A 57,293-nucleotide genomic window follows, 5' to 3' on the forward strand; every position below is an offset into this window, starting at 1 on the left:
AAAAGCTATAGAAGTATGTGAAGCTATTGAAAGAGGTTTTGGAGCAATTTTTCCTAAAGCAGAGTACGTAAAAATACCAATTGGAGATGGAGGGGAAGGAACGGTCGATTCCCTTGTTGATGCTACAAGCGGGAGGATTATATCATTTCATGTGACAGGACCGCTTAGAGAGAGCGTACAAGCCTTTTACGGTATGTCTAAAGATAAAAAGACAGCGTTTATTGAAATGGCAGCAGCATCAGGCTTACAACACGTTCCGGCTAAAAAGCGAAACCCACTTATTACGACGACGAAAGGAACAGGAGAACTTATACTACATGCGCTAGACGAAGGAGCTGAGCGTATCATTTTAGGACTTGGAGGAAGTGCTACAAATGATGGAGGAGCGGGTATGTTGTCAGCTTTAGGAGTCAGGTTTATAAATAGAAAAGGAGAAGTAATAGAGCCGTCTGGTGGAACGTTACATTCGATTGTCTCTATTGATTTTTCACAAATGGATTCACGCTTAAAGCATATAAAGATAGAAGCAGCATGTGATGTAGATAATCCGTTAGTTGGAATAAGAGGAGCATCTTTCGTATTTGGGCGACAAAAGGGTGCGGATGAAGAGATGATGAAAGAGCTGGATGAGAATTTAAAGCATTATGCGCATATCCTTAAACAATACCTATTTTGCGACGTATCTAAAATACCTGGTGCAGGAGCTGCAGGAGGTATGGGAGCAGCTGTTATTGCAGTGCTAAAGGGAAGCTTGCGGAGAGGAATTGAAATTGTATTAGATTATACAAATTTTGATAAGCATATAGAAGGTGCAGATTTAATTATAACTGGCGAAGGGAGAATAGATGAACAAACAGCATATGGAAAGGCCCCAGTAGGTGTTGCGGAGCGTGCAAAGCGTTTTCATATTCCTGTCATTGCGATTGGGGGATCAGTATCTCCGAATTACTCGGCTGTTCATGAAAAAGGAATTGATGCAGTATTTAGTATTACAACAAGTCCGATGACATTAGAGGAGGCATATAAAGTAGCAGAAGAGAATATTGAAATGACAGCAAAGAATATTGCAGCAGTGTGGAAAATAGCATCAGAAAAACACTTCTAAATGAGGGAGTGTTTTTTATTATTATCTAATAATAATGATAGTAGTTGCTTCATTAAGTTAACTTTATACATGGAATAGTCTTAAAATTTGGATTTCAAAGCGAATATAAGTGAATAATTTGTATATCCATACAGAAAAATGTTGAGTTGAGTCAGACTATATAAAAGATTTAAAATATTTAGTGAAGGCACAGAAGGGGGATACTATCTATGAAAAAAGAAATCTCAGTTATTGGAGTTCCAATGGATTTAGGACAGATGCGTCGTGGAGTTGATATGGGACCGAGCGCAATCCGTTATGCAGGTGTAATTGAAAGAATTGAAGAAATTGGATATGACGTTAAAGATATGGGAGATATATGTATAGAGAGAGAAAAAGAAGTAGATGTAAATACAAGCTTAAGAAACCTTACACAAGTTGCAACTGTATGTAACGAATTAGCAAGTAAGGTAGATCATATTATAGAAGAAGGACGTTTTCCACTTGTATTAGGTGGAGATCATAGTATCGCTATTGGTACATTAGCTGGTGTTGCGAAACATTATAAAAACCTAGGTGTTATTTGGTATGATGCACATGGCGATTTAAATACAGAAGAAACTTCACCATCTGGAAATATTCATGGTATGTCACTTGCAGCAAGTTTGGGGTATGGACATCCGACGCTTGTAGATTTATACGGGGCATATCCAAAGGTGAAAAAAGAGAATGTTGTAATTATCGGTGCACGTGCATTAGATGAAGGAGAAAAAGACTTTATTCGAAATGAAGGTATTAAAGTATTTTCAATGCATGAGATTGATCGTATGGGTATGACGGCTGTTATGGAAGAAACAATCGCGTATTTATCTCATACTGATGGTGTGCATTTATCATTAGACTTAGATGGTCTTGATCCTCATGATGCACCAGGAGTTGGAACACCTGTAATTGGTGGCTTATCTTATCGTGAAAGTCATTTAGCAATGGAGATGTTAGCGGAAGCTGATATTGTTACATCTGCCGAGTTTGTTGAGGTAAATACGATTTTAGATGAGCGAAATAGAACGGCAACAACAGCGGTTGCTTTAATGGGTTCTTTATTCGGTGAAAAACTAAAATAAATGTAAGAAAAGCAACTGAGAAGTTGCTTTTTTTATTTGAAAATAGGCGTATAATAATGATTTATATTATACTGTACGATAAGAATGTTTGACATCTTACCAATTTAGACTAAAGGGGGTTGTTTGTAATTGTCGTTTGTTTCATGTATGGTATAATTAACTAGTTGTTGGAAATACATACAGATAGAGCATAAAATAATATTTCAATATATGGATAGAATTGCTCGTAAGTAGGAGGAAGGGTTAGCATGCCTTTTGAAGATACGACCATTTTGAAATATCTTAGTACGGCATTAGATATTGCCGTTGTATGGTTTATTATATATAAGCTAATTCTTATAATCCGAGGGACGAAAGCTGTTCAACTTTTAAAAGGGATTACAGTTATTATTGTCGTTCGGATGATAAGTATTTTCCTTGAATTGCGAACGCTATATTGGCTAACTGAACAAGTATTAACGTGGGGATTTTTAGCCGTTATTATTATTTTTCAGCCAGAATTGCGAAGAGCGCTTGAGCAGCTAGGACGCGGGAGTTTATTTTCGCGTACTGGAACTCATGAGGATGATGAGCCTGAAATGGTTGCAACAGCGATAGCGAAAGCAACGGAATATATGGGAAAACGTAGAATTGGTGCATTAATTACTTTGTCAAAAGAGACCGGTATGGGTGATTATGTAGAAACGGGTATTCCTCTAAATGCAAACGTATCATCGGAATTACTCATTAATATTTTCATTCCAAACACACCTCTTCACGATGGAGCAGTAATTATGCAAGGAAGTACCATTAAAGCAGCAGCTTGCTATCTTCCGTTATCGGAAAGTCCATTTATCTCTAAGGAGTTAGGAACTAGGCATCGCGCTGCAATGGGAGTTAGTGAAGTTACTGATAGTATTACAGTAGTTGTGTCGGAAGAAACAGGCCAAATTTCTTTAACGAAAAATGGTAAGTTGCATCGTGATTTGAAGACAGAACAACTGAAAGATATGTTGTTAGCTGAATTTAGTGCGAACGAAAAAACGACTTCTTCGTCTTTATGGAATTGGAGGAGAAAGCGTCATGGATAAGTTAATGGAGAATCATTGGTTTTTAAAGGGGATCTCATTACTATTGGCGTGTATGCTTTTTATGTCAGCGACTTTAACTGAAAAAAATACGACATCGGGGATACTACCTTTTGCAAATGATGCGAAAGAAACATTAACTAATTATGCTATTAACGTTAAGTATGATGAAGAGAAATATATTGTAAGTGGTATTCCGGCAGAGGGCGTTAAGGTGAAGTTAGAGGGTCCAAAAGCAGCAGTTGCTACGGCAAAAGCGAAAAAACAATTTGATATACCAGTTGATTTGAGAGGTAGCGAAAAAGGAACTTATGAAGTTTCTTTGAAAACGAACGGACTTCCAGATGATGTGAAAGGAACAGTTCAGCCATCAACAATTAAAATTACTCTTCATGAAAAAGCGAGAAAATATGTTCATGTAGACTTGAAATTATCAAATGAGGATCAGATGTCAGCTGGTGCTACGCTCGAAAAATCAAACATTAAACCTGATACGGTTGAGGTAGTTGGGACGAAAGAAGAAATTGAAAGTATTTCATCTGCTAAGGCGTATGTTGATTTAAAAGGTGTTAATAAAACTGTTACAAAAACACCCGAAGTGACGTTATACAATAAAGAAGGCAAACGTTTAAATGTAAGAACAAATCCATCTAAAATTAGTGTAACGTTGAATGTGGCGACGCAAGCTACGGCCAATAATACTGAAAAAACTGTTCCTATAACATATGCGAAAAAGGGGAGTTTACCGGCAGGATTGGCCGTTACAAATATTAGCGTTGAGCCGAGAGAAGTAACGATAGCAGGTCCAAAGGATGTATTGGATAATATACAATCGATAGAGGGGGTCGAAGTAGATCTTAGTCAATTGACAGAGTCTACAACATTCGATACCTCTGTTTTATTACCAAAGGGTGTAACAAGTGCGAAGCCAAATCAAGTGAAGGTTTCAGTAGGCGTACAAAAAACAAAACAAACGAAAACAAGAACGATTGATGGTATATCAATTCAAAAAAATGGACTTTCTAAAGACGTTACGGCCCAGTTACTTTCGCCGCAAGATGGGAAGATAAGCGTTGATATTTCAGGAGAAACAAGTATAGTAGATAAAATAACAGCTGCTCAAATAACAGCAGTGATTAATCTACAAAATGTGTCTCCTGGGACGAAGGATGTTGCTATTCAAGTGAGTGGCCCTGGTAATATTTCAATAGAGCCAAAACAAAAAAGTGCTAAAGTCACAATTGTGAAGAAAGAAAATCCCGATAAAGAAGTACAGGGTAACGGTGAACAACCAAACTCAAATAATAATAAAGATAATCAAACTGAAAAACCAAAAAATCCTGAACCTGAACCTAAGCCTGATCCAGAAAAGGAAAAGGAAAAGGAGAAGGAACCGGAACAAAATAAAGATAAAGAAACTAGCCAAGAGCCAACAGTAGATAATCAAAAAGAGCCAGAAAAAGGAGCGAATCATAATGGGTAAATATTTTGGTACAGATGGAGTACGCGGGGTTGCGAATCAGGAGTTAACACCTGAATTAGCGTTCAAAATTGGACGTTTTGGTGGTTATGTATTAACAAAAGATACAGACCGTCCAAAAGTAATTATCGGCCGTGATACACGTATATCAGGACATATGTTAGAAGGAGCTTTAGTAGCAGGTCTATTATCAACTGGAGCAGAAGTAATGCGTCTTGGTGTTATTTCTACACCAGGTGTTGCTTATTTAACAAAAGCGTTAGGTGCACAAGCCGGTGTTATGATTTCTGCATCTCATAATCCAGTACAAGATAATGGAATTAAATTCTTCGGTTCAGACGGTTTTAAATTAACAGATGAGCAAGAAGCAGAAATCGAAGCTTTATTAGACAAAGAAGTTGATGAATTACCACGTCCAACAGGTACGAACCTTGGACAAGTGAGTGATTATTTCGAAGGTGGACAAAAGTATTTACAATACATTAAACAAACTGTAGAGGAAGATTTCTCTGGTTTACATATCGCTTTAGATTGTGCGCATGGTGCTACGTCTTCTTTAGCTCCGTACTTATTTGCTGATTTAGAAGCTGATATTTCAACAATGGGAACTTCACCAAACGGTATGAACATTAACGATGGAGTAGGTTCTACACATCCAGAAGTATTAGCTGAATTAGTAAAAGAAAAAGGTGCTGATATTGGTCTTGCTTTCGATGGTGATGGTGACCGTTTAATCGCTGTAGATGAAAAAGGAAACATCGTTGATGGCGATCAAATTATGTTTATTTGTGCAAAGTACATGAAAGAAACTGGTCAACTAAAGCACAATACAGTTGTTTCAACAGTTATGAGTAACTTAGGTTTCTACAAAGCACTTGAAGCTAACGGTATTACAAGTGATAAAACAGCAGTTGGTGACCGTTACGTAATGGAAGAGATGAAGCGCGGGGGATATAATCTGGGCGGAGAACAATCAGGTCACATTATCTTACTTGATTACATTACAACTGGTGATGGAATGTTAAGTGCACTTCAACTTGTAAACATCATGAAAATGACGAAAAAACCATTATCTGAGCTTGCAGGAGAAATGACAAAATTCCCGCAATTACTAGTAAACGTTCGTGTAACAGATAAAAAACTAGCATTAGAAAACGAAAAAATTAAAGAAATTATTCGTGTTGTAGAGGAAGAAATGAACGGTGATGGCCGCATTCTTGTTCGTCCATCTGGAACAGAACCACTTATTCGTGTAATGGCAGAAGCACCAACACAAGAAGTTTGTGATGCATATGTACATCGCATTGTAGAAGTTGTGAAAGCGGAAGTTGGCGCTGAATAATTTAGTAAATTTATTGAAAAAGGAGCACAATAAGTGCTCCTTTTTCATATGTTTTATAGATGGTGAAAAAATTTTCATTGACGGTTTATCCATATTTGTTATAAGATGGTCTTGTTCTTTTTCTCAAAGGAAATATTGTAAATTATAGAAGCGCCAGAACTACAAGTAGTGTAGTTGACGAGGTGGGGTTTATCGAGATTTCGGCGGATGACTCCCGGTTGTTCATCACAACCGCAAGCTTTTACTTAAATCATTAAGGTGACTTAGTGGACAAAGGTGGAAGTGTGATGAGAGAAAAGGAACGGATACAAACTAGCTGTATAAGTATATACGGACTTAAACCCAATCGAGAGGAAGGTGAAAGCCGTTACAAGCTTACAGGGCTAGCAATATGTAATCCGTTTTTTAGTATAAATAAAAATGGTATCGGACTATGTCGTTACATGTTCGCAGAGCAGTGTAAGCATTTGTAACGGCGACTAAACATGTGTGGAATCGTAGGATTTATTGGAGAGCAAGATGCAAAGGAAATTTTATTAAAAGGTTTAGAAAAGCTAGAATATCGTGGATATGATTCAGCAGGTATTGCAGTACAAGCAGAGAACGGTGTTGTTGTATACAAAGAAAAAGGCCGTATCGCAAAACTTCGCGAAATCGTAGATGAGAACGTAGCAGCAAGCGTAGGTATCGGACACACACGCTGGGCTACACACGGTGTTCCAAGTAAAGTAAACGCGCATCCGCATCAAAGTACATCAAAACGCTTTACACTAGTTCATAACGGTGTTATTGAAAACTATGAATTAGTGAAAAAGGAATATTTACAAGATGTAACGTTCGTAAGTGAAACGGATACAGAGGTTATCGTACAGCTTATGGAACAACAAGTGAGCACAGGACTAAGTGTAGAAGAAGCGTTCCGTAATACGCTATCTCTTTTACATGGCTCGTATGCAATCGGATTACTTGATGCTGAAAATCCAAACATGATTTATGTTGCTAAAAACAAAAGCCCGCTATTAGTAGGTGTTGGTGACAACTTTAATGTTGTGGCGAGCGACGCTATGGCGATGTTACAAGTTACAGATCAATTTATTGAATTAATGGATAAAGAAATCGTAATTGTAACGAAAGAAAGTATTACAATTAAAAACTTACAAGGTGAAACGATTGAACGTGCACCGTTTACAGCGGAATTAGACGCAAGTGATATTGAAAAAGGAACATACCCTCATTTCATGCTTAAAGAAATCGATGAGCAACCACTTGTAATCCGTAATATAATCCAAAAGTATCAAGATGAAAATGGCGAGATTGAATTAGATCAAGACATCCGCAATGCTATTTTAGATAGCGATCGTATTTACATCATTGCATGTGGAACAAGTTATCATGCAGGTCTTGTTGGAAAACAATTTATCGAGAAGTTTGCAAAAATGCCAGTTGAAGTGCATGTAGCAAGTGAATTCTCTTATAACATGCCATTATTAACAGAAAGACCATTCTTCATTTACATTTCACAAAGTGGTGAAACAGCTGATAGCCGTGCAGTACTTGTACAAACAAATGAAATGGGTCATAAAGCATTAACGATTACAAACGTACCTGGTTCTACACTTTCTCGTGAAGCTGATTATACACTTCCGTTATACGCGGGACCAGAAATCGCAGTTGCATCAACAAAAGCTTACACAGCACAGCTTGCAGTACTTTCAATTTTAGCTGCGGATATTGCTAAAGCAAAAGGTGAAGTTCTTGATTTCGATTTAACACACGAATTAGGACTTGTAGCAAATGCAATGGTACAACTTTGTGATCAAAAAGAAGAAATGGACGCATTAGCAAAACAATTTTTAGCAACAACTCGTAACTGTTTCTTCATCGGACGTAGCGTTGACTTCTACGTAGGATTAGAAGGTGCGTTAAAGCTAAAAGAAATTTCTTACATCCAAGCAGAAGGATTTGCTGGAGGAGAATTAAAACACGGTACAATCGCCTTAATCGAAAATGGTACACCGGTTATCGCACTTGCTACACAAGAGCACGTAAACCTAGGAATTCGTGGTAACGTGAAAGAAGTAGTAGCACGCGGAGCTAACCCATGTATCATCTCAATGAAAGGCTTAGAAATGGAAGGTGACAGCTTCGTACTACCAGCTGTACACGAAGCACTAGCACCGCTAGTAGCAGTTATTCCATTACAACTTATCTCATACTACGCAGCACTTCACCGCGAGTGTGACGTTGATAAGCCACGTAACTTAGCTAAGTCTGTTACGGTTGAGTAGGAGATTAGTAGGTTAATAAATATAGTTATAGCTTTAAAATAAATTTACAAATTTGTACCCCATTAGATATTTTATCTAATGGGGTATTTTTATGCTCAAAAAGAATATCTAAAATTGGTAAGTGGATAGAACCCTATAGATTAAAATTTTACTTTATGGGATTTACTTTTATTTATCTGAATTTTCCGTTACTATTTTAAGTATCCGTGAACAATTTCCTTTATTACGACAAAAAGAGACGAGAGATTTATGGACATTACAAGGGGGCTTATTAATGAACGTGAAAGAAAAAACATATTTAAGTATAGAAGAGATTATTTCATTACCAACCTTATCAAGTACCAATATAAGCGATGATGGCAAAAATGTAGCATTTGTTAAGAGGACAGCTAACTGGAAAGACAATATATATAGAAATCATGTATGGATATATGAAAAGGATAAAGAGCAGAGTTACCCACTAACAACTAGAGGTATAGATAGTACGCATCCATTATGGTCTCCAGATTCTAAGACTATTGCATACCTTAGTCCGGGTGGTGAAGGGGCTAATACAAATCAGATCTTTGTTAAATCAATAGATGGTTGTAGTGAGGTTCAAATGACTGATGAGGAAGAAGGGATTAGTACATTTAAATGGGATCCCACGGGTAAAGGTTTTTATTATGTTGCACAGTCGAAAGAATGCGCGGGAATAAAGAAACGTAAGGAACGATATGGGGATTTCCACCATGTAGGTAAGGAACATCGGAATAATTGTTTATACTACATTGAGATAGAAAAGGTAATACAAAATGATAAAGAGGAACGCGAGATTAACGGTGTTTACCAATTAACAGATGGTAAGGAGTTTTATATACATAACTTTGATATTTCAAATGATGGGAAAAAGGTTGTATGTATGGCTACACCAAGCCTAAATGATTATATGAATGGTGATCTCTACATATTAGATGTTGAAGCTGGAGAACTACAAAAAATGAATATGGATAAGTTGTTGGGTGGGAGCGTTTGCTTTTCTCCTGAGGGCAGTAAAATGTGCTACTCAGCAAGCATAAGAGAGAAGGATTACTATAGAAACCATATACAAGATAGTACATTAGAGATATATGATATGAATACGAGAGAGGTAATTCAACCTTTAACAAATTTTGATAGTACGGTTATGCCATTACAGTGGACAGCTAAAGGCATTTTAATTAGATGGCAGGATAAAACGAATTATCGTATTGGATTACTAGCTGAAGATGGCACTGTGGAAGCATTAAGTGACAACATAGATGGCTTTATAATGGATGCCTCTATAACAAGGGATGGCAATCATATAACGTATAATAAGGCTATAACAAATGAAACCTTTGAAATCTATTTGGATGATAAAAAAATAACGAATGAAAATAGCTTTTTCGAAGACAAGCTTAAAAGCAACAGGGAAATCATCTCATGGCAAAGTAGTGATGGTCTTAAAATAGAGGGTGTTTTATCAAAACCAGTAGAGTTTGATAAAAATAAAAAATATCCTTTATTAGTAGTAATTCACGGAGGTCCGGCTTGGGCATCCTTTCCGATATTTTCAGACTGCTTCAATGAGAAATATCCGATTGAACAGTTTGTTGAAAAAGGCTTTATCGTTTTAGAGCCAAACTATAGAGGAAGTTCTGGTTATGGTAATGAATTTTTAAAAGCGAACTATAGAAAACAAGGAATTGCTGATTACGATGATGTTATATCTGGAGTGGATGAACTAGTTGAAAAAGGGATGGTAGACAAAGATAGAGTAGGAGTTATGGGATGGAGTAACGGAGGATATATATCAGCTTTCTGTTCTACATTTAGTAGTAGATTTAAAGCCATTTCAGTTGGAGGTGGAATTACGAACTGGAGTACCCATTATGTCCATACAGATATCCCTTACTTTATTAGAATGTATTTAGGAAATACTCCATGGAATGATCCAGATATATATAAGAAGACATCACCAATGACATATATTAAATCAGCCTGTACGCCTACCTTAATCCAACATGGCGAAAAGGATGCAAGAATACCAATTACAAATGCATATGAGCTATATGAAGGATTAAGAGATATGGAAGTTGACGCAGAACTAATTATATTTAAAGGAATGGCATATAGTTCTGATCAGCCAGGAATGAATGTAGCCATTATGAATCAGAACTTTATGTGGTTTTCCCACTATATTCTTGGGGAAAGTATGGAGGGATTTCGTACTATATAATGGATATTCGTACAGGGATTTTACGTTGTGTAATCGGGTCAGATTGTTGTAAACTGTATGCAAACCATTATGATTATAAGGAAACGTAATTCGGAGGCCGAATATGACAGAGAATAAAAATGAGTTATCTGTAGAACAACGTGAAGAACTAATAAAAGTATTACAAGCTCGTTTTGAGAAAAACATGAACCGCCATGAAGGTCTTGAATGGGTTAAAGTTGAAGCGAAGATAGAAGCTAATGCTGAAAAATTATGGTCACTTAATGAAATGGAAGTAACAGGCGGTGAGCCGGATGTTGTTGGTTATGATGAAGAGAAGGACGAGTATATTTTCTGCGATTGCTCAAAGGAGAGTCCTAAAGGCCGTAGAAGCCTTTGTTATGATCTTGAAGCATTAGAGTCAAGAAAAAAGCATAAACCAGAAAATAACGCTATTGATGTGGCAGCCGCTATGGGTATTGAACTATTAACTGAAGAACAATATCGAGAGTTACAACAACTTGGAGATTTTGATATGAAATCATCGAGTTGGGTACAAACACCTTCAGATATTAGAGAACTCGGTGGAGCTCTATTTTGCGATTATCGCTTTGGACACGTTTTTGTGTACCACAATGGAGCAGACTCTTATTATGCTGCCAGAGGTTTTCGTGGCTCGTTAAGAGTTTAAATTTGGAGTAAATAAAAAAGAGCCTATACGCAGGCTCTTTTTCTTATTTATATTTTAAGAGTAAACCGTTACTACGCAGTTTTACTTAATTTATATGTTCCGTGGTTGTTTTTACGGAAAAGTTTTGGGAAAACATAGCCATCTAATCCAATGCGTCCAGCGTTCTGTCCTGCAACTAAAATGAACATAGTCAAAATGAGTAGGTTTGGATTTACACTGACAGTTCCGCTTAATAAAAATGAAAGGTTCATTATGATTCCGAAAAATGCAGCTGTTTTTGTTAATCCGCCTAAAATCAAACCTAGACCTACTAAAATTTCTCCCCATTGAACTAAAAAGCTAAATAGGTCTGCGTTTGGAAGAACAAAATGTTGAAGAAACTCTGCCCACCAACTTTGTACTGCAGGGTGGTCACCTGATGCTTGAGCAATAGCACCCTTTAGAAAGCCACTTGCGTCAAAGGATTGTCCGAAGACTTTGCCGATTCCAGCAGCGAGCCATGTATACCCTATGTAAAGTCGTAAAAATAATAATATGAAAGTAGCACGTTTATCAGTTCTTAAAAAATTGATAACCATTGAAATCCCTCCAATATTGTATTTACAAGTTTATTATATATCCATTGTGAAAAAATTCACAATGGATAAAGTGTGAACAAAAGTAGTGTTTTTTTATGAAAATAAAGAAGGCATATAACAATCATATGTTATATGCCTTCTCTACTTTATTTAGGTAATGTAAATTTAGCTTTTTTACCTTGTGAAATATCCTTAGCTTCTTTATTTCTCATAGGTCCTAACTCAATCTCAAAGTTTTTGTCTTTCCAAATCTTTTCATACTGCTCTTGATCTAAAATAAATACTTGTAGTAACTCTCCAGATGTTCCTGTTTTAACTGCAGCGTTATAGTCGTAATTGAGTAGCATACCTTCGTTAATTGTATATTGTGTACCATCATTCATTCTCAATGTAGAGCTTATAGGAGATAGTGAAACGTCTTGCGTATCTTTGTTATCAAGCTTGAATTGCACTGTTAATAGAACAATACCATTTTTGAAATTTGCAAAGCGCGGAGCCTCGACGGAATTTGGTGTGAATTGAGTAAATTGGTATCCATCTAATGTAACATTAACAGCACCTAATTCTTGGCTGTTATTAATACTTGATTTCTCTTTTAACATTTTTTTATCGCCCATGTTATTAGCTGTAGCTTTATCTTGGTAGAAAGCTTTATCTGTTGCAACTTTTTCAGCACCTTGTTTATTTAAACTTAATGAAAAGCTTCCAGGGCTTCCGATTGGAGCATCGAATTTTCCTTTATTAGCTTGTGCAGTTGGGACTGTGACTGAGACTGTTGAGAGACTTGAAATTTTCGCTAGATCATCTTTTCCGAATGGATACGCGATATAACCAGAAATGGTTTCTCCTGCTTTTACTAAGTAATCATTCGTTGGAGCAAGCTTAGTTGGTAGTTGATCTTCTTTTGGAATTAAGTCTTTATAGTTACTATATACTTTCTGCGCACCAGTAAATGAAATGTCCAATGCTGGCATATAATAAATATCTTTAGCTGAACTATTTTTTACGCTATAGTTCACAAGAATGACTCCGCCCTCTGTTTGACGGTTAAATGGAATGTTAAAGTCTGTATGGAATCCATTTAATTCAACTAATGTATAACTGTTCATTGATACTGAAACATCTTCAGCTTTATAAACTTGTGGTTCCTTATTTTCAAATAGAATTTTTGTTTTACCACCTGTTTCTTTTTCCATATAGGAAATAAGTTTCGAATAATCGCTGGAGCTAGTAGCGTTATTTTCCGTCTTTTTATCTTCAGTTTTCTTGTTTTCGGATTTTTTATCTTCAGGTTTATTTTCTTTCGTTGTATCCGTTTTTTCCGTTTTGCTTTCTTTTGTTGCATTCTCTTTTTGTTCTTTATTTGTCGTATCGCTTTGACCACAGCCGGTTATTACAAAAGCTGCTACGATTACTGCAGAAAATAAAGAAAGTAATTTTTTTGACATGTTTCTTCCCCCTATTTGTTTAAAACTAAACTCTCACATTAGCCCCACATTTTATTATAAGAAGACTAGTCAATATTTACCAGTGTTTTTTCTAATTATTTCCATTATTTGAATATTATAATATAATAAAATCGATGGAAGTTTGGAATGGAATATTGGTTTGTATTTTTAAATCATTTGAAATATTACATTATATTGGTATGATAGAAATAGAGATATATGGAAAGGAGACAAGGACTGAATATGTGGATGAACTTGTAATGATTAGAAATTAGATAGATGAATTTTTCTCTCATAAGTGAGGGTTTATTTAGCTATCTGTAAATCATTCAAGGACTGCATATTTGGCTTGTACATCCCTTTTGTAAGAGTGGATACTTATGTGGGGAAATTTATATCTCTTATAGGAAATATGCGTCCTTTAAAATTGGAGGAGTATATGATGAATCAATTAAAAGATAGAGTAGCAGTTATTACAGGTGTAAGTCGTCTAGATGGTATAGGTGCAGCGACTTGTAAAGAATTAGCTGAAGCAGGATACGATATATTTTTTACATATTGGACAGCTTACGATAAAGAGATGCCTTGGGGCGTTGATCAAAGTGAACAAATACAATTAAAAGAAGAATTACTAAAAAACGGTGTGAAGGTATCAAGTATGGAGTTAGATTTAACTCAGAATGATGCACCGAAAGAGCTTATAAATAAAGTTACTGAACAACTAGGCTACCCTCATATATTAATTAATAATGCAGCGTATTCTAAGAATAATGATTTCTCTAATTTGACTGCTGAAGAGCTGGATAAGCATTATATGGTAAATATTCGTGCGACTACATTGTTAAGTAGTCAATTTGCCCGAGGATTTGATAAGAAATCTGGTGGTAGAATTGTGAATATGACGTCGGGACAATTCCAAGGTCCTATGGCGGGGGAACTAGCGTATGCAACAACGAAGGGAGCTATTGATGCTCTTACTAGTACGTTGTCAGCTGAGGTAGCTCATTTAGGAATAACAGTGAATGCAATTAACCCAGGTCCAACTAGTACAGGATGGATGACTGAAGAGATAAAGCAGGGATTAAAGCCGATGTTTCCTTTTGGAAGAATTGGTGAACCAAAGGATGCAGCGAGGCTCATTAAGTTTTTAGTAAGTGAAGAAGCAGAGTGGATTACAGGGCAAGTTATTCACTCAGAAGGTGGATTTAAAAGATAGAAAGAAGGTATCTCACCCTGGTGAGATACCTTCTTTTTTAATCTTTCTTCAATCTTCGTGCAACACCATTCCCTAAAGACTGTAATCCTTGAACGAGGATAATTAAAATAAAGACAGTTGCATACATTACTTCAGGTTCATAGCGTAAATGTCCGAATCGATATGCTAAATCCCCTAGTCCACCAGCACCGACAAGACCAGCCATTGCTGTTGCGCCGATTAAGCCAATCGTTGCAATTGTTAATCCAAGTACAAGAGAGGGACGAGCTTCTTTCACCATGACGTGCCAAATGATTTTTATAGTAGAAATGCCCATTGCTTGGTAAGCTTCAATAACACCACGATCCACTTCTAGTAAAGCTGTCTCCATTAAACGTGCGATATAAGGAGCAGTGAAGACGACAAGCGGTACGATAACACCTTGCACGCCAATGGATGTTCCCATTAGAAACTTTGTAAAAGGTAAAATGAAGAATAATAGAATGATAAATGGAAGAGAGCGAATGATATTAATAATTGTATTAAGAATAGGATAGATGATTTTATTTTCATGCTGTCCACCAGGTCTTGTTAAAACAAGCGTGACACCAAGTGGCAGTGCAATAAGGATCGAGATGAGTAATGAAATAGATGTCATTTGAAAAGTTTGAATGGTTGCTTCCCATATGACTTTACCCCATTCATCCAAAAAGGACTTGTTTCCCATAATCTGTTCTACCTCCTTCTATGATGATTCCTTGCTCTTGTAAAAATGATAAAGCACGGTTGATTTCATTTTGTTCCCCTTGCATATGAATGACAAGTTTCCCGTATGCTTCATGTTTTAATTGAGTAATATTACCGGATAAAATATTTGGATATACTTGGAATCGTTTTGTAGCAACAGCTAACGCTGGTTCACCAGAAGAAGTTCCTATAAATGAAAGTGTTACGATTTCTCCGGTTCTTTGTAGTTCTTTTTGTACTTCGGCTGGGATTTTCGCTGCAAATGCACTATTTACGAATTTCTTTGTTGTTACATGCTGTGGATTTGTGAATATCTCTTTCACGGTGCCACTTTCAACTACTGCTCCATGTTCCATAACAGCAACTCGGTCACATATACGCTGGATAACGTTCATTTCATGTGTAATGAGTAAAATTGTAATTCCGATTTCTTCATTGATTTTTAATAGTAAATCAAGAATAGAGTCAGTTGTTTCTGGATCTAAAGCGCTCGTTGCTTCATCACTTAATAACACTTCCGGTTCGTGTGATAGTGCACGAGCGATGGCCACACGTTGTTTCTGACCACCAGAAAGTTCACTCGGATAGGCGTCTTTTCGATTAAAAAGGTCGACAATACGTAAATACTTTTCTACTCTTTTTGCAATTTCTACTTTTGGAATGCCAGCAAGGCGTAACGGCAATGCGATATTTTCATAAACGGTAACAGTTTTAAGTAAGTTGAACCCTTGAAATATCATTCCGATTTTTTGTCGCGCTTTTGCTAGTTCTTTTGTAGACAGTGTTGTTAAATCTTGCTCGTTTACAATGATATTTCCTGTCGTTGGTTTTTCTAATAAATTTACACAGCGAATTAATGTACTTTTGCCAGCACCACTATATCCAATGATTCCAAATACTTCGCCCTTTTTTACTTGAAGAGAAGTAGACTTAAGAGCTTCCACATTCCCCTTTTTTGTTGTAAATACTTTGGATACATTTTTTAATTCAATCATTATCGTCAGCTCCTACCAAGACGGTAAAACAGAACCATCAAATTTTTTCTCGATAAATTCTTTTACTTCTTTAGATTGATAAGCTTTCTTTAATTTATTTACAACAGCATCATCTTTATTTTCAGTACGAACAACGACCCAGTTCACATATGGTGAATCTTTTCCTTCACGGAAGATAGAATCTTTCGCAGGGCTTAATTTTGCACCTAATGCAAAGTTTGTATTAATTGCAGCTGCTTTTACTTCACTTAGTTGTGTTGGTAATTGAGATGCCTCTAACTCAACGATCTTTAAATTTTTTGGATTTTCAATTACATCTTTTGCAGTCGCTTTTTCTGTAGCTTTTGGATCCACTTTTAAAACTCCTGATTTTTCAAATAGTTTTAAAGCTCGAAGTTCATTCGTTGGGTCATTCGGTACAGCAATTGCATCGCCCTCTTTTAATTCTTTTACATCCTTTAAGCTTTTTGAATATACGCCCATAGGGAATGTTACTGTTGAAAATACTTCGGTTAATTTCATATTACGTTCCGCTTTAAATACGTCTAAATATGATTTTGTTTGATAGCTATTTACATCAAGGCTTTTTTCATCGAGGGATACGTTCGGTGCTACATAATCATTAAATACTTTTATATCGATTTCGAGACCGTCTTTCGCTGCTACTTCTTTTACCTTTTCAAAAATTTGTTCATGCGGACCTCCTGTTACACCGACAGTAATCTTTTTCTCATCTAACGCTTTTACTTCTTTATCTGAACTCCCGCTACATGCGCTTAATAATAATACAGCCCCACTTACAATGCTTAATAGTACTTTCTTCATCTATAATTCCTCCTTAATATACGTTCCAAAATAAAAAGCACCTCTCAAAAATAAGAGAGGTGCCGAATAGACAAAATAGATTCCTCTCTTATCTTCCAAAACGAGAACTCGTTTTGCAGGAATTAGCACCTTAGCTTATACGTTATAAGCTCGGTTGCCGGGCATCATCGGGCCAGTCCCTCCGCCACTCTTGATAAGAGTATGTGTATGTAGTTTTTTTAATATGGTACTAATAGTAAATCTTACAAAAAGAATTGTCAACGTTATTTTCTGAATATATTTTATTTTAAGGTAATCGAAACGTTCCCCTTTTTATGCCCTTTTTCTACATATATATGAGCTTCAGCAATTTCTTCTAATCGGTAAGTTCTATCAATAACAGGCTTTAAATTTTCTGTTTCAGTTAGTTTTTTTAGTAGAAACATATCTTCTTTACTTACTTTTGCCATCATTCCATTAACAGATACATATATTCCATTAGGTGTTAATACTTGTTTACAAAGGGATTTTTTATATTTTCCAACTGCATCAAATATAACATCATAGTATTCCCCTCGCTTAGTAAAATCTTCTTTCGTATAATCGATTACTTTGTCAGCCCCTAAAGATTGCACGAGTTCAAAATTTGAATGACTACAAACAGCTGTAACGGTTGCGCCGAAATATTTAGCAAGTTGTACGGCAGCTGTTCCTACTGATCCGGATGCGCCATATATTAGTACTTGTTGCCCCTTTTTTATACGGGCCTTTCTTAGGAAGTGTAGTGCCGAAGTTGCGCCAAAGGGAATAACTGCTGCTTCCTCATACGTTACATTGGTAGGTTTTAATGCTACTAATCCACTTTCATGTACACATGTATATTCTGCATAACCACCGACATTAAGCTCTGTTAATGCAAAAATTTGATCTCCTTTTTTAAATTGAGTTACATCTGTTCCTATTTCTTCGATTTCGCCGGATAACTCTACACCGAGTATAGGCTTTCTCGGTTTTCTAAAACCTAATATGATTCGCATAGGAATCCAAAATAAGAGAGGGCTATTAAACCCACGTATTCTACAATCTCCAGTCGTTACACTCGTTGCGTGAATCTTGATTAATACTTCGTTCTTTTTAGGTATAGGTTTCTCTATATTTTGAAGCTGAAGAACGTTAGGTGGCCCATACTTTGTGCAAATAATTGCTTTCATAATGACCTCCTGAATTTAGTTGTTGTTATTTATATCATATTTAAAATTTTCATCAAACATGTTAAATAATGAAATTGAAAATCATCTGGATTTAAAAGAAAAAACAGTGGTATTATTTGGTAAAGGAGGATTTTTATGAAGAAAATCATGATAGCTTCTAGTTTGTTACTTACAATTGGTCTAGGGGTAGGGTGTAGTAGTGATAAAGTATCAAAGACGGATGGACCCAAAACGGCATCAGTAAAGAAAGAGAAGGAATTAGCCGCAAAGGATGTTTTTAATAAGGCGTATGAAAACTTAAAAAATGAAGAGTATGTAACGTTGATGCAGAATATGGACATAAAGGCTGACGGACAAGAACTGAGTATAGTGAAGGCTAAAATACAAATAGAGCCAAAAACAAAGAGTTCTCGTGCTGAAATGAATGTTTCGGGTACTGATATTATCATTTATGGTGTAAATGATAAAATTGTTGGTCAAGTGAAGAATCCTAATACGGGTGAAGTTATATCTATACCAGAGGAGAAATTAAATATTAGTGGGATGAATGCAGCCAAGAGTGTGAAAGAGAATGTAGAAATCCCGCCAGAAATTGTACAAAAAATGAATATAGAAAAAAGCGGAGACAAATATAAATTAAAGCTCAGGTTAAAAGGAAAAGATGCAGAGAGTATTTTAGGTAGTATAGGTGAAACGCAGAAGAAAGCATTAGAAGCACAGAATGCAAAGGTAGAAGAGATAGATGCAGAATATATGATTACAAAAGATTTTAAATATGAGTCATTGAGAATGGATATAGTTGTGAGTAGAAACAGTAAGGAGAAAGCACATTTTATGACGGATATAAAATATACATCGTATGAAAAATTTGATCCAATACAGTTGCCAGCAACGAATTGATTGATTTGCAGAGAGATGCCCCAAAAAAGTAAGGGCATCTCTCTTTTTTCGTTACTAACATATTTTCTTCTTAGAAAAATAGGTACAATATGTAGTGAAAGAAATTCAAACAAGGAGAGTGTCATTTGAAAAAAAGAAAGATAGTAGTGGCCATTGTAGCGTATACCGTTTTGCTTGCAACGTCTGTACATACATATAAAAAACAACTGGATCATCCTATTATGAGTGATGTAGGTAAATTGCTTCCGACAAAAATAAAACGTGTTGAAAGTGCTACGGATGAGCACTCTTTAATAAAATTAGTGCAAGATGCGAATGTTTCTGGAGAGAAGATTTCTATTGCAGGTATGCAGCATAGCCAAGGCGGGCAGACATATTATCCGCATGGGACGATGCTTGATATGAAAGGGTATAATAAAATATTAGAATTTGATCCAGAGAAGAAGCGTATTACAGTTCAAAGTGGTGCCACGTGGAATGATATTCAGAAGAAAATAAATCCATATGGTCTTGCGGTTCAAGTTATGCAATCTCAAAATATTTTTACGGTTGGCGGTTCATTAAGTGTAAATGTACATGGTCGTGATATTCGTCATGAAGCATTGATTGATACAGTAGAGTCGTTTAGATTGCTAATGGCGGATGGTACGGTGCGTAATGTAAGTAGAGAAGAGAATGCGGATTTATTTCCTTATGTCATTGGCGGTTACGGGTTATTTGGTGTCATTTTAGATGTGACCTTAAAGTTAACAAATGATGAATTATATGAAACGCACACGAAAATGCTAGATTATAAAGAATACACGTCTTATTTCAAAGAGAAAGTGAAAAAAGATGAAAATGTTCGTATGCACTTAGCTCGTATTTCTGTTGCTCCAAATTCATTTTTAAGAGAAATGTATGTGACAGATTATACATTGGCACAAAACCAAAATATGAGGGAGGAGTATAGTGAATTAAAAGAAGAAACTATTATAGCAGCGCCTAAATTTTTACTCGGATTATCACGCTATAGTGATTGGGGAAAAGATACGTTCTGGGATATACAAAGAAGTTATTTTGAACGTACAGATGGAAAGTATGAGACGCGAAATAATGTTATGAGGTCAGATAGTGCCTTTATGGAATATGAAAATCCAAATAGGACAGAGGTGTTACAAGAATATTTTGTGCCTATAGATTCTTTCACGGAATACGTAGATGATTTACGTAACGTATTAAATGAGGAAGAGTTTAATTTGCTCAATATTACGATTCGTTACGTGGAAAAGAATGAAAATGCAGTTTTATCCTATGCGAAAGATGATATGTTTGCACTGGTTCTTTTAATTAATCAAGGGCGTTCTGAACATGAGATAAAGAAAACAGAAAATGTTATTCAGAAGATGATTGATGTTACGTTAAAGCATAACGGTAGTTATTATTTACCGTATTATTCTTATCCAACGAAAGAGCAGTTAAAGAGAGCATATCCTCGTATAGAAGAATTTCTTCAGAAGAAAAAAGAAGCGGATCCAAAAGAGAGATTTGTGAATTTATTTTATAGGGAGTATACGAAATGACATATAGAAGATTTGTAGCTTCACAAAGCATTATTATGATGGCTGGAAGTATGGTATTTCCTTTTTACATTCTATTGCTTCGGAATGTTGGAAATAGCTTCTCACAGTTTGGCTGGGCGTACGGCTTATTTGCCTTAACTTCAGCGCTTGTATATCCGGTAGTAGGAAAGGTGTCTGATCGAGTAGGTGATCGGAAATTATTAATTATATATGCTTGGTCCATGGCAATATTAATGCTTTGTTTCCCGATTGCCACGGAAGTCTGGCATGTATACATTCTTCAAATTGTAATGGGGGTTTTAGGTGCTGTGCAGCGTAATACGGAGAAGACGTCGTTAGCACGAAAAGTTGTACAAGAAAATGCTGGTTATGAGATTGGAAAATATCATGTGTGGACATCGATTGGAGGAGCAGTAGCAATTATTGCAACGGGATATTTAGTAGATTTCTTTACGATCGGCACGATTTTTTATATTGCATCTATCTTATATGTAGTGAGCGGAGTTGTATTAAGTAGTAAAAAAATATAACGATTCCCATTTTTACCTGAATAACCTTTATTTGTTATACTAAAGGGGAAGACAAAAGAAAAGGGGACATTGCCTTTGATGAAATTTTTAATTTTAGCTATTCTCACTTTGTTTTTGATTCCATGGACAAGAAGAAGCGGTAGTAAACTTCGAGCAGTGGATAAGAAAGGGGATGAGAAGGTTGTAAAGGGTAAGAAATCATCTATTTTAGTTATTCCAGTTTTATTTTGGATAGGTATTGCAATCTATGAATATTTTTGGCTAATTGATGATCGAGCAGATTCAATTCTTACTCATTATTCTGTTGCAGTAGCAATTTTAATTGGGCTTGTTTTATTTTCCCAAGATCAAATAGGTAAATTAGAAGGTACGTTAAAAGGACTTCTAATGCTTGTTTTACTTGCAAGTTACGGCTACTTTGGTTATTTGCACGATATAGTAATCTCGCAAAAGAAATATGATTCTGTTGTAAAGGTAGAGAAAGATATTTCAGAGCCATTTACTGAAAATGATCAGCCATTTACGGTGCCGCCAAAGACAGCGGAGAATAAGATGAAAAAAGTATTTGGGGATATTCCGAAGGTAGCTTATTTTGAGCTAGGAGAATTAACGCCACAAATGGTAAATGGCGAGGCTTTATATGTAGCACCGATTGAAGTTTCAGGATTTTTTAAAGCACGTAAAGCTGAGACAATTCCAGGGTACGTCACGATGTCAGGTACGAATCCTGATGCAGAAGCGAAACTGCACCTTGGTTATAAAATGAAATACGTGCCAAGCATGTTTTTCGGAAATCATTTAGAGCGTGTGGTAAGGCAAGCAGAACCAAATTTAATTTTTAAAGGAAAACCTAAATTTGAAGTGGATGATAAAGGGAAACCGTATTACACAATGACGTACGGTGAATTTATTTCAGGAAGATCTGGATTTGAGGTAGAGGGCGTTGTAGTAGTAGATGCACAAACAGGTGAAGTGAAAAGATACGATAAAGGCAAGGCACCTAAATTTGTTGATGGCGTATTAAATCACGAGACTGCATCTACGTTAAATACGTACTTCGGTAAATATATTCACGGATTTTGGAATACAAAATTCTCGCAAACTGATATGAAGATCCCGACTGAGTGGGGAACGAAAGAAGGAGTTACACCGATTTTCGGTAAGGATGGAACACTATATTACTTTACTGATTTCACTTCTCCGAAAGAAGGAGTAGATTCTGCACTAGGTTATTCACTTATTGATGCGCGTACAGGTAAGTTGTATTACTATAACGGAAAAGAAGTAAAGGGAATTATGGATGGTTCGGCTGCTTCGGAAGTCGTGGATAATTCCTTTAAGAGAGAAAAGTGGCATGGAACGATGCCGGTTATTTATAACGTGTACGGTAAACCTTCTTGGATTGTACCTGTTATTGATGACGGAGGATTAGTACGTGCCCATACTGTTATCTATGCTTCTAATGCGAAAATATTTGCAACAGGTTCGACGCAAAAAGAAGCGCTTGAGAATTATAAAAATGCGCTGAGTGGAAGCGGAGATTCATTTAGACCGACTTCAAATGGGAAAGAGGCGCAAAAAGAAGGCACTGTACAACGTGTATATAAAGAAAAATCAGGTGAAAATACAATCGTATACGTACTGTTAGAGAATGAACAAAAAGTATTTATGATACCTGTAAAGAAATTCCCATATGCTATGTTTACAGAAGTGGGAGATCCAATTCAAATCACATATTTAGATACAGGAGAGGCGATGTCTTCCGTATCTAAATTTACAAATAGTAATCTGAACAAGTAAAGCGATAGAAATTCTATCGCTTTTTTTTACAAAATTAAACAGGAAAATGCGCTATACTTGACGTATGTTTATGTTGTAACTATAATTGTTACGATTTAGTATGTATAGGAAAGGGTGAATGAAAAAAGTGAATGAAGTTAATCAGGAAATATATAAGCCTGTAAAGATGAACAGGTTATGGATGATTCTTGTACTAGGGACACTTACGGCGATTGGGCCATTATCTATTGATATGTATTTGCCTTCGTTACCGAAGTTAACGGATGACTTGCAAACAGGTGCATCCCTAGCCCAGCTTACATTAACAGCTTGTTTGCTTGGGCTTTCAGTAGGACAATTATTTGTTGGCTCAATTAGTGATATTTACGGAAGACGCAAACCTCTTATTATTGCTCTTATTATTTATGTTGCTTCTTCTTTACTTTGTGCTGTTGCGCCATCTATTTGGACTTTAGTGTTATTACGCTTCCTACAAGGAGCTTCAGGATCAGCTGGGATTGTTATATCACGTGCAATGGTACGTGACATGTATTCAGGTTCTGAAATGACGAAGTTCTTCTCACTGCTTATGTTAGTAAACGGAGCAGCACCTATTTTGGCACCGATTATTGGGGGGCAATTATTACAGTTTACAACGTGGCGCGGTGTTTTCATCGTTCTTGGAGCAATTAGCGTATTCATGTTAATATCAGCTACTTTCGTATTGCGTGAAACATTACCTCCTGAAGAAAGAGAAACGGGTGGTTTGTCAGGAACTTTGGCGACGTACGGAAAATTGTTAAAGGACCGTCTGTTTATGGGATATGCATTGTCACAAGGATTAGTAACAGCGGCAATGTTTGCATATATTTCGGGTTCACCATTTGTGTTGCAGAACATATACGGAGCATCACCACAGCAATTTAGTTTATTCTTTGCGATTAACGGCATCGGTATTATTATTGCTAGTCAGGTTACGGGTCGTTTAGCGGGGAAAGTGAATGAGAAGACATTATTTGTCTCTGGTATCATTATTGCAGCTGTTGGTGGTTTAACTTTACTACTGACAATCTTACTAGGAATAGGGTTAATTGGTGTTTTATGCTCGTTATTCCTTGTCGTATCAAGCGTTGGGGTTGTCTCAACAACGGGGTTCTCATTAGCGATGAGAAATCAAAAACAAGCTGCAGGAACAGCATCAGCTTTATTAGGTTTATTACAGTTCATTTCAGGAGCGCTTGTTGCACCGCTAGTAGGTATTGGTGGAAGTAACACCGCATTACCGATGGGTGTTGTAATAGCTCTTTGTGAAATTGGTGCGGTACTATGCTATTTATTTATGGCTAGAAGAAGTGAAAAGCAGTTTGAACTGCAAGCAAGACAAAATTTAGAGGCTTAACAAAAAAGAACTGATTCAAAGGGAATATTTGAATCAGTTCTTTTTTCATTGCTTTGAAATATCTCATATAGTTTTGTAAGGTGATGTAGTAAAGCAGTGCAAAAGTTATTTGTATAAAGTGACGATACTGTGACAAACATGTTGGTATACATGTTACGATGTCGTCTTAAGTGTAAAAAGTAGGATGTTCTCGGTATAATAACAAGTGGAGATAAAAGAAATTATAATAAGTAGTAGCTGTAGATAAAAGGAGAAGAAGAGATGAAGAAGGTTTTGGGTATTGCCGTAATGGGAAGTATGATTCTTCTAGCAGGGTGTAATGGAAATAAAGATACGAAAGAACCGAAAGAAAAGGTAGAGCAATCTACAGAACAAACAGAAGAGATGAAAGAATACCGTGCAGTACATGAAAAATACGATTTGAAAATGAATAAAGAGATTAATAAAGCACTACAGTTATTTGAAGTGGCAAAAGAAAAGGGTGGTAAGGAAATAACGACTGCTACATATAAAGAAGATGTGCAAAAAGTAACAACGAGCATGTTAGAAGATATTGATCATATGCGAAAAGAAATTCGTGTTCCAAAGTCGAAAGAGCAAGAACATGAGGTATATGTTGGTTTCTTGAATGAATCGGAACAAGCAATGAAAAAATTACAGAAGTTAGCTAAAGAAGAAGATTCATCGTTGATTCGTGATATAGAAATTAACTTTGCAACAGCATCGACATACTATAAACGATTTCAAGCAGAAACGAAAAAATAACCTTGCCTATGCAAGGTTATTTTTTCTTCTTGCCATCTTCGTCTTCATCCTCGGATACTAATATCTTCTGTTCTTCGTGAAATTCGGAAATAGTTTGCCCGGTAATATTATCGAAAGGGGTATAAAAAGAGGTGATACTTTTCTTTTTGATGAAGAGTTTGTAGAAGCCGATGATGACAAGTATAACGATTGTTAAGGGTAATCCTATAGTAGCTAGAAGTAAGGGGGCCATCTTATAGCTACTTTCATATCTTTTTTTATTATAGGCGAAACGCGATATAGATAAATAAAAGTATTAAAAACTGATTTTTCTAAATATATCCAATTTGATTGACTTTTCGTTTTTTCAGAATTATAATTCGAAATATACAATTTGAACTAAATAATAATATAGCAATTTACTTATCCAGAGAGGTAGAGGGACTGGCCCTATGACACCTCAGCAGCGGGTTCTGTAATAGGAACACCGTGCTAATTCCAGCAAGCAAGTCTTGAAAGATAAGTGATGGGCCTTTGTTTATTAAGCCTTGATCTTATTTTTTAAGATCAAGGCTTTTTGTATTCTAAAAAGAGAAAAGGGAGTAATGGAAAAAGTACGTTCATAAAACTGAGTAAATATATGTGTTTAGGGGGTTATTAAAGTGTATGTAATTAAAAAATTATCAGTTATGGTGTTCACGCTATGGGTTATTACGACGGTGACATTTCTAATTATGCATATTATTCCGGGGGATCCATTTTCATCAGATGCAAAAATCTTTCCTGAAGAAGTGATCCAAAACATGAGAGCGAAGTATCACCTTGATGAACCGTTATGGAATCAATATGTTGCTTATTTAGACGGCGTAGTTCATTTTGATTTTGGTGAATCTGTTCAATCAACCGGGCAAGGTGTATCAGAAATTATAACAACTGGTTTTGGTCCATCAGCAATTATTGGTTTACAAGCACTTGTTATTTCATTGCTAGTCGGAATTGCTGCAGGTACATTTGCTGCTCTCTATCATGGGAAGGTAATTGATTACGGTGTAAGTTTACTTGCCATCCTCGGTATTTCTATTCCGAGTTTTATTTTAGCACCACTATTTATACAAGTATTCGCTATTCAATTCGAGCTCTTACCAGTAGCCTCTTGGGGTACATTTGAACATACGGTATTGCCATCCTTTGCATTAGCGTTAGGACCAATCGCAGTGATTACAAGATTTGTTCGCTCTAATATGATCGAAGTACTGCAGAGTGATTATATTAAGTTAGCGAGAGCGAAAGGTATACCGATTAAGAAGATTATTATAAGACATGCTCTTCGAAATGCGATTGTTCCAGTACTTACATTTGTCGGACCATTAATGGCGGGACTTTTAACAGGTACTTTCGTTATTGAAAAGATTTTTTCAATTCCTGGTCTCGGAAAATATTTTGTAGATAGTATTTTTAATCGAGATTATCCAGTGATTATGGGAACAACCATTTTTTATAGTGCACTTTTAATTGTATGTATTTTTATTACAGATATTATTCACCGTATTGTTGATCCACGTATTCGTTCTATTACGTAAGGAGGGGGATGTTTAGATGGGAGCTTATGAAATTAATGACCAGTTATTAACAAATGAAGAGAAAAAAGAATTAACAATAAATAAAGATCAGCAAAAGATTAGCCGAAAGAAAGAAGTGTTTCGTAAGTTTGTATCGAATCCAATCGCAGTTTTAGGATCAGTGACGTTATTACTCATTATTGTTTTCTCACTTGTTGGTGAAAGTTTAACGCCATTTACTGCGAGTGAACAAGTAAAAGAGGCAACAAACTTACCACCTAGTAGTGAGCATTGGTTCGGAACAGATGATTTGGGAAGAGATATATGGGCACGTACTTGGGCTGGCGGGAAAATTTCATTAACAGTTGGATTAGTGGCAGCTGCTCTTGATATAGGACTTGGTGTGCTAATCGGAGGATTTAGTGGATATGTGAGAGGGCGCAATCGCCTTGGGACATTAATTGATGAGTGGATTATACGAGGAATCGAAGTGTTATACGGTATCCCATATTTATTAATTGTTATTTTACTATTAATTGTTATGAAACCAGGTCTTTTTACCATTATCATCGCCCTTGCATTAACAGGATGGATTGGTATGGCACGTCTCGTTAGGGCGCAAGTCTTATCTTTAAAACAAAGAGAGTTTGTTATTGCAGCGGAGCGATTAGGTACATCACATATAAAAATTATATACGGGCATTTAATTCCGAACTTAACGGGCATTATTATCGTAAATTTATCATTTACAATTCCAGCAGCTATTTTCTCAGAATCATTTTTAAGCTTTATTGGACTAGGAGTGCAATCACCGGCAGCGAGCTGGGGGACGATGACGAATGATGCACTTGGGACATTATTGAGTGGGGAATGGTGGCAGCTATTCTTCCCAGCAATCATGATTGCGCTCATTATGTTCGCGTTTAACGCAATTGGTGATGGTTTACAAGATGCAATTGATCCAAAAATCGTAAAACGGAATCGAAAGGAGAAAAAACATGGGACAGCTCTTATCTTTAGAAAACGTAACGTTAGCCGTTGAAAAAGAGAATAGTAAACAAGCAATTGTGAAGCATGTTTCCTTTTCTATTAGCGAAGGTGAAATAGTTGCACTTGTAGGAGAAAGTGGTTCAGGGAAAAGTGTTACAGCACAATCTATTATCGGCTTAAATCAAGAATCAATTCATATTGATGATGGAAATATATCTTTTGAATCAAAGGAATTAACGAATCTACAAGAATCAGAATGGAATCAAATTCGAGGGAAAGATATTTCGTTTATCTTTCAAGACCCACTTTCATCTTTAAATCCGACGATGAAGGTGGGAAGGCAAATTACAGAGGTGATTTTGCAACACGAAAAGAAATCGAAAAAAGAAGCAAAAGAAATTGCGATTAACCTATTAAATGATTTAGGAATACATGAAGCAGAGAAACGCTTTGAACAGTACCCACATCAATTAAGCGGAGGCATGAGGCAACGTATTTGTTTAGCAATCGCATTTGTTTGCCACCCAAAACTCGTTATTGCGGATGAACCTACGACAGCATTAGATGTAACAATTCAAAAGCAAATTATGGAGTTATTAAAGGAAAGAAAGGAAAAGCAAAATACGAGTATTTTACTAATTACGCACGATTTAGCACTTGTACGTGAAGTAGCGGATCGAGTAGTTGTGATGTATGGGGGACGTGTTGTTGAAAAAGGAACGATAGAGGAAGTGATAGGTTCCCCTAAACATCCATACACAAAAAGCTTATTACAAGCAATTCCGAATATGGATGATTCCGAAAAAGTATTACGTGCAATAGAAGGGACGACACCTTCCATTGAGACGTTAAATAGCTTTGGTTGTCCTTTTGTAAATCGTTGCCCAGTAGCGATAAAAGAATGTATTCATCGTTTCCCAGAGAGAACAACATATTCCAAGGAGCATAGTTCACATTGTTGGCAACATGTTCTGGAGCATAATAAAGCGAAATCAAAAGAGAAGGTGAATGCCTCATGACGATAGATTTAATTACTGTAAAGCAAGTAACGAAAACGTATGGAAGTAAAAATAAAGAAATCGCAGCGTTAAAAGACATATCACTTGCGATCCCGAAAGGAACAACGCTAGGCATTATTGGAGAAAGTGGTTCAGGAAAAACAACACTTGGTAAGCTCATAGCTGGGATCGAGAGCCCAACGTCTGGTGAAATTGATTATAACGGTCAAGTCGTTCACAAGTTGAAGGCAGCTCATAAACGTGATTTCTTACAGAAAGTACAGTTTATTTTTCAAGATTCCACAGCAGCATTAAATCCGCGCTGGAAAGTACGCGATAGCGTAACGGAAGGTTATATTTCATTCGGTTTAGGTGATAAAGGATTAAAGGATAAAGTAGCAGGTGATGCGCTAGAACGTGTGGGATTAGATAGACGATATATTGATCGCTATCCGCACGAATTTAGCGGGGGACAACGTCAACGAATTGCTATTGCAAGAGCGTTATTGTGTGAGCCAGAAGTATTGATTCTTGATGAACCAATTTCAGCATTAGATGTTTCATTGCAAATTCAAATTGTACATCTGCTGCAAAAAATTCAAAAAGAACAAGATTATACATATTTATTCATCGCGCACGATTTACCGATGGTTCACTATTTATGTGAAAAAGTGGCTGTTCTATACAAAGGAGAACTTGTTGAATTTGGAAATACGGACGAAGTATTCCGTAATCCACAACATTCTTATACAAAAACACTATTGGCATCAACACCAAAAATTTCAGGTTAAAGGAGAATGTAGGATGAAGAAGTTTTTACTGTTTGTCATTATGACTGTTTTAGCAATTACTTCTGTCGCTTGCGGTAAGAAAGAGACGCAAAAGGCGAGTGCTGGTAAGGGGGAAGGAGATCGATTAGTAACGAATATTGGTAGCGATCCATATACACTTGATTCCGCTATCGCGACAGATAGTACTTCAGGTTATGTAATTGGACATTTATTCTCAAGCTTATATACGCAAGATAGTGATGGGAAATATCAAAATGAATTAGCAGAGAAAGAAGAAGTAAATGCTGATGGAACTGAGTATACAATTCATTTAAAGAAAGATATTAAATGGTCAGATGGTTCTGCTATTACAGCAAGTGATTTTGAATTTGCATGGAAGCGATTATTAAATCCGAAAACGGGTTCTATGAATGCAACAGAAATGTATTTTATTAAAGGGGCAGAGGCATACAATACTGGAAAAGGTGAAGAAGGACAAGTTGGCATTCAAGTCATTGATCCTCAAACATTAAAGGTAACACTCGAGCACCCAGTGTCTTCTATTAAACAAAAATTGGCAAGTTCATTATTCATTCCATTATCTAAAAAATCAATTGATGATAATAATAAATTAAAAACAGATCCAAAAGAGTTAATTACGAACGGACCATTCACATTAAAAGAATGGAAGCATAATCAGGCTATTACAGTACAAAAAAATAAAGAATACTATGATAAAAAGGTAACATTAAAAGAAATTGAGTTTCGTATTATTCCAGATTCTAAAACAGCGTACCAATTATACAAATCAAAAGAATTAGATTTACTAAGTAGTTTACCGCAAGAAATGATTGAGAAAGAAAAAGGAAATAAAGAATATAAACGTGTTGCAGGATTTTCATCTTATATTTATTCGTTTAACGTAGAAAAAGAGCCGTTCACAAATGCGAAAGTACGTAAAGCATTCTCGTTAGCAGTTGATCGTAAGTTTATTGTTGAAAAACTGTATAAAAACAATGCACAAGAAGCAAATGCATTCGTTCCAGAAGGAGCAAAAACACAAAGTGGGCGTGATTTCCGTAAAGAAAAAGGTGGTTACGTTAAATTTGATTCAGCAGAAGCGAAAAAATTATTAGAAGAAGGCATGAAAGAACAAGGCTGGTCTACATTACCTGAAGTAACATTAAAATTCACTACAGATACACAACATAAAAAAGTAGCAGAAGCAATGCAAGAAATGTTTAAGAAAAATCTTGGCGTAGATATTAAATTAGAAAATAAAGAGTGGAAGAGTTACATCGACACATATAAGCAAAGTGATTTCCAATTAGCTTATATGGGATGGGGCGGTTCTCTATTAGACCCAATTACTAAATTAGATTTATATGCAGGTGATGGTCCAAACAATTATGCAAAATGGCATAATAAAGAATTTGATGCTTTAGTGAAGGAAGCAGAAGTTGAACAAAATGAAGATAAGCGTTTCGACTTATTGCATAAAGCGGAAGATATTATGTTTACAGATTCACCATTAATTCCAATTATATTCCCGTCGGATTCCTATTTACAAAAACAAACGGTATCTGGACTTCAATATTATGTTGGATCTAAACCAGATTTAAGATACGCAAAAATAAAGAAGTAGGCAACCGCCTACTTCTTTATTTTATTTCTCTTTTATATTCCTTTTTTGTTCCATCAGAGAAGACAACTTCTAAATCGAATTTTTGATAGTCTTTATCAAGTTTGAACACGTTCACCACTTGATCGATTACTTCTTGGTCAGCAGTATCTTTATCAAATTTTAATTCTTGTAGAAGTGGGCTTAATTTTGTGATAGCCTCGTCTCCTGTTAATTTTACATCTGCTTTATGATCTTCAATTTTTGCTTCCATTTTCTTATCAGCTGCTACATTTTTATAGTCTGCTTCGTAGTCTTTCTTTGTATCTTGATAGTCTGCCTTTAAATCGAATTGATTAAAGTTTAGTTTTAAATCAGCAGGAGCCTCATTCTTTGCCTCTTCTGTAGTCTTTTTATTAGAAGTTGTGTCTTCTTTTGCAGGAGCTTTACATCCTGTTAATGCAGGTACTAGCATAAGAGCTAATAAAACTGATAGTAAAATTCTCATCATAAATTCCTCCTTATGTAAATTCGTTCTATACAAGTTTTTCCCAAAATCATGTAATTATGTATGAGTTGAAAATAAATTATTATCGTATAGCCACAAGGGATAGTCCGCAATTTAAATCAAAAATGATTTGTATGTATATGGTAAATTGAAGTTGTGAGGGGGTACTAACATGCATGAAGAATATAAAGAGATGATAAAACAAGCAATTGAATATATAGAGGATCATTTACATGAGGAGCTTACAACAGAAAGAGTGGCGTCTCACAGTGCAGTATCGATGTACCATTTTCATCGTATCTTTCAAAGATATGTTGGGATGAGTGTAACGGATTATATTCGAAAGAGAAGATTAACTCATGCTGCGCAAGTTTTAGTGTCAACGGAGAGAGCCGTTATTGATATTGCAGTGCAATACGGTTTTTCCTCACAAGAGGCATTTACGAGAGCTTTTAAAAGAATGTTTCAATTGCCACCAAAGAAATATCGAAAGTACTTCCAGTCATTTTATATAGAAAGAGAGGGTGTTTCAATGCAAAAAGGTATACCGAAAGGATGGATCTTAAGTGGAAGTCATCCTGCTGAATATGAGATGGGTTTAGATTATGAAGTTGTCCATCAAGGGAAAGTATCTGCATACATAAAAGCAAAAGAGAATGTTACGCACGGAGGATTTTCAACATTAATGCAAATGTTCCGAGCAGATAAATATGTAGGGAAGAGATTACGTTTTACAGCATTTATTAAGAGTGAAAATGTAAGGGATTGGGCAGGATTGTGGATGCGAGTAGATGGAAAAGATACAGAACCGCTCGCTATGGATAATATGCAAAATCGCCCGATTAAAAATACGAATAACTGGCAATCTTACTCGGTTGTATTAGATATAAAAGAAGGAGCGCTTGGTATTGCATTTGGTGTTTTATTATCAGGAGAAGGTTGTGTGTGGTTAGATAGTATTCGATTTGATGAAGTGGATGAAAAAATCCCTTCAACAGATTTGGCAGAGAACTTTTATGAAACACTTTTAGAAGAACCGGTGAATCTACAATTTGAAGAAGTAGAAAAATAAAAAAAGGAGAAAAGATATGCTCAAATATGCAAAACTAATAAGTATTAGTTTAGTAATATCGTCTTGTATTATGGGAATTAATTATTTCATTAGCTATCTTTGGTCAGGGCATGTACCTTCTTTGACGTGGAGAACATATTTGATGTTTGGGTTTATATGTATGATGAGTTTTGGTTCAATGCAAAAAGAAGGAAAAGAGGATTGTTGACAATTATTAGAAAAGTTATATAATCTAAATGTAAGTGATCACTTGCATGAGGAAGAGAGGATTTTATGGCGCGCTCAAAGACAACAGAAAAAATTATTCAAGCAGCGATTGAATTAGTGAAAGAAAAAGGATATACAGCAGCTACAACGAAAGAAATTGCAATGCGTGCTGGTGTTAATGAAGTAACGATATTTCGCAATTTTAAAAGTAAGAAGGGTGTTATTGAAGCAGCGGTTGCTGAATTTTCATATGTACCGCATTTAAAACAATTTTTGCAAACAGAGATTGTATGGGAATTAGAAACAGATTTAAAAAACTTAGCAAGGCATTATCATAATTTTTTAGATGGGGTAAAAGATATTATTGCTATCGGTATACGTGAGGCTGGAGAATTTCCTGAATTAGACGGGGAAATTGCTAAAATACCACAAGGACTAAAAGAAGAATTAAGTATCTATTTTGCAAAAATGCAGGAAAAAGGAAACATTATTGATACGAATATTGAAGCGCAAGTAATGAACTTTATCTGGATCAATTTTGGATATTTCTTATCTAAATTACGTTTTGCCGATCGCCTGACAGAAGTTGATGATGAGAAATTTATTGAAAATAATATTGTTTTATATGCTAGGGCATTAAGACCCTAGTATTTATTTAAAATAAAATGCAAGTATGTACTTGCTTGCTAAAAAGGAGAGCGGGAAGATGGATACATTAAAACAATTTTTAAAAAGACCAGGTACGTATGTAGGAATGGTCGTAGCGCTATCATTCCAAATTATTTTCTTTTGCGTGTGGTTAACGGCATATGATGGAGTGAATGAAAGAGCAGATCAAATGCGTATCGCTATTGTAAATGAAGATGTCAATATAGGTAATAAAATAGCAGAAGGCTTACAGAGAAATTTACCATTTCAAGTGAAAGCAGAACGGTATGTGGAAAAAGCAAACAAAGAAATGAATGACCATGTGTACGATATGATTATTGAAATTCCTGCTTCTTTTTCAAAAGATATAAATGAAACAGGAAAATCAAATTTAAACTTCCACATTAATCAAGCGAATGCCATGATGGCAAAGCAAATGATGGAAGGAGCTGCAAAACAAATTCGAGATAATGTAAATAAAGAGGTAGCAAGTTATAAGAAACAAGCGATTGTCGGAAAGCTACAAGCTGTAGGACCTGAGAATGTAGAAGTGATAAAAGGGTTAACTGAAGATTCAATTGATTTTACAGTTCATAAAGTAAATGATACAAAAGGATTTTCAGTGAATATGGTACCGCTAATGATCGTATTAGCTTCATTTGTAGGAGCAATGATTATGAGTATGGAACTATCAAAAGTTGCAAAAGAAGTAAAGGGCAGTTGGAGTAATTTCTTATCAAGACAAATTATAAACGGTACAGTATCAATTTTACTTGCATGTATTACAATTGGTTTGATGAAAGGCTTCCAAATTGAGATGCACGAAACGGTAGGGAGTATATGGGTGTTTCAAGCAATAGTCTTCTTCGCATTTCTTTCATTAACACAAATGTTTCTAACTGCGTTTGGAAACGCAGGTATGATTTTTAATATTATCTCACTATCGTTACAACTTGTAAGTTCCGGTGTAATTGTCCCACATGAGATGCTTTCTAAAACATATCAAACAATCGGTGAACTATTTCCCGCAACATATGCAGCGAATGGCTATTATACAATAATATTTGGAGGGATTAGTTTAGAGAGAAATATTATTTCATTATTAGTAATTGTATTGGTTACACAATCAGTAGCAGTGATGACTTTAGCTATAAAAGGAATGGTAAAGGGAAGAAGAAGCTCTGTAGTTAAAGAAGCATAAAATAAAAAGGTATCCTCAATTGGATACCTTTTTATTAGCACTTATTATTTTGCAACTTCTGTCCACTTGTAGTTAAACTCACCACCGAAGTCAGTTGTTACAAGTCCTTTAATAAATCCGCGTTGTAAGTAAGAACGACCTTGTTGGTATAAAGGAGCGACAGCACCGTCTTGTAATAGAATTTTTTCAGCTTGCTTCATTGCTTCAAAGCGTGCCTTTTCATCACCAGCTAAATCTGTTTTTACTTTATGAATTAGCTCATCGTACTCTTTGTTAGAGTATTTATCGAAGTTGTAAGCACTATCTGTTGTAAATAAATCTAAGAATGTAATTGGATCAGCGAAGTCAGGGCCCCAGCCATCAATACCGATTTCATAGTCACCACTTAATAGTAGTTTTAACTGTTGTTTACGTGGTTGTGGTTTTAAATTCACTGTTAATCCATCTAAGTTCTTTTCTAGTTCACCTTTTAAATATTCACCAGTCTTTTTAGCTAAAGCATTATCACTAGTTAATAGTTCAATTGTTACTTTGTCAGTACCAAGTTCTTGCTTCGCTTTTTTCCAGTTTTCTTTCGCTGTTTTCACATCATCTTTCACTAGATTTCCATTTTCTTTACGGAAGTCGTTGCCATCAGGACTTTTTGCAAATTTCGCAGGAACCATTCCTTCAGCTGGAACAGCGCCGTTATTTAAAATTGTTTCTACGTAAGCTTTTTTATTCATGGCGCCGTTAATAGCAAGGCGTGCATGTTGATTTTTTAATGTTTCATTTTTTTGATTGAGTCGTAAAAATTGAATACCAACTTCAGCGCGTTCTTTGAAGTTTGGATCGCCCTTATATTTATCAACAAATTCTGCAGTTAAAGCAACGCGATCAATTTGTCCTGAATCATATAAGTTAACTTCTGTAGACTTATCTTTAACGACATTGAAGTTGATTTCTTCTAATTTTACCGTTTTAGCATCCCAGTAGTTAGGGTTTTTCTTTAATTGGAAGCTTTGCTCATGTTTCCAGTTATCTAATGTGAAAGCACCGTTATAAATTAAATGATTTGTTTCTAAACCGTATTTATCGCCTTGAGACTTTAAGTATTCTTCATTAATTGGCAAGAATGTTGAGAATGTCGTTAAGCTTAAGAAGTAAGGAACAGGACGATCTAGTTGTACTTCTAATGTTTTGTCATCAACAGCTTTGACCCCTAGTTGATCAATCGGCAATTGTTTTTGGTTTATTTGTTTCGCATTCTTTATATCGAAGAATAAGAATGCATATTCAGCTGCTGTATCCGGGTTTACGGCACGTTGCCAAGCGAAGACAAAGTCTTTTGCTGTAACAGGAGTACCGTTTGACCATTTTGAATCACGCAGATGGAATGTATATTTCGTTTTATCGGGACTAACGTCAACCGACTCAGCGACACCAGGAATCGGTTTATTATCTTCTCCCATTGCATATAACCCTTCAAAAACATTACGCATTACGTTCATGGATTCCCCATCCGTTGCTTTTGCAACATCCATTGTTGGAATTTCTGAAGCAAATGATAAGTTAATTGCCTGTTTATCAGGTGCTTTATCATTTGCCTTCGCTCCGCTTGCGTTATCTTTATTTCCCCCGCAAGCAGTTAGTAATAGACTTGCCCCTAAAACAGATGCAACAACAGGTACAACTTTTTTCTTCATTGTTCGTTCCTCCCTAAATGTGTTGTTCGTAACGTCATAATGTCCATGTCTTGAAGTGTATCTATAGAAGAAGAGAAAACCCATTATAAATATGTACATGTAGGTAATCAGGTGTTCTATATGTGTATACATGTTCAACTATCATCTATCGTTATATGTTTCAACGTAGTAGACGTTATAGTTTGATGGTGAAATATTTAGTTTCTTTGATTATTTAGAATATTAACACTAGGAAGAACTATATGTCAATAATAAAAATCGGAGTATTATTTTTTAAAAATAATATATTAAAAAAGCGGATTTTCTCCTATTGAGAAATCCGCTTTTAATACATTTTTCCAATAAAACAATCGGTATGGGGAGAAAAACTTCAATTCAGGTTTCCTTTTATTTTTCAATTTGTGCCCATTTGAAGTTTAATTGACCTGCAAAGTCTACTTGCACAATTCCTTTCACATAAGAACGTTCTAAATAAGATTCGCCTTTTTGGTAAAGGGGAGCGATAACAGAGTCTTTAAATAATATTTTTTCAGATGCTAGTAATGCTTCCCAGCGAGCTTTTTCATCACCAGCTAAAGTCGTTTTCACTTTTTCAATTGTTTCATCGAATTCCTTATTAGAGTAATGATCTAAGTTGTAAGGGTTATTCGTTGTAAACAATTCAAGGAATGTAATTGGGTCAGCAAAGTCAGGGCTCCAGCCGTCAATACCGATTTCATAGTCACCTTTTAATAAAAGTGAAACTTGTTGTTGTTGTTTACGTGGTTGTGGTTTCACATTTACTGTTAATCCATCTAAATTCTTTTCTAGCTGTCCTTTTAAGAACTCACCAGTTTTCTTATCAAGGTCAGCATCACTTGTTAATAATTCTAATGTGATTTTTTCAGAACCAAGCTCTTGTTTAGCTTTTTTCCATAACTCTTGTGCAGATTTTGTATCAACTTTGGTTAAATCTCCGTTTATAGTACGGAAGTCCTTTCCATCAGCTCCTTTTGCAAAGTTTTTTGGAACGAGACCAAAAGTTGGTGTAGATCCATCGTTTAATAACGTATTTACAAAGGATTTTCGATCAATTGTTTGATCGATTGCTTGGCGTGCAGACACGTTTTGAAGTATTTTGTTTTGTTGATTCATACGTAAAAATTGTACGCCTACGTTCGGGCGTTCTTTAAAGTTCGCATCTTTTTTATATTTATCAACGAAATCAGATGTTAATTTTATGCGGTCTAATTGTTTTGATTCGAATAGGTTTACTTCTGTTGATTTTTCTTTTACGACGTTAAAATGGATTTCTTCTAGTTTGACAGTATCTTTATCCCAATAGGTAGGGTTTTTCTTAAATTTAAAGCTTTGTTCATGCTTCCAATCGCTTAGTGTAAAAGCGCCGTTGTACAAGATTGTATTATCTTCTAAAGCGTACTTATCACCTTGTGCTTTGAAGAATTCCTCGTTAATTGGTAGGAATGTTGGGAACGCTGTTAAGCTAATAAAATATGGAACAGGGCGTTCTAATTCTACCTCAAACGTATGGTCATCAATTGCTTTTACACCAAGTTGGTCGGCTGGAAGTTCTTTGTTGTTAATTTTTGTTGCGTTTTTAATATCAAAGAATAGAAATGCATATTCAGAGGCTGTTGCTGGATCGACTGCTCTTTGCCAAGCGAAGACAAAATCTTTCGCTGTAACAGGCGTGCCGTTTGACCATTTTGAATCTCGCAGGTGGAATGTGTATTTCGTTTTATCGCCACTTACTTCATGAGATTTTGCAACACCAGGGACAGGTTTGTTACCTTCACCAAGATTATACAAGCCTTCAAATACGTTTCTCATTACTTGGCCAGAATCAGTGTCTGTAGCACGAGCCGTATCCATTGTTCGTATTTCAGTAGGTGAAGATAAGTTTAAAACCTGTTTACTAGGTGCCTCGTCCTTTGCATTTGCTCCGCTTGCTTCGTTTTTATAACTACCGCAACCAGTTAATAAAATACTTACTCCTACAACTGATGCAATACCGGGTACAAACTTCTTTTTCATTTGATTTTCCTCCTAAATAATTAAGTTTGGATGATGATGAGGGAAATGAAAAATAAAAAATCCCTCTTTTCATATTGAGAAAGAGGGATTTTTACGTACAAGTTATGCACCCGTATATAAACGAAGTCCCTCATTCTATCTTTCAAGCACAAAGCTTGCAGGAAGTGGCACAGTATTCAAAATGAACCTGTTGCCGAGGTTTCAAAGGGCCAGTCCCTCCACCTCTCTTGATACAATGAGTAAACGAATAAACTTTATTAATTTTTGTGTTTCTTTGATAATTCAAAATCTTACACCTTGAATAATGAAGTGTCAACCGAATGGAATATAGTTTAAATTTTCAGTTTTCTTTAACGAAAAACCACTGCATATGGCAGTGGTTTTTCTATTAGAAGTTAAAGTTATCTGGATCTGGACCAACGCGACGATCTTCATTTAAAGCTTGAATTGCTTTCATATCATCAGCACTTAATTCAAAGTCGAAGATGTTTGCATTTTCAATAATGCGATGTTCTTTAATAGATTTAGGGATTGTTACAACTTCGTTTTGTAGATCCCATCGTAAAATAATTTGTGCAGTTGATTTATTATATTTTGTTGCAATGTCTTGTAATGTTGGATTGTCTAGTAGTTGGCCTTGCATTAATGGTGACCAAGCTTCAAGCTGGATGTTATGTTCTTTGCAGAAAGCGTGTAGCTCTTCTTGTGCTAAACGTGGGTGGTATTCCACTTGGTTGACCATTGGCTTAATTTCAGCAATTTCAAATACGTCTTGTAAGTGGTGGATGTGGAAATTACTCACGCCAATTGCACGAACACGGCCATCTTTATAAAGCTTTTCTAACGCTTTCCATGATTCAGTATATTTTCCTTTTACAGGCCAATGTACTAAATATAAATCTAAATACTCTAAACCTAATTTCTCTAATGTAGTTTCGAATGCTTGAAGTGTTGTTTCATACCCTTGATCGCTATTCCATACTTTTGATGTAATAAATAATTCTTCACGTGAAATAACTGATTCACGGATCGCTTGTCCAACGCCTTCTTCGTTTTGATAAATTGCTGCAGTATCAATGCTGCGATAGCCATTTTTAATTGCTGCTTTTACAGATTCAATTACTTCTGAACCATCTTCTACTTTAAAAACACCTAAACCGAACCAAGGCATTTTTACACCGTTATGTAATGTTGTATAGTCTTTTAAACTTGTTAAATTCATATTATTTCCCCCTAGCTTTTTTGTTTGTTGCTTCTACTGCTTTTTGAATTGCCTCTGAAAAATTATATTCATATAAAGCTTTGAGACCTTCAGCTGTGGAACCACCGGGTGTTGTTACTTGTTCGCGGAGGTTAGCTGGATCTTGCGTTTGTTCAAGCATAGAAGCAGAGCCGGAAATCATTTGAATGACAAGGTGTTTTGCGGTTTCTTCATCAACTCCATAACTTTTTGTTGCTTCAATTAAGCTTTCAGCAAAGTAATAAAGGAAGGCTGGTGCACTTCCCGTAACTGCAGTAAGCTGATGAACTTCTTCCTCAGTACAAAGTTGCGAAGTACCAATACCTCTTAAAAGCAGTTGCAAGGTTTCCTGATGCATCTCGGTTACCGATTGTCCCATTGTATATAAGGAGATAGACTTTCCGATTTCAGCAGCTGTATTTGGCATAATCCAAGCAACAGGTGTCCCCTCGGGAAGTCTTTCTTCTAAATAAGATGGGCCAATGCCAGCGGCTACCGTTACGACAAGTTGATTCGATAGTAACGGAGATAATTCCGCTAATAAACCTTCATGTGCAGAAGGCGGCATTGCTAAAACAATCGTATCAACAGATGTAACATGCTGCTTCCAATCTGTTGTAGTAGACACATTATATCGCGTTTGTAATTGTTCCAGTTTTTCTACGTTGCTTCGGTTAGAAACGATAATTTCTTCGATGTATTCTTTGCTTGTTTTCAGTAACCCGGAAAATATGGCTTCTGCCATACGACCAGCACCAATAAATAGAATTCGATGTTTAGTTAGCATATCCTTTATTCCTTTCTAGTGGAGATATGTTATAAAAAACGATACCATTTTTAAGAGAATTTTGTAAAAAGAAAAGGCTTCCCGTAGGTGGAATGGATAATAAAAAGGAGGGAATTCATGGTAAAGGTAAGGGCTATTACTTATACTGGTGATAGGGAATTTATCCCGCTTTAATGTGCAGTAAGACCCCCACCTCAAAATTCAGCGAAAGCAAAGAAGTTAGGTGGGGGGCGGGCTGCCCATAAAAGCCCGATTGGTGAGGGCTGATTAAAGTTTCACTTTATTATACATCTGGGGAGAGATGATCATGATTAGAAGTCCGCTTTTTTTAGTCGTTTCTAGTATTATTTGCGTATTGGTTGGATTTTATATTCAATCGAGTTATATTGAAATTTTTGCATCGGTTATGGGGATTATTAATGTTTGGTTATTAGCGAGGGAAAAGGTATCTAATTTTTTGTTTGGCATGATTACGGTCGCGGTATTTATATATATTTTCATTACACAAGGTTTATATGCAATGGCAGTATTGGCAGGCTTTCAATTTATCTTTAATGTATATGGTTGGTATTATTGGATTGCACGCAGTGGTGAAGAAGAGGTAAAAGCAACAGTTCGTTTAGATTTGAAAGGTTGGATTTTCTATATAGTCTTTATTTTAGCTGCATGGATTGGTTGGGGTTATTATCAAGTCCATTACTTAGAATCAACAAGTCCATATTTAGATGCTTTAAATGCTGTATTAGGCTTAGTAGCTCAATTTATGCTAAGTCGAAAAATCTTAGAAAACTGGCATTTATGGATTTTATATAATGTAGTTAGTATTTCAATTTATATTTCCGCTGGGTTATACGTTATGCTAATATTAGCTGTTATTAATCTCTTTATATGTATAGCTGGTTTACTAGAGTGGAAGAACAATTATAAGGGACAAAAACATACAAATAATTATATCTAGAAAATAATTAGAATTGGAAAACCCCTGAAGCACATGCGCTTCAGGGGTTTATTAATAGAATATAAGTTTATGCTTTTGTCATACCTAACAATACAGCGCCACCGATAATTAAAACACTACCTAGTGCAATAAAGATCAATTGACGTTTTGTTTTCTTTTCACCTAAGAAGACAATTGCACCGAATGTTGAGATAACGATTCCAGTTTGAGATAATGGGAAGCTTGTTGCTACTCCGACACGTGGTAGTGAAAGAAGTAAGAATAAGTTTCCAGTTCCCCATAGTAAACCAGATAAAGCATTACGGATTGCATATTTGTTAAATGGTTTATGTTTAGATGTCAGTACAACCGCACCAACAAACATACCAACTGCTTGTGGTAAAATAGCAGACCAACCATCGATATTATACCAACGGATAATAATTACATATACAAGATAGCCAAAAGTAGAAACAATTAAAGTAAGAAGTCCCTTTTTCAATTGTCCTGGTGGCTGAGCATTTTCTTTATCATCTAATGATGTGAATACAACACCAACTACGATTAATAGGATTGCAATCGTTCCCAGAATGATCGTTGTAGTAGTAGTCCACTCGCGGAAAGCGATAACCCCAAAGATAGAAGTTGCAACAAGCTGCATACCAGTAGAAATCGTTACAGTAGTAGAAACACCTAACTTTTCAACTGTTTTTAATTGGTTTACTTGTCCTAAAGCCCAGAATAAACCTGAAATAAAACCAACAATCAAGATTGTCATTGTTAAAGCTGGTTGAGTAAATACATACATAATTGTTGCGAAGAATAGAGCACCGATTGTCATACCTACCGTTTGGCTATATGCACCACCGCCCATTTTTACGCTTACTAATAAGATGTTTCCCCATGCAATTGCAGGAAGAAGCGCTAATAAAATGTCCATTACAAGACTCCCTTCGTTTTGCTATACCAATATAATTACATATCGTTCTAACGATCGGTAATGCCCCACTACTAGAGTAGAAGATTACCGATCGCTAAAACAGGATGAAGAATTCACGATATAAATGCGTTTTCATTTCTTCAATTTTTGAAACACCTCCATATAATAACAGGAAATTGCCTATTTTAGAAAGTAAATTCAAATAGAATGTATATTTAAATAAAAGGTAAAATTCAGTTATTTCCCGACGGTATATTTTTATTTCCTAAGAAATAAAAAAGCAGCTTAACAAAAGCTGCTTTACGAGTTAGTAATTCTTTTATTAATAAGCTGAATACATAGCAAAAATAGGAGGGACATACTAATAGTGATAACTACTAGTGTCCAGGCGAGCTGCATATTACTTGCATCAATCGCCATGTAAATGGCAGTGGGGATAGTCTGTGTTTTACCAGGAATGTTCCCAGCAAACATGAGTGTAGCACCAAACTCACCGAGCGCACGAACAAAGCTCAAAATCATTCCGCTTAGTAAGGCAGGAAATGCAAGTGGAAGTGTGACGTGCAGAAAAACTTGATATTCACTTGCGCCAAGGTCACGAGCACTTTCTTCAATTGGTACATTCGCGATAGAAAATCCTGTTTTTGCTGATTGGTACATAAGCGGAAATGCAACAACTGTAGAAGCAATGATCGCAGCAGTAGATGTGAACATAATAGATTGCTGAAATATTGATTCTATCCACATTCCGATAGGACTGTTATTTCCAAAAATGATAATGAGAAAAAAGCCGATTACAGTTGGCGGAAGTACCATTGGTAATAAGAAAATCGTTTCTAGTATTACTTTATATCTCCATGAGGAACGTGCTAGCGCTCTTCCGATTATCGTTCCTAAAATGGTAACGATAATGGTGGCACATGCGGCTACTCGTAAAGATAGAAAGATTGGTGATAAAATAGTATCAAAGCTCATGGCAATTATAATAGGACGGTAAATCCATATTTCTTAAAGATAGATTGTGCATCTTTTGACTGCAAATACTCATAAAATGAAGTCGCCTCTTTCTTATGCTTAGATTCTTTTATAACACCTAAAGGATAGTGAATTGGCTCATGAGAAGTAGCAGCTGCTGTCTCACCAATCTTCACTTTTTCTGAAATAAGAGCATCTGTTTTGTATACAATACCAGCATCGACATTCCCTGTTTCTACATATGTTAGCACTTGGCGAACATCTTTTGTAAATACGACTTTATTTTGAATGTCATTCCAAAGATTTTCATGTGTGAGAGAAGCTTTTGCGTATTTTCCCGCAGGTACAGATTCAGGTGTACCAAGTGCGATTTTTTTTATTTTTTCATCTTTTAAATCTTGAATTTTTGTAAGAGAACTATCTTTTGGGACGACTAGAACGAGTTCGTTTCCAAGGAGATTTTTCCCTTCTTTTTCATTGATGAATCCTTTTTTAATGAGAGTTTGGAATTTATCTTCGGCTGCTGAGAAGAATAAATCAGCAGGTGCACCTTGTTCGATTTGTTGTTGAAGTGCACCAGAAGCGCCGAAGTTAAAAGAAAGTTTAATATTAGGTTCTTTTTCTTTATATTTTATTTCAATTTCTTTTAGAGCATCTTGTAAGCTTGCAGCTGCTGATATAGTAAGTTCAACTGCTGTTCCTTCTTTAGCAGTTGATTTCTCTTTCTTATCTCCGCTTGTACATGCAACGCTAAATATAAGAAGAAAAGAAAGGATAAGTGCCCCGATGGATCGTAATGTAAACTGATTCATAAAAAAATCCCCTTTCGTTTTGACATCATTAATTATAACTAATTATAACTAAATATAACTAGTTATAATTGAATATAATTTGAACATGTAGTTGTTTTTAAAATATAGGAGAAATATTCTTTTCTTTGTTACAATGAAGGAAGAAAGTGAGGAATCGTCTATGGATCATCATTCCTACACAACGGAAGAAGTAGCAAAGCGATTAAAGGTATCAAAACTAACTGTATACGACTTGATTAAAAAAGGGGAGCTGCCTTCTTATAGAGTTGGTAGACAGATGCGCATTGATGCAGCAGATTTAGAACAATATATTAAGAAAATGAAAACAGGTAAGATACAGGTTACCCCTGTAAAGAATGACAGTAATAGTATCTCGAATACATGTATTATTAGCGGACAAGAACTAACGTTAGATATGTTGGCAAAGCGTATAGAAAATCGCCTGCCAAGTTCAACTATATTAAGGGCATATCAAGGTAGTTTAACGAGTCTAGTAAAAATGTATCAAGGAGAAGGAAGTATCGTTAGTTTGCATTTGTTTGATGGGGAAACAGGTACATATAATGTTCCTTATGTAAAACGCATTTTAGTAGGACAGCCATGTATTATGATTAATTTATTAGCGAGGAACGTTGGGTTTTATGTGCAAAAGGGGAATCCTAAAAATATAAAAACATGGGCTGATTTATCTCAATCATCTATACGATTTATAAATCGAGAAAAGGGTTCTGGTATTAGGGTGTTAGTCGATGAACAATTGCGCATTCAAAATTTGAATAAAGAACGTATTAGTGGATATGAATGGGAAGAATCGAACCATCTTGGTGTTGCCACGCAAGTCGCGAATGGAAAAGCTGACGTCGGAGTAGGATCAGAAAAGTTTTCGCAAATTGTAAATGTAGACTTTGTTCCAATCATGAAAGAACAGTATGATTTAGTGATTTTGAAGAATAAAGAAAATGAAGAGCTGATCGAAGTTGTGAAAGACATTCTGCAATCGGAAGAATTTCATAATGAATTAACAGCAATTGGCGGATACGATATGACGAAAACAGGTCAAATTATATATGAAACAAACTAAAAAGCTGCTTGTCTATAAGACAAGCAGCTTTTTCTATATATAAAGGGGTTTGGGGAAACAAAGTGTTAAACAAGACCTTGAGCAAGTGTGTAAATGAAAGCTGTAAGAAGAGTCGCTCCACTTGCAAGTCCTATAAAGTCTGATTTGTTGAAAGTAATGTTGTTCATTATAATCTCTCCTTATTTGTTTAATGTAGTTGCAACGGCTTTTGCATCGACAAGTGCGGATAGCACCATGCCCATTGTATTTAAAAATTTGTTTGATTTCATTTTGTTCATCATGCGTATCCGCTCCTTTTCGAATTGTTGTTGCCCTGCTTTATATCTTAATTATAGGAAATATGATCGCCTGCAACTATCGAATTAGCTTACGGAAGACTTACACTTTTGTAAGAAAAAAAGACATTCGTGTAAGAATGTCTTTTACAGCATATTAATGTGGTGGTGCTCTTCGATTGTTTTTAAAAAGCTACGCATTGAATTTGTCATATAGCTATCCTTGCGGCGTATGAAAACCGTTGAAATACTGCCGTATTTTTCAGGGATTGCATGACAATGTACTTGCCCTGCTTTAGAAAGATGGTGGACAGCAGACTGTGGTACGAGCGTAATTCCAAGGCCGAGTGCAACACTGTTTAATATTGTCTCTAATATATTAAATTCCATAATTCTTTTTGGTAGCAAACCTTCGTCTTTCAGCCATCGTTCTAGTTTGGAACGGTATCCACATCCTTGGTTAAAAACGAGTAAAGGCGTTGTTGTAAATTCTTCTATATGAAAAGCTTTACTTTGTGTTACAAGCATTAATTTCTCTGTACTAACATCGTATTGTTCAATAAGTGGGTGTTTTATTGGTCCTGATATAAAAGCGCCATCTAATTGATGATCGAGTACTTCTCTAATTAATTCTTCTGTTAAACCTGCTTGTAATGATAAATCGACGTTCGGATAGCTTTTATAGTAAGAAGATAAAATGGTAGGTAATGTACTTACTGTTTCGACAGTACCGATTTTTAATATGCCAGAGGGTGTCTCGCTATCTAAAAATACTTGTTTTAGCTCATCAACATCTTGCAAAATTTTATTAACATAAACGAGCATTTTTCTTCCTTCAGCTGTTAAAGTCATGCCTCGTTTATGACGATAAAAGAGCGGTGTTTTCAGCTCGTTTTCTAATTGTTTAATACGCGTTGTTACATTTGATTGTACGTAATTTAATTCCTTTGCTGCGCTACTTACACTACCTTGGTCGGCAACGCTCTGGAAGATTTGCAAGTCTCTTAATTCCATAATACTGTCCTCCTTGATGTTAACTATCATTATAAATGATAGTTAACATCATTTTGAATCATTTTACGTGATGTATTTTTTCTTTTACAATTCTCTTTGTGCAAATAGAAAGAAGCGGGGGATTGTGTTGAGAAGAGGTCAAATGATAATAGGGGCTTTAGCGTGTTTAATTGCAAGTATGTCATGGGGAGCGATGTTTCCAGTTGCTGATCATGCGTTAGAATACATAGATCCGTTTTATTTTTCGCTTATTCGCTATGGAGCGGTGGCGATAATGCTGATTGTATTGTTGTTAATGAAAGAAGGGAAACAGGCATTTCGTTTAGAGGGGAGAGGAAAGTTACTCGTCTTTTTCGGAACGATGGCGTTTACTGTATATAATGTACTTATATTTTTAGGTCAAATGTTAATGGGAAAATCAGGCGTGATGGTAGCCTCCATTATGGAAGCGCTTATGCCGATGATTTCTATTTGTATCCTATGGGGATATAAGCATGTAAAACCGAAAAAGTATATGATAACGAGCATGATTATCGCTTTTATAGGGGCTGTATTTGTTATTACAAAAGGTGATATGAGTTTCTTTTTAACGTTGAAAGATAACATGTTTTCGCTAGCATTTATATTTGTTGGAGTTGTGGGTTGGGTAATTTATACGATGGGTGGTCAAACGTGTAGTGATTGGTCAACATTACGTTATTCTACGTTGACGTGTGTATTCGGTACGACTGTTACAGGAATTATAACGGTAATTATTACGTCGCTTGGATATGTTTCAGTCCCTAGTATGGGAACGATTTCTATCGTGAAATATGATTTATTGTTTATGATGACATTACCAGGAATTGTAGCATTACTCGCTTGGAATTACGGTGTGAAAATTTTATCATCTATTAATGGTATTTTATTTATTAACTTTGTACCTATTACGACTTTAGTTATTATGATGATGCAAGGATATCAAATCACAATGTTTGATATTGTAGGAACTTTATTTGTTATTGCGGCGCTTATTCGCAATAATGTTTGTCAGAGAAAAGAAGAAAACATAAATAAGAAGATGTTACAAGAAGAGCAATTACGTCAAGTTGTTTAATAGGCAATTGGAGGATTTCACATGTTAGAAAGTTTATTGTTTTTCTTCGCCGTTGGAGTTGCTTGTGAGCTTGCAGCAATTAATCGAAATGGTCGTAAGAAGATAAAACAACAAGCTGAAATGATACAGCTTTTAAAAGAGTTAAAAGAAAGAAACATTTAAAAAGACGACCGGGCATAGACGGTCGTCTTCTTCTATATAAAGGGGAAAGGGGACACAAAGTTATACAAGCGTAGCAGCGTAAATAAAAGTAGTAAGAAGAATCGAGCCGCTAGCTAATCCTAGAAAATCTAATTTGTTAAATGTGATGTTGTTCATCATGCATTCTCCTTACTTGTTTAATGTAGAAGCAACAGCTTTTGCATCGATAAGAGCGGAAAATACCATGCCCATTGTATTTAAAAAATTGTTCGATTTCATCTTGTTCATCATATTGATCCGCTCCTTTTCGAATAATTATTGCCCTGTTTCTGACTTAATTGTATGAAAAATAGCGGAGAGTAACTATCGAATTAGCTTACAGGAAAATTACACTTTTGTAAGAATTGAAATTTAATAATTAAACCTTAAAATTATTACCAACTCCTAAAACTTAGTGTTATAATTGTAGTAAGAAAATAATTATACTTCGGATGTTCAGAAAGGAACGAAACAAATGTATAAACCAATTACATTTTTGTTGAAATATATATTTAAAACAGCTGGGAAAGTAGAAGTGCAAGGAAGAGAAAAGCTACCAGAAGGTGGCCCATATGTTGTTGCGTGTACACATACAAGTTTTATGGATGTATTAATGTTAGCTACAGGGATGTACCCGACGGAAATTCATTACATGGCCAAAAAAGAATTATTTGAAGGGAAATTCAAAAATTGGTTCTTTAAAAATGTAAATGCATTCCCTGTAGATCGCGCAAATCCCGGACCGAGTACACTTAAAATTCCATCACGATTATTAAAAGAAGGAAAAGTGGTAGGGATTTTCCCGAGTGGAACGAGATCGTCAGAAGATGTTTCGTTAAAAGCTGGTGCTGTGACAATTGCGATGCGTTCTAATGTTCCACTAGTACCGGCAGCTTATATTGGTCCATCAAGTGTAAAAGAATTAATAAAAGGAAAAAGGGCGCAATTGATTTTTGGAGACCCAATTCAGATTGATGCTGAAGAACAAATAGATCGAAAAACAGCTATGAAAATGATGACAGATCAATTAAATGAGAAGTTTGAGGAGCTAAAGGAAGCTTTGCAATCAAATCAAAAGTAAGAAAAGACGACCGGGCATAGACGGTCGTCTTTTCTATTACTATTTATAATAAAGGGGAAAGGGGACACGAGATTTATACAAGCGTAGTGGCGTAGATAAAAGTCGTAAGAAGAATCGAGCCACTAACTAGTCCTAAAAAATCTAATTTGTTAAAAGTAATGTTGTTCATCGTATATTCTCCTTACTTGTTTAATGTAGAAGCAACAGCTTTTGCATCGATAAGAGCGGAAAATACCATGTCCATTGTATGTAAAAAATTGTTTGATTTCACTTTGTTCATCATATAAATCCGCTCCTTTTCGAATAATTATTGCCCTGTTTCTGACTTAATTGTATGAAAAATAGCGGAGAGTAACTATCGAATTAGCTTACAGGAAAATTACACTTTTGTAAGAAAAACGAATGAAGGTGTAATGATGAGAAGGTTTGACATATGTTCATGAAATTTATTAATTTAAAAGTAGAGGTGAGTGTATGGCTAATATTAAAGATATCGCCAAGATGGCTGGGGTTTCAGTTACAACTGTTTCGAGGGTGCTAAATGATCATCCATACGTAAGTGAAGAAAAAAGGAGAGTTGTTTTAGAAATAGTTGAGAAATTGAATTACTCACAAAACGCAAATGCTGTTCATTTATCAAAAGGAAAGACGAATATTGTTGGTGTAATTCTCCCTTACATTAATCACCCGAGCTTCGATGCAATGGTAGGGGGAATGATGGAGGGAGCGTTAACTCATAACTACAGGGTGCTACTTTGCCAAACAAACTATAATAAAAAAGAAGAAATGAAAAGTTTACATATGTTAAAAACGAAACAATTGGATGGCCTTATTATTTGTTCACGTGCAAATGATTGGGAAATGATAGAACCGTATGCTTCTTACGGCACAATCATTGCTTGTGAAGACAATGATATTTCAAATATCTCAAGTGTATATACAAATCATTCGGCAGCTTTCCAGCTAGGAATGAATCACCTTATTGAAAAAGGTTATAAAAAAATTGGTTATTGCACGGGGAGAAGGCTAGGACCGAGTAGTCAAAAGCGTTTTGATGTGTATAAGCGTCAATTGCAATCTATAGATGAAGAAGTGAATGAAGAATGGATTTTCACAGAATGTTTTACATTAGAGGATGGTGTGAGAGTCGCTCATAAGTTAAAAAGTATGCAGAATCTTCCTGAAGCGTTAATAGTAGCAGGAGATGAAGTTGCGATTGGGGTTATGACGGAAGTTGGGAAATTGGGTATTCAAGTTCCTGAGGATTTAGCGATTATTGGTTTGGATAACCAACCTATTTCGCAAGTGTTGCAACTTACAACCATTGATCAAAATTTGAAGGGGATAGGAAAAGCGGCTTTTGAAATGTTTTACCGGCAAATAAGTGACGAGAGTTCTAAACAAGAAAAGGTGGAAATTCCATATGAACTTGTGGAACGCTCTACCGTTTAGTTTTAATCCGTTATGTGTATAATCACATAACGGATTATTTTTTTGAAATATTTTTGACAGGAAACGCGTTTCATACTTTATAAAGGAATTAAACCGGTCTGTAACAATCCATGGATTCTTTTCAAAAATAGTATTTGGAGGGAAATGCATGAATGAACTTTTATTAAGTATAAAAAAGTTTTTAGGGAATGACGAAAATGTTTTAGCCTTTGTGGTGGGGGTTTTTGAGAAGGATAATTTCACGTTATGTTATCAACATGGGATTTTTGTTGCGACTACTAGACGTCTCCTGTTTTACGGAAAATTTCCGTACTATCCTTCAATATTTAAAGAGTACTCATATTTGCATATAGATAGCATAGTTTTTCGCCCGTATTTCGAATTTATTTGTAATCATGAAACCATTCGAGCTAAGTATATTCAGAAGGGGAATGTGGAGCAATTTGTCCGTATAGTTAGAGCGAATGTGAATAATTAATCATCCCCTTGTTTAAACATAATATCTTGGTTTTGATGAGGGGAAAAGTGCAATAAAAACAACTTCTAAACCTCTAGGAGATAGTGATACAATGTCAAATGGGGGAGGGTATGAACTATGGTTAATCAACGTATAAAGGAAATAACACTAATTACAATTGGCTCATTATTATTCGCAATTGGTATTAATTACTTTGCAATTCCAAACCGTCTATCAGAGGGTGGAATTATTGGTTTAACGGTTGTTACGTACTATTTATTTGATTGGTCGCCGGGGATTGTGAATTTTGCTATAAATGCAATTTTACTAGCGGTTGGTTATAAATTTTTTGATAAGAAAACAATGGTTTATACAATTTTAGGGATTGTAGAAACATCTTTGTTTTTATATGTTACAGAACATATTGAGTACCATGTAAATAGTGATACTTTATTAGCGGCACTATTTGCTGGTGTATTTGTCGGTATCGGATTAGGCTGTATGTTCAAAGCTGGAGGTACATCAGGGGGATCGGCAATTTTAGCACGATTAGCAAATCAATATTTAGGTTGGAGTGTCGGAAAAGGTGTACTTATTATTGATATCGTTGTAATTGCTGGTTCTGTATTTATAATAGGGCAAGAAAAAGCAATGTACACACTTGTTGCAGTATTCATCGGAGCGAAAGTAATTGATTTCATTGTAGAAGGAATGGACACAAAAACGGCTGTTACAATTATTTCAAATCAACCAGAGTTAATACGTGAGGCTATTACGAAAAACATGACACGCGGTGTTACTGTATTAGAAGGGCGCGGCGGATATACTGGTAAAAATAAAGAAGTTTTATATGTTGTTATTAATAAACAAGAGCTTGTTAAGTTAAAGCAAGTTATTAGCCGAGTAGATGAAGATGCTTTCGTTGTTATTCACGATGTACGCGATGTACTTGGTGGTGGTTTTAAAGCGAGCTAAAAGGTGAACGAGTAAATTCGTTCACCTTTTTTATTCTTACAAAAATGTAAGTGTAATGTAATGAGATTCAATAGTAGATTTTGTTCCTTCTTTTTAAAATGGATGTATATATATCCTGTAGAGGAGGAATGTTTATTATGAAGAAAAAAATGATCACTACTATAATAGCGATGATAGTGATAGTAGTAATGTTACTGCCTACGAAACTTGGACCAGTTATCGATAAATATAATCCGCTTTATAAGACGAAAGAATACTATACGGTTGTGAATACAATTGGTCAGCATGTTGGTGATGAGTGGTATGAATATGAATTTATAGCATTTGACGAACGTGGAAAAGAACAAAAAATAAAGAAGACTGTTAAGCATATGTTAAAGAGAGATGAAGCATTAAAGGTGTACGCAAAAGGACGCTACGGCGAGTCAATCGAAGAAGTTGAAGCTGTAAACATTCCTATTAATGCAAAGAGTAAACTTTTAGCGATGAGATAGCGGATTATACCCCCACCTATTTTTTGTCGAAAATAAAAATACTAGGTAGGGGTATTTTAGTGTGTGTGAAAAAGCCTTGGTCCATATGGACCAAGGCTTTTTTTATTATATAAAGGGGAAGGGGGTACATTGTAGTAGCATGAGTGAAAGGTATAAGAAGAGTGGCTACTAACAATGCAATTTAGTTATGTGAGTGTTCTTCTTATTTGGCTTACTTTCTAAATTTATTGTACGAAATATTGATAAGGGAAACTATCGAATTACATTACACCTAGCTTACAAACATGTAAGTCTTCTGTAATGTAATTCGATAGTTAAAAGCTATTGAATTTCATATAGTGTAATTAGAAAGTCTCACTATATTACTTTCTGTTTGTAATGTAATGAAGAATGAAAAACCAACTACTTTTTAATAGCCCTCATCTGTATGTAGATGGGGCCTTTTTTATAAACCTTACAACATTGTAAGGTTTACGTAAGTTAATTCGATAGTAAATTTGTCATATTTTTTGCATAATAGATACAAATAGATAAAAATAATTAGGGATATAGTAAGAAGGGAGAAGAATGGGATGCGTAAAGAAGAAGTAGTGAAGTTTCCAATTAAAGATTTCTGTAGCTACTTTACTGTTGCCGTAGTATGTATTGGATTATTTGATATCATAACAAACTTAATTGTTAAATAACATAGATGATAAAACAAGAAAGGAGATCCTTTCTTGTTTTTTTATGAACATAATCAATGGGTTATTAATAATATGCCACGTTTTGGTTTTGTATTAGGATTCTAATTTTTTTGCACGTTTTAATAATAAAAGAAAGACAATGACGAAGAAACCAAGTATAAGGAAGAATCCATATTGTTTTATATAATCCATTACGTCACTTGCGCTTGTTGGTTTTTCAACGTGAATGCCGTCTTTATTAGTAGTGATATGAATATCTTTCGTTTTTACTTCATTTGTTTCTTTTTGTAAATCAATCCATTCTATATTTGGAACGTTTTCCAAATCCTTTAATACTTCTTTTAATGGTTTCACACCTAAGTAAGGATGATAGAATGCACCGATAATGCCGTCAGATAGTTTTGCAACAGATACAGCACGTTCTTTCATTTTAGCAATAGCATGTGGCTTATCTTCTTCAATAAAGCCGACTGTTTCAGGTATTAATTTCATCCCGTGTAAAAATGATGGGGTACTTGTATAAAATGGTGAATGCATGGATTTCCAAGTTGTATCACTTAACTGTAGTTGTCCTACATAAGTTGAAAAGTACCTTGATAATATTTCATATCCTTTTTGAGACATCGTGTAATGAGGTGCTTCAAATGCGACAGGATATAGTTTGGCATCTACAAGTTCTTGAATGCCTTTTTCGATATGATCAGTCGTATATTTTTCTTCAAACTCTTCCCCTTTTTTTACATATGCATTATAGGCATCTATATTAGGAAAGTCATCTTTTGTTTTTGGTTGTTCATGATTTGGTTGACGAATTGGCTGGTCTGTTTTTACGTCCCAAAATTCAAAACCTTCACCGGTTTCACTATCATAAAATTGGTGAGTATAACCATGCATAATAATTGCTGCACCATCGTCTTGCATAGAGCGTAAAAGATCGACTAGTTCGGGTTTATCTTTTAAATGTACTGTCTTTCCTGTATCAGGATCTTTATATACCGGGATGACCGTAATCATATAAGGAATCTTTTTCTCTTTTAGTAATTCAGCAATTTCTTTTAATTGATTTATATCTGCTGCCGGATGAACGTCCTCAAGACGTAAATAAGCTTCTACTTTATTTGTCGTTGGCTTTTGTCCGAAGTAAGAATATAACGTTTCACCGACATAATGAGACATCCAGTCAAAGAGATTTGGCGTTGCAACGTAATAAGATGTTTCATGCTGAACGATTAGTGGATTCTTACTATTTGGGGTTAAAGCGTTAGCAAGAACAGTTCCGTTTGTATCAAAAGACTGAATCAATCGTTCTTCTTCTAAAGTGTTTTTTAGCTTATGGCTTGGATATTCGATTTTATTAACTCGTATATCATTATCCTTTAGAGTAATGAAAGAAAAGCGATTAGATAACTGTTCGACATTTTGTCCTAAAACTAATACTGGGCCTGAGAAATCTTCTAGAATTTGTTTTGCTTCAGCAGGAACATCTTCTTTTTGTTCCCCGATATAGACAATATGTGTATAAGAAGATGAATTAGTAATTTCATTAGCCTTGTTTAAACTTTTCATAGTTATATCGTTTGTAAAATGTCCCAATTGAGTATTAAGGATTTGAATATTATTTGTAATTTTATCGTCTTTTGTACTATATAAAACAAGTACTTTTGGTTTTGATGATGTTTGCGCAGAGGTGTGGATAGGGATAAGAAGTAAAATACTGAACAAGAGTATTATGCACTTTTTCATTTGGTCTGCTCCTATTCTATATATAGAGTTCAATTTACAATTATATACAATGAATACGTTGTAGTCTATGAAAGTTACATTTTTGCACGTATTTACCAGCTGTTTTTTCACAAAATCGGTCTAAAGCATGATGATAATATGTATAGTTATTTGCTATGATAAAAGAGTAAGAGAATGATAGAATGTGGGTAATTGTAAAGGGAAGAAGGCTGAAAGGGGACAAATTTCAGCGGAGAAAGAGGTAGAGGTAGTGAAGAAATTCTTTGTAGGATTTTTAGTTGTTCTTGGGGTGTACTTATATTTCCAAGGAAAGTCTGAAGGAATGGGCAAATTAGTAAATGAGACAAGCTATGTTGACTCAGAAGAAGCAAAACAGATGAAACAAATTATTATAGAGGAAGCAAAGAAAGTCAATCTTCCAGAATGGATACCTCTTACAATTGCCGAACATGAAAGTCGATTAAATCCAAGAAGTGTTGGAGATAACGGAACTTCATTCGGATTGTTTCAATTGCATCGCGGTGGTGGACTTGCACCGGATCATTTAACTGATGATGAGCTGAAAGATCCACGTACAAATGCGCAAATTGCAATGCCGCATTTAATGAAAGGATATAAGCGCGGGGTGCAGAAAGGTTTGACTGATTTTGCATTACTAAAATATGTAGCAAATACATCTGGATGGCCAGGTAATCTGGGTCCAGAGTGGACGGATAATAACATGAAGTATAACATGGGATTAGAAGATGTGTATTATCGAAATAAAGGTGTAATAAAAGAGTAGGTTTTTGATACCTACTCTATTTTTTGTGGCTAATTGCGTCGTCTTGTTTTGTGAAATACGCCGCTAGTTGTATTTTCACCTCTTCTAGTTTTGTAGAAACTTGCGGTATTTTATATCCTACATATAATGGTGAAACGACAAATCTAGGAACAACTTTACAAATGATCTTTCCACTTACGTGATAGAAAAATAAGTTATAACTACTACATCCTTTATGGAAATCTTTCAGTATGTAACGTACAGTTTGCTGAATATAATTTGCTAGTTCATCTATGCATCCAATATCTTCAATGATGATATTAAATTCAGTAAAACCGATAATAGGACGATCTGAAATATTGAGTTCAATGTGTTCGTTTTTTTGTACAATTACTCCTCGGAAGTTGTCCTGTTCTACGTTACCGAGATAGTCTACATACTTCATTCCAATAATTTGCATGTGTGCATGATGCAAACTTCCACCTGAGAATGGACCGTGATTTTTGTATAAAATTACAGATGTGAATTCTTCGCTCTTCTGTAAGTCTAACCAATGTTTAATGGAGAAACGGATTAACGATCGCATATGTTCTTCTGTATATGTCGCAATATGATCTTCACAATTATCTATTTCGATTAGCACCGTTTGAAATGTATCTTTTAATGTAGGAAATTTGTTTTTTAGCCAAATAATTGAGCCTTCAGTTGCTAAAATATCCGTTAAATTTTCTCTGTCACAAAAAGGACATGCAGCGCTTCTATTCCGGATGCTTTCTGGTTTTTGTTTGCCGATATCGTTTAAAAAGTATAGTTGTTGTGTATCCATTTGTATTTATGCCCCTTTAAAATATGTGTAAAAATCCCGCTTAATACATTCGGGAAAAGAAGTGGAAAATCCTTTAAAGGGAATAGGAAAAATAAAAGACAAGATCTCCTCATTAAGATAGGGTACCTTGTCTTTTATTTTTTCTTTAATAATGTGTATGGATAATATAGATCGTTTTTATTGTGCTTCTTTTTTCTATTTTTTATTGTGTAAAAGGCAATTGCTGTACTTGCGATTACAATAATGGCTTTCTTCATATTCATTTACCCCTTTTTTTATTGTTGGTTTAATTCTTGGCTAACTGCTTTTGCATCAACTAAAGCGTGTAAAATCATTTTTACCATGTTCATCATATTTTTTCACTCCTTTTTATAGTTCGTTTAGTTCTTTTACAACTGCTTGTCCGTTCACTAATACCTCAAAGATTGCTTTTACGATTTCCTTCATCATGATTGTTTCCTCCTTTTGTTGTCTCTTTTGTTTACATCTTTATTGTATAGGGAGGCATCTTTTCGTACTATCGCTTTCCATTACGTGAACATAACAGTTTTGTAAGATTGGATGTCACTTATCGAAATGTTTAGTCTATCTTCATTATTTTCAGAAAAATGACTATTCAAACATGGAATGGGAAAGTATAATAAAGAAGTAAGTATTAAATTCCGTACGAAAGGGGTGAATGAGATGAAACGTTCTTTAGCTGCACGTGCCAAATTTTTAGATTTTATCTATTTTTGTCGTGCGATTTTTCATGATGTAGTTGTTAACGGGATACGTCTGTCCTTTTTTAACAATTGCATAGTAGCTATTGAACGATAGAAATCTCTTCACCCATTTTTAATAAACGTGTGAAAAGGGAGCTATTTGGCTTCCTTTTTCTATGTCGAAAACCATGGGGAATGTTTCTTTCCCATGGTTTTTTATATTGAAAGGAGTACGGAAAATGACAATTTGTAGTGTAAATAATGTAACGAAATCTTTTGGTGGAAACATCATATTT

At 35.4% G+C, this 57,293-nt stretch carries 59 protein-coding genes and 3 riboswitches (2 of these 62 cut by a window edge); of the genes, 37 read left to right on the forward strand and 22 right to left on the reverse strand.

Annotated features, from left to right (window positions below; genetic code table 11):
• The 9 genes from EKQ63_RS02650 to EKQ63_RS02690 all read left to right on the forward strand — a co-directional run.
• Window positions 1–1,105, forward strand: partial view of a glycerate kinase gene (locus EKQ63_RS02650; RefSeq protein WP_087952251.1) — the 3' portion only. 41 nt of this gene lie to the left of the window's left edge; only the last 1,105 of its 1,146 coding nucleotides appear in the window; its start codon lies off the left edge, out of view; it ends in the stop codon at window positions 1,103–1,105.
• Window positions 1,106–1,314: 209 nt separating this feature from the next.
• On the forward strand, window positions 1,315–2,208 hold the full coding sequence (gene rocF, locus EKQ63_RS02655) for an arginase (protein ID WP_000711569.1): 894 nt from the start codon (window positions 1,315–1,317) through the stop codon (window positions 2,206–2,208).
• 248 nt (window positions 2,209–2,456) lie between these two features.
• A complete protein-coding gene (gene cdaA, locus EKQ63_RS02660; protein WP_001115700.1) occupies window positions 2,457–3,278 on the forward strand; it encodes a diadenylate cyclase CdaA in 822 nt (273 codons plus the stop codon).
• Entirely contained in the window at window positions 3,271–4,758 is a 1,488-nt protein-coding gene (locus tag EKQ63_RS02665; RefSeq protein ID WP_143880706.1) for a CdaR family protein, read from the forward strand. The genes cdaA and EKQ63_RS02665 overlap by 8 nt, the downstream gene beginning before the upstream one ends.
• Entirely contained in the window at window positions 4,751–6,097 is a 1,347-nt protein-coding gene (gene glmM / locus EKQ63_RS02670; protein WP_143880707.1) for a phosphoglucosamine mutase, read from the forward strand. The genes EKQ63_RS02665 and glmM overlap by 8 nt, the downstream gene beginning before the upstream one ends.
• Before the next feature lie 287 nt (window positions 6,098–6,384).
• Complete coding sequence (locus EKQ63_RS02675) at window positions 6,385–6,570, forward strand: hypothetical protein (RefSeq protein ID WP_001208183.1); 186 nt, start codon at window positions 6,385–6,387, stop codon at window positions 6,568–6,570.
• A gap of 12 nt (window positions 6,571–6,582) precedes the next feature.
• Window positions 6,583–8,385 (forward strand): glutamine--fructose-6-phosphate transaminase (isomerizing), encoded by a 1,803-nt coding sequence (gene glmS / locus EKQ63_RS02680; RefSeq protein ID WP_029439137.1) that lies wholly within the window; start codon window positions 6,583–6,585, stop codon window positions 8,383–8,385.
• Between the two features lie 274 nt (window positions 8,386–8,659).
• On the forward strand, window positions 8,660–10,624 hold the full coding sequence (locus EKQ63_RS02685; RefSeq protein ID WP_143880708.1) for a S9 family peptidase: 1,965 nt from the start codon (window positions 8,660–8,662) through the stop codon (window positions 10,622–10,624).
• Between the two features lie 103 nt (window positions 10,625–10,727).
• Entirely contained in the window at window positions 10,728–11,294 is a 567-nt protein-coding gene (locus EKQ63_RS02690) for a DUF4256 domain-containing protein (protein WP_087952247.1), read from the forward strand.
• A 71-nt stretch (window positions 11,295–11,365) separates the two neighbouring features.
• Here EKQ63_RS02690 and EKQ63_RS02695 read toward each other — a convergent pair whose 3' ends face one another.
• Window positions 11,366–11,872, reverse strand: a complete 507-nt coding sequence (locus EKQ63_RS02695; RefSeq protein ID WP_071723421.1) for a DoxX family membrane protein — start codon at window positions 11,870–11,872, stop codon at window positions 11,366–11,368.
• Between the two features lie 146 nt (window positions 11,873–12,018).
• Window positions 12,019–13,320, reverse strand: a complete 1,302-nt coding sequence (locus EKQ63_RS02700; protein WP_088326266.1) for a DUF5068 domain-containing protein — start codon at window positions 13,318–13,320, stop codon at window positions 12,019–12,021.
• Window positions 13,321–13,759: 439 nt separating this feature from the next.
• Here EKQ63_RS02700 and EKQ63_RS02705 point away from each other — a divergent pair, with 439 nt between their 5' ends.
• Window positions 13,760–14,536: an SDR family oxidoreductase gene (locus tag EKQ63_RS02705; RefSeq protein ID WP_131101245.1), complete on the forward strand. Its 777-nt coding sequence runs from the start codon at window positions 13,760–13,762 to the stop codon at window positions 14,534–14,536.
• 37 nt (window positions 14,537–14,573) lie between these two features.
• Here EKQ63_RS02705 and EKQ63_RS02710 read toward each other — a convergent pair whose 3' ends face one another.
• The 4 genes from EKQ63_RS02710 to EKQ63_RS02725 form a co-directional block, all read right to left on the reverse strand.
• Window positions 14,574–15,242, reverse strand: a complete 669-nt coding sequence (locus tag EKQ63_RS02710; protein WP_087952244.1) for a methionine ABC transporter permease — start codon at window positions 15,240–15,242, stop codon at window positions 14,574–14,576.
• Complete coding sequence (locus tag EKQ63_RS02715; RefSeq protein ID WP_087952243.1) at window positions 15,217–16,257, reverse strand: methionine ABC transporter ATP-binding protein; 1,041 nt, start codon at window positions 16,255–16,257, stop codon at window positions 15,217–15,219. The genes EKQ63_RS02710 and EKQ63_RS02715 overlap by 26 nt, the downstream gene beginning before the upstream one ends.
• 12 nt (window positions 16,258–16,269) lie before the next feature.
• Window positions 16,270–17,082, reverse strand: a complete 813-nt coding sequence (locus EKQ63_RS02720) for a MetQ/NlpA family ABC transporter substrate-binding protein (protein ID WP_087952242.1) — start codon at window positions 17,080–17,082, stop codon at window positions 16,270–16,272.
• Between the two features lie 85 nt (window positions 17,083–17,167).
• Window positions 17,168–17,282: riboswitch (SAM riboswitch) on the reverse strand.
• An 81-nt stretch (window positions 17,283–17,363) separates the two neighbouring features.
• Entirely contained in the window at window positions 17,364–18,272 is a 909-nt protein-coding gene (locus tag EKQ63_RS02725) for an NAD(P)-dependent alcohol dehydrogenase (protein WP_143880709.1), read from the reverse strand.
• A gap of 135 nt (window positions 18,273–18,407) precedes the next feature.
• On the opposite strand from EKQ63_RS02725, the gene EKQ63_RS02730 reads away from it, so the two are divergent.
• The 6 genes from EKQ63_RS02730 to EKQ63_RS02755 all read left to right on the forward strand — a co-directional run bounded on the left by EKQ63_RS02730 (window position 18,408) and on the right by EKQ63_RS02755 (window position 25,207).
• Window positions 18,408–19,172, forward strand: coding sequence for a DUF6612 family protein (locus EKQ63_RS02730; RefSeq protein WP_087996374.1), 765 nt, complete (start codon window positions 18,408–18,410; stop codon window positions 19,170–19,172).
• Between the two features lie 125 nt (window positions 19,173–19,297).
• Window positions 19,298–20,734, forward strand: a complete 1,437-nt coding sequence (locus EKQ63_RS02735) for an FAD-binding oxidoreductase (RefSeq protein ID WP_142940666.1) — start codon at window positions 19,298–19,300, stop codon at window positions 20,732–20,734.
• Window positions 20,731–21,264, forward strand: coding sequence for an MFS transporter (locus EKQ63_RS02740; protein ID WP_061677904.1), 534 nt, complete (start codon window positions 20,731–20,733; stop codon window positions 21,262–21,264). The genes EKQ63_RS02735 and EKQ63_RS02740 overlap by 4 nt, the downstream gene beginning before the upstream one ends.
• Before the next feature lie 78 nt (window positions 21,265–21,342).
• The gene (locus tag EKQ63_RS02745) at window positions 21,343–23,064 is read left to right on the forward strand and encodes a DUF3981 domain-containing protein (RefSeq protein ID WP_087952238.1); all 1,722 of its coding nucleotides are present in this window, start codon (window positions 21,343–21,345) and stop codon (window positions 23,062–23,064) included.
• A gap of 118 nt (window positions 23,065–23,182) precedes the next feature.
• The gene (locus EKQ63_RS02750; RefSeq protein ID WP_143880710.1) at window positions 23,183–24,442 is read left to right on the forward strand and encodes a multidrug effflux MFS transporter; all 1,260 of its coding nucleotides are present in this window, start codon (window positions 23,183–23,185) and stop codon (window positions 24,440–24,442) included.
• 261 nt (window positions 24,443–24,703) lie between these two features.
• Window positions 24,704–25,207 (forward strand): hypothetical protein, encoded by a 504-nt coding sequence (locus EKQ63_RS02755; RefSeq protein WP_087952237.1) that lies wholly within the window; start codon window positions 24,704–24,706, stop codon window positions 25,205–25,207.
• Window positions 25,208–25,223: 16 nt separating this feature from the next.
• Here EKQ63_RS02755 and EKQ63_RS02760 read toward each other — a convergent pair whose 3' ends face one another.
• Entirely contained in the window at window positions 25,224–25,439 is a 216-nt protein-coding gene (locus tag EKQ63_RS02760; protein WP_087952236.1) for a DUF3951 domain-containing protein, read from the reverse strand.
• A gap of 167 nt (window positions 25,440–25,606) precedes the next feature.
• Window positions 25,607–25,712: riboswitch (SAM riboswitch) on the forward strand.
• A 136-nt stretch (window positions 25,713–25,848) separates the two neighbouring features.
• Between EKQ63_RS02760 and EKQ63_RS02765 the strand changes: the two genes are divergently transcribed.
• The 5 genes from EKQ63_RS02765 to EKQ63_RS02785 are packed head-to-tail and all read left to right on the forward strand — an operon-like array spanning window position 25,849 to window position 31,148.
• A complete protein-coding gene (locus tag EKQ63_RS02765; protein ID WP_071723403.1) occupies window positions 25,849–26,766 on the forward strand; it encodes an ABC transporter permease in 918 nt (305 codons plus the stop codon).
• A gap of 16 nt (window positions 26,767–26,782) precedes the next feature.
• Window positions 26,783–27,787 carry an ABC transporter permease gene (locus EKQ63_RS02770; RefSeq protein WP_087952235.1) on the forward strand — a complete coding sequence of 335 codons (1,005 nt, stop codon included), beginning with the start codon at window positions 26,783–26,785 and terminating at the stop codon, window positions 27,785–27,787.
• A complete protein-coding gene (locus EKQ63_RS02775; protein ID WP_087952234.1) occupies window positions 27,744–28,754 on the forward strand; it encodes an ABC transporter ATP-binding protein in 1,011 nt (336 codons plus the stop codon). Before EKQ63_RS02770 ends, EKQ63_RS02775 begins: the two co-directional genes overlap by 44 nt.
• Window positions 28,751–29,524 (forward strand): ABC transporter ATP-binding protein, encoded by a 774-nt coding sequence (locus EKQ63_RS02780; protein WP_087952233.1) that lies wholly within the window; start codon window positions 28,751–28,753, stop codon window positions 29,522–29,524. The genes EKQ63_RS02775 and EKQ63_RS02780 overlap by 4 nt, the downstream gene beginning before the upstream one ends.
• A gap of 13 nt (window positions 29,525–29,537) precedes the next feature.
• Window positions 29,538–31,148 (forward strand): peptide ABC transporter substrate-binding protein, encoded by a 1,611-nt coding sequence (locus tag EKQ63_RS02785; protein WP_143880711.1) that lies wholly within the window; start codon window positions 29,538–29,540, stop codon window positions 31,146–31,148.
• A 16-nt stretch (window positions 31,149–31,164) separates the two neighbouring features.
• Here the strand turns inward: EKQ63_RS02785 and EKQ63_RS02790 are convergent, their stop codons facing one another.
• A complete protein-coding gene (locus EKQ63_RS02790) occupies window positions 31,165–31,632 on the reverse strand; it encodes a YusW family protein (RefSeq protein WP_042515810.1) in 468 nt (155 codons plus the stop codon).
• A gap of 172 nt (window positions 31,633–31,804) precedes the next feature.
• Between EKQ63_RS02790 and EKQ63_RS02795 the strand changes: the two genes are divergently transcribed.
• The 4 genes from EKQ63_RS02795 (at window position 31,805) to EKQ63_RS02810 (ending at window position 34,760) form a co-directional block, all read left to right on the forward strand.
• The gene (locus EKQ63_RS02795) at window positions 31,805–32,704 is read left to right on the forward strand and encodes a helix-turn-helix transcriptional regulator (RefSeq protein ID WP_087952231.1); all 900 of its coding nucleotides are present in this window, start codon (window positions 31,805–31,807) and stop codon (window positions 32,702–32,704) included.
• Window positions 32,705–32,720: 16 nt separating this feature from the next.
• The gene (locus EKQ63_RS02800; RefSeq protein WP_087952230.1) at window positions 32,721–32,912 is read left to right on the forward strand and encodes a hypothetical protein; all 192 of its coding nucleotides are present in this window, start codon (window positions 32,721–32,723) and stop codon (window positions 32,910–32,912) included.
• A gap of 65 nt (window positions 32,913–32,977) precedes the next feature.
• Complete coding sequence (locus tag EKQ63_RS02805; protein ID WP_143880712.1) at window positions 32,978–33,559, forward strand: TetR/AcrR family transcriptional regulator; 582 nt, start codon at window positions 32,978–32,980, stop codon at window positions 33,557–33,559.
• Window positions 33,560–33,617: 58 nt separating this feature from the next.
• The gene (locus tag EKQ63_RS02810) at window positions 33,618–34,760 is read left to right on the forward strand and encodes a YhgE/Pip domain-containing protein (RefSeq protein WP_142940665.1); all 1,143 of its coding nucleotides are present in this window, start codon (window positions 33,618–33,620) and stop codon (window positions 34,758–34,760) included.
• A gap of 44 nt (window positions 34,761–34,804) precedes the next feature.
• Here EKQ63_RS02810 and EKQ63_RS02815 read toward each other — a convergent pair whose 3' ends face one another.
• The 4 genes from EKQ63_RS02815 to proC form a co-directional block, all read right to left on the reverse strand.
• Window positions 34,805–36,445 carry a peptide ABC transporter substrate-binding protein gene (locus tag EKQ63_RS02815; protein ID WP_087952229.1) on the reverse strand — a complete coding sequence of 547 codons (1,641 nt, stop codon included), beginning with the start codon at window positions 36,443–36,445 and terminating at the stop codon, window positions 34,805–34,807.
• Between the two features lie 387 nt (window positions 36,446–36,832).
• Window positions 36,833–38,479, reverse strand: coding sequence for a peptide ABC transporter substrate-binding protein (locus tag EKQ63_RS02820; protein WP_143880713.1), 1,647 nt, complete (start codon window positions 38,477–38,479; stop codon window positions 36,833–36,835).
• Between the two features lie 132 nt (window positions 38,480–38,611).
• Window positions 38,612–38,716: riboswitch (SAM riboswitch) on the reverse strand.
• A gap of 151 nt (window positions 38,717–38,867) precedes the next feature.
• Window positions 38,868–39,701, reverse strand: coding sequence for an aldo/keto reductase (locus EKQ63_RS02825; RefSeq protein WP_143880714.1), 834 nt, complete (start codon window positions 39,699–39,701; stop codon window positions 38,868–38,870).
• A 1-nt stretch (window position 39,702) separates the two neighbouring features.
• Window positions 39,703–40,506, reverse strand: a complete 804-nt coding sequence (gene proC / locus EKQ63_RS02830; RefSeq protein ID WP_143880715.1) for a pyrroline-5-carboxylate reductase — start codon at window positions 40,504–40,506, stop codon at window positions 39,703–39,705.
• 307 nt (window positions 40,507–40,813) lie between these two features.
• Here proC and pnuC point away from each other — a divergent pair, with 307 nt between their 5' ends.
• A complete protein-coding gene (pnuC, locus tag EKQ63_RS02835) occupies window positions 40,814–41,464 on the forward strand; it encodes a nicotinamide riboside transporter PnuC (protein ID WP_087952226.1) in 651 nt (216 codons plus the stop codon).
• Between the two features lie 67 nt (window positions 41,465–41,531).
• On the opposite strand, the gene EKQ63_RS02840 is transcribed toward pnuC, so the two are convergent.
• From EKQ63_RS02840 to modA, 3 genes are all read right to left on the reverse strand, one after another.
• Window positions 41,532–42,383, reverse strand: a complete 852-nt coding sequence (locus EKQ63_RS02840) for a GRP family sugar transporter (protein WP_000353544.1) — start codon at window positions 42,381–42,383, stop codon at window positions 41,532–41,534.
• A gap of 300 nt (window positions 42,384–42,683) precedes the next feature.
• The gene (gene modB, locus EKQ63_RS02845) at window positions 42,684–43,358 is read right to left on the reverse strand and encodes a molybdate ABC transporter permease subunit (RefSeq protein ID WP_087952225.1); all 675 of its coding nucleotides are present in this window, start codon (window positions 43,356–43,358) and stop codon (window positions 42,684–42,686) included.
• A 5-nt stretch (window positions 43,359–43,363) separates the two neighbouring features.
• Complete coding sequence (gene modA / locus EKQ63_RS02850; protein ID WP_087952224.1) at window positions 43,364–44,170, reverse strand: molybdate ABC transporter substrate-binding protein; 807 nt, start codon at window positions 44,168–44,170, stop codon at window positions 43,364–43,366.
• Window positions 44,171–44,303: 133 nt separating this feature from the next.
• Between modA and EKQ63_RS02855 the strand changes: the two genes are divergently transcribed.
• Window positions 44,304–45,251, forward strand: a complete 948-nt coding sequence (locus EKQ63_RS02855) for a substrate-binding domain-containing protein (RefSeq protein ID WP_088326271.1) — start codon at window positions 44,304–44,306, stop codon at window positions 45,249–45,251.
• Between the two features lie 65 nt (window positions 45,252–45,316).
• Here EKQ63_RS02855 and EKQ63_RS02860 read toward each other — a convergent pair whose 3' ends face one another.
• Together EKQ63_RS02860 and EKQ63_RS02865 are read right to left on the reverse strand one after the other, a co-directional pair.
• Window positions 45,317–45,418 carry a DUF3948 family protein gene (locus EKQ63_RS02860; RefSeq protein ID WP_001060018.1) on the reverse strand — a complete coding sequence of 34 codons (102 nt, stop codon included), beginning with the start codon at window positions 45,416–45,418 and terminating at the stop codon, window positions 45,317–45,319.
• A 255-nt stretch (window positions 45,419–45,673) separates the two neighbouring features.
• The gene (locus tag EKQ63_RS02865) at window positions 45,674–46,540 is read right to left on the reverse strand and encodes a LysR family transcriptional regulator (RefSeq protein ID WP_087952222.1); all 867 of its coding nucleotides are present in this window, start codon (window positions 46,538–46,540) and stop codon (window positions 45,674–45,676) included.
• Between the two features lie 127 nt (window positions 46,541–46,667).
• Between EKQ63_RS02865 and EKQ63_RS02870 the strand changes: the two genes are divergently transcribed.
• Both EKQ63_RS02870 and EKQ63_RS02875 read left to right on the forward strand, forming a co-directional pair.
• A complete protein-coding gene (locus tag EKQ63_RS02870; RefSeq protein WP_140168674.1) occupies window positions 46,668–47,636 on the forward strand; it encodes a DMT family transporter in 969 nt (322 codons plus the stop codon).
• Between the two features lie 21 nt (window positions 47,637–47,657).
• Window positions 47,658–47,798, forward strand: a complete 141-nt coding sequence (locus EKQ63_RS02875) for a YrzO family protein (protein ID WP_000894069.1) — start codon at window positions 47,658–47,660, stop codon at window positions 47,796–47,798.
• 60 nt (window positions 47,799–47,858) lie between these two features.
• Here EKQ63_RS02875 and EKQ63_RS02880 read toward each other — a convergent pair whose 3' ends face one another.
• Window positions 47,859–47,954 (reverse strand): DUF3948 family protein, encoded by a 96-nt coding sequence (locus tag EKQ63_RS02880; RefSeq protein WP_073530339.1) that lies wholly within the window; start codon window positions 47,952–47,954, stop codon window positions 47,859–47,861.
• A 337-nt stretch (window positions 47,955–48,291) separates the two neighbouring features.
• Between EKQ63_RS02880 and EKQ63_RS02885 the strand changes: the two genes are divergently transcribed.
• Window positions 48,292–48,897 carry a lysophospholipid acyltransferase family protein gene (locus tag EKQ63_RS02885; protein ID WP_087952219.1) on the forward strand — a complete coding sequence of 202 codons (606 nt, stop codon included), beginning with the start codon at window positions 48,292–48,294 and terminating at the stop codon, window positions 48,895–48,897.
• A 73-nt stretch (window positions 48,898–48,970) separates the two neighbouring features.
• Here EKQ63_RS02885 and EKQ63_RS02890 read toward each other — a convergent pair whose 3' ends face one another.
• Window positions 48,971–49,066: a DUF3948 family protein gene (locus tag EKQ63_RS02890; protein WP_087952218.1), complete on the reverse strand. Its 96-nt coding sequence runs from the start codon at window positions 49,064–49,066 to the stop codon at window positions 48,971–48,973.
• A gap of 305 nt (window positions 49,067–49,371) precedes the next feature.
• Here EKQ63_RS02890 and EKQ63_RS02895 point away from each other — a divergent pair, with 305 nt between their 5' ends.
• From EKQ63_RS02895 to EKQ63_RS02910, 4 genes are all read left to right on the forward strand, one after another.
• Complete coding sequence (locus tag EKQ63_RS02895; protein WP_087952217.1) at window positions 49,372–50,349, forward strand: LacI family DNA-binding transcriptional regulator; 978 nt, start codon at window positions 49,372–49,374, stop codon at window positions 50,347–50,349.
• Window positions 50,350–50,497: 148 nt separating this feature from the next.
• Window positions 50,498–50,827, forward strand: coding sequence for a PH domain-containing protein (locus tag EKQ63_RS02900; protein WP_087952216.1), 330 nt, complete (start codon window positions 50,498–50,500; stop codon window positions 50,825–50,827).
• Between the two features lie 117 nt (window positions 50,828–50,944).
• The gene (locus tag EKQ63_RS02905) at window positions 50,945–51,781 is read left to right on the forward strand and encodes a YitT family protein (RefSeq protein WP_044790585.1); all 837 of its coding nucleotides are present in this window, start codon (window positions 50,945–50,947) and stop codon (window positions 51,779–51,781) included.
• 137 nt (window positions 51,782–51,918) lie between these two features.
• A complete protein-coding gene (locus tag EKQ63_RS02910; RefSeq protein WP_087952215.1) occupies window positions 51,919–52,275 on the forward strand; it encodes a YxeA family protein in 357 nt (118 codons plus the stop codon).
• 779 nt (window positions 52,276–53,054) lie between these two features.
• On the opposite strand, the gene EKQ63_RS02915 is transcribed toward EKQ63_RS02910, so the two are convergent.
• Window positions 53,055–54,704 (reverse strand): DUF2334 domain-containing protein, encoded by a 1,650-nt coding sequence (locus tag EKQ63_RS02915; RefSeq protein ID WP_143880716.1) that lies wholly within the window; start codon window positions 54,702–54,704, stop codon window positions 53,055–53,057.
• 250 nt (window positions 54,705–54,954) lie between these two features.
• On the opposite strand from EKQ63_RS02915, the gene EKQ63_RS02920 reads away from it, so the two are divergent.
• Window positions 54,955–55,488 (forward strand): transglycosylase SLT domain-containing protein, encoded by a 534-nt coding sequence (locus tag EKQ63_RS02920; RefSeq protein ID WP_087952254.1) that lies wholly within the window; start codon window positions 54,955–54,957, stop codon window positions 55,486–55,488.
• A gap of 16 nt (window positions 55,489–55,504) precedes the next feature.
• Here the strand turns inward: EKQ63_RS02920 and EKQ63_RS02925 are convergent, their stop codons facing one another.
• Window positions 55,505–56,293: a DUF4931 domain-containing protein gene (locus EKQ63_RS02925; RefSeq protein WP_087952213.1), complete on the reverse strand. Its 789-nt coding sequence runs from the start codon at window positions 56,291–56,293 to the stop codon at window positions 55,505–55,507.
• A gap of 134 nt (window positions 56,294–56,427) precedes the next feature.
• The gene (locus EKQ63_RS02930; protein ID WP_003266122.1) at window positions 56,428–56,556 is read right to left on the reverse strand and encodes a hypothetical protein; all 129 of its coding nucleotides are present in this window, start codon (window positions 56,554–56,556) and stop codon (window positions 56,428–56,430) included.
• A gap of 421 nt (window positions 56,557–56,977) precedes the next feature.
• On the opposite strand from EKQ63_RS02930, the gene EKQ63_RS02935 reads away from it, so the two are divergent.
• The gene (locus EKQ63_RS02935) at window positions 56,978–57,112 is read left to right on the forward strand and encodes an RAxF-45 family protein (RefSeq protein WP_000830642.1); all 135 of its coding nucleotides are present in this window, start codon (window positions 56,978–56,980) and stop codon (window positions 57,110–57,112) included.
• A gap of 124 nt (window positions 57,113–57,236) precedes the next feature.
• Window positions 57,237–57,293, forward strand: partial view of a ribosomal protection-like ABC-F family protein gene (gene abc-f / locus EKQ63_RS02940; RefSeq protein WP_087996361.1) — the start only. It continues 1,824 nt past the right edge of the window; 57 of the gene's 1,881 nt are visible here — the first part of the coding sequence; its start codon is at window positions 57,237–57,239; its stop codon lies beyond the right edge, outside the window.

Origin of the sequence: Bacillus sp. BD59S (assembly GCF_007363175.1) — a bacterium.
Lineage (GTDB): Bacteria > Bacillota > Bacilli > Bacillales > Bacillaceae_G > Bacillus_A > Bacillus_A pacificus.

Excerpts from the sequence above, each read along its gene's own strand:
- EKQ63_RS02825 (WP_143880714.1), bottom strand. The coding sequence starts at position 39,701 with ATGAATTTAACAAGTTTAAAAGACTATACAACATTACATAACGGTGTA.
- EKQ63_RS02795 (WP_087952231.1), top strand. The coding sequence starts at position 31,805 with ATGCATGAAGAATATAAAGAGATGATAAAACAAGCAATTGAATATATA.
- EKQ63_RS02720 (WP_087952242.1), bottom strand. The coding sequence starts at position 17,082 with ATGAAGAAAGTACTATTAAGCATTGTAAGTGGGGCTGTATTATTATTA.
- EKQ63_RS02690 (WP_087952247.1), top strand. The coding sequence starts at position 10,728 with ATGACAGAGAATAAAAATGAGTTATCTGTAGAACAACGTGAAGAACTA.
- EKQ63_RS02750 (WP_143880710.1), top strand. The coding sequence starts at position 23,183 with ATGAAAAAAGTGAATGAAGTTAATCAGGAAATATATAAGCCTGTAAAG.
- EKQ63_RS02820 (WP_143880713.1), bottom strand. The coding sequence starts at position 38,479 with ATGAAAAAGAAGTTTGTACCCGGTATTGCATCAGTTGTAGGAGTAAGT.
- modB (WP_087952225.1), bottom strand. The coding sequence starts at position 43,358 with ATGAGCTTTGATACTATTTTATCACCAATCTTTCTATCTTTACGAGTA.
- EKQ63_RS02895 (WP_087952217.1), top strand. The coding sequence starts at position 49,372 with ATGGCTAATATTAAAGATATCGCCAAGATGGCTGGGGTTTCAGTTACA.
- EKQ63_RS02905 (WP_044790585.1), top strand. The coding sequence starts at position 50,945 with ATGGTTAATCAACGTATAAAGGAAATAACACTAATTACAATTGGCTCA.
- glmS (WP_029439137.1), top strand. The coding sequence starts at position 6,583 with ATGTGTGGAATCGTAGGATTTATTGGAGAGCAAGATGCAAAGGAAATT.
- EKQ63_RS02780 (WP_087952233.1), top strand. The coding sequence starts at position 28,751 with ATGACGATAGATTTAATTACTGTAAAGCAAGTAACGAAAACGTATGGA.
- glmM (WP_143880707.1), top strand. The coding sequence starts at position 4,751 with ATGGGTAAATATTTTGGTACAGATGGAGTACGCGGGGTTGCGAATCAG.
- EKQ63_RS02860 (WP_001060018.1), bottom strand. The coding sequence starts at position 45,418 with ATGAACAACATTACTTTCAACAAATCAGACTTTATAGGACTTGCAAGT.
- EKQ63_RS02775 (WP_087952234.1), top strand. The coding sequence starts at position 27,744 with ATGGGACAGCTCTTATCTTTAGAAAACGTAACGTTAGCCGTTGAAAAA.
- EKQ63_RS02745 (WP_087952238.1), top strand. The coding sequence starts at position 21,343 with ATGAAATTTTTAATTTTAGCTATTCTCACTTTGTTTTTGATTCCATGG.
- EKQ63_RS02840 (WP_000353544.1), bottom strand. The coding sequence starts at position 42,383 with ATGGACATTTTATTAGCGCTTCTTCCTGCAATTGCATGGGGAAACATC.
- EKQ63_RS02880 (WP_073530339.1), bottom strand. The coding sequence starts at position 47,954 with ATGAACAACATCACATTTAACAAATTAGATTTTCTAGGATTAGCTAGC.
- EKQ63_RS02705 (WP_131101245.1), top strand. The coding sequence starts at position 13,760 with ATGATGAATCAATTAAAAGATAGAGTAGCAGTTATTACAGGTGTAAGT.
- pnuC (WP_087952226.1), top strand. The coding sequence starts at position 40,814 with ATGATTAGAAGTCCGCTTTTTTTAGTCGTTTCTAGTATTATTTGCGTA.
- EKQ63_RS02710 (WP_087952244.1), bottom strand. The coding sequence starts at position 15,242 with ATGGGAAACAAGTCCTTTTTGGATGAATGGGGTAAAGTCATATGGGAA.
- EKQ63_RS02785 (WP_143880711.1), top strand. The coding sequence starts at position 29,538 with ATGAAGAAGTTTTTACTGTTTGTCATTATGACTGTTTTAGCAATTACT.
- EKQ63_RS02700 (WP_088326266.1), bottom strand. The coding sequence starts at position 13,320 with ATGTCAAAAAAATTACTTTCTTTATTTTCTGCAGTAATCGTAGCAGCT.
- EKQ63_RS02685 (WP_143880708.1), top strand. The coding sequence starts at position 8,660 with ATGAACGTGAAAGAAAAAACATATTTAAGTATAGAAGAGATTATTTCA.
- modA (WP_087952224.1), bottom strand. The coding sequence starts at position 44,170 with ATGAATCAGTTTACATTACGATCCATCGGGGCACTTATCCTTTCTTTT.
- EKQ63_RS02935 (WP_000830642.1), top strand. The coding sequence starts at position 56,978 with ATGAAACGTTCTTTAGCTGCACGTGCCAAATTTTTAGATTTTATCTAT.
- EKQ63_RS02875 (WP_000894069.1), top strand. The coding sequence starts at position 47,658 with ATGTTAGAAAGTTTATTGTTTTTCTTCGCCGTTGGAGTTGCTTGTGAG.
- EKQ63_RS02885 (WP_087952219.1), top strand. The coding sequence starts at position 48,292 with ATGTATAAACCAATTACATTTTTGTTGAAATATATATTTAAAACAGCT.
- EKQ63_RS02910 (WP_087952215.1), top strand. The coding sequence starts at position 51,919 with ATGAAGAAAAAAATGATCACTACTATAATAGCGATGATAGTGATAGTA.
- EKQ63_RS02715 (WP_087952243.1), bottom strand. The coding sequence starts at position 16,257 with ATGATTGAATTAAAAAATGTATCCAAAGTATTTACAACAAAAAAGGGG.
- EKQ63_RS02740 (WP_061677904.1), top strand. The coding sequence starts at position 20,731 with ATGACATATAGAAGATTTGTAGCTTCACAAAGCATTATTATGATGGCT.
- EKQ63_RS02855 (WP_088326271.1), top strand. The coding sequence starts at position 44,304 with ATGAAGGAAGAAAGTGAGGAATCGTCTATGGATCATCATTCCTACACA.
- EKQ63_RS02865 (WP_087952222.1), bottom strand. The coding sequence starts at position 46,540 with ATGGAATTAAGAGACTTGCAAATCTTCCAGAGCGTTGCCGACCAAGGT.
- EKQ63_RS02810 (WP_142940665.1), top strand. The coding sequence starts at position 33,618 with ATGGATACATTAAAACAATTTTTAAAAAGACCAGGTACGTATGTAGGA.
- EKQ63_RS02915 (WP_143880716.1), bottom strand. The coding sequence starts at position 54,704 with ATGAAAAAGTGCATAATACTCTTGTTCAGTATTTTACTTCTTATCCCT.
- EKQ63_RS02815 (WP_087952229.1), bottom strand. The coding sequence starts at position 36,445 with ATGAAGAAAAAAGTTGTACCTGTTGTTGCATCTGTTTTAGGGGCAAGT.
- EKQ63_RS02800 (WP_087952230.1), top strand. The coding sequence starts at position 32,721 with ATGCTCAAATATGCAAAACTAATAAGTATTAGTTTAGTAATATCGTCT.
- EKQ63_RS02900 (WP_087952216.1), top strand. The coding sequence starts at position 50,498 with ATGAATGAACTTTTATTAAGTATAAAAAAGTTTTTAGGGAATGACGAA.
- EKQ63_RS02755 (WP_087952237.1), top strand. The coding sequence starts at position 24,704 with ATGAAGAAGGTTTTGGGTATTGCCGTAATGGGAAGTATGATTCTTCTA.
- EKQ63_RS02770 (WP_087952235.1), top strand. The coding sequence starts at position 26,783 with ATGGGAGCTTATGAAATTAATGACCAGTTATTAACAAATGAAGAGAAA.
- EKQ63_RS02675 (WP_001208183.1), top strand. The coding sequence starts at position 6,385 with ATGAGAGAAAAGGAACGGATACAAACTAGCTGTATAAGTATATACGGA.
- EKQ63_RS02730 (WP_087996374.1), top strand. The coding sequence starts at position 18,408 with ATGAAGAAAATCATGATAGCTTCTAGTTTGTTACTTACAATTGGTCTA.
- rocF (WP_000711569.1), top strand. The coding sequence starts at position 1,315 with ATGAAAAAAGAAATCTCAGTTATTGGAGTTCCAATGGATTTAGGACAG.
- EKQ63_RS02805 (WP_143880712.1), top strand. The coding sequence starts at position 32,978 with ATGGCGCGCTCAAAGACAACAGAAAAAATTATTCAAGCAGCGATTGAA.
- EKQ63_RS02925 (WP_087952213.1), bottom strand. The coding sequence starts at position 56,293 with ATGGATACACAACAACTATACTTTTTAAACGATATCGGCAAACAAAAA.
- proC (WP_143880715.1), bottom strand. The coding sequence starts at position 40,506 with ATGCTAACTAAACATCGAATTCTATTTATTGGTGCTGGTCGTATGGCA.
- EKQ63_RS02725 (WP_143880709.1), bottom strand. The coding sequence starts at position 18,272 with ATGAAAGCAATTATTTGCACAAAGTATGGGCCACCTAACGTTCTTCAG.
- EKQ63_RS02890 (WP_087952218.1), bottom strand. The coding sequence starts at position 49,066 with ATGAACAACATTACTTTTAACAAATTAGATTTTTTAGGACTAGTTAGT.
- EKQ63_RS02930 (WP_003266122.1), bottom strand. The coding sequence starts at position 56,556 with ATGAATATGAAGAAAGCCATTATTGTAATCGCAAGTACAGCAATTGCC.
- EKQ63_RS02790 (WP_042515810.1), bottom strand. The coding sequence starts at position 31,632 with ATGAGAATTTTACTATCAGTTTTATTAGCTCTTATGCTAGTACCTGCA.
- cdaA (WP_001115700.1), top strand. The coding sequence starts at position 2,457 with ATGCCTTTTGAAGATACGACCATTTTGAAATATCTTAGTACGGCATTA.
- EKQ63_RS02695 (WP_071723421.1), bottom strand. The coding sequence starts at position 11,872 with ATGGTTATCAATTTTTTAAGAACTGATAAACGTGCTACTTTCATATTA.
- EKQ63_RS02665 (WP_143880706.1), top strand. The coding sequence starts at position 3,271 with ATGGATAAGTTAATGGAGAATCATTGGTTTTTAAAGGGGATCTCATTA.
- EKQ63_RS02760 (WP_087952236.1), bottom strand. The coding sequence starts at position 25,439 with ATGGCCCCCTTACTTCTAGCTACTATAGGATTACCCTTAACAATCGTT.